General features: G+C 71.9%; 46 protein-coding genes (1 of these 46 running past the window's edge). 29 read left to right on the top strand and 17 right to left on the bottom strand.

From position 1 onward, the window contains the following. Nucleotides 1-122 precede the first annotated feature (122 nt). Genes pcaDC through ACWIF2_RS17775 form a run of 3 tightly spaced genes read left to right on the top strand, consistent with a single transcriptional unit; the run spans nucleotide 123 to nucleotide 2,920 of the window. On the top strand, nucleotides 123-1,427 hold the full coding sequence (gene pcaDC, locus ACWIF2_RS17765) for a bifunctional 3-oxoadipate enol-lactonase/4-carboxymuconolactone decarboxylase PcaDC (RefSeq protein WP_454361399.1): 1,305 nt from the start codon (nucleotides 123-125) through the stop codon (nucleotides 1,425-1,427). 34 nt (nucleotides 1,428-1,461) lie between these two features. Then, nucleotides 1,462-2,097: an MBL fold metallo-hydrolase gene (locus ACWIF2_RS17770; RefSeq protein WP_454361401.1), complete on the top strand. Its 636-nt coding sequence runs from the start codon at nucleotides 1,462-1,464 to the stop codon at nucleotides 2,095-2,097. 43 nt (nucleotides 2,098-2,140) lie between these two features. Then, entirely contained in the window at nucleotides 2,141-2,920 is a 780-nt protein-coding gene (locus ACWIF2_RS17775; protein WP_382486911.1) for an exodeoxyribonuclease III, read from the top strand. A gap of 49 nt (nucleotides 2,921-2,969) precedes the next feature. On the opposite strand, the gene ACWIF2_RS17780 is transcribed toward ACWIF2_RS17775, so the two are convergent. Further along, nucleotides 2,970-4,739, bottom strand: a complete 1,770-nt coding sequence (locus ACWIF2_RS17780) for an SGNH/GDSL hydrolase family protein (protein WP_454361403.1) — start codon at nucleotides 4,737-4,739, stop codon at nucleotides 2,970-2,972. A 219-nt stretch (nucleotides 4,740-4,958) separates the two neighbouring features. On the opposite strand from ACWIF2_RS17780, the gene ACWIF2_RS17785 reads away from it, so the two are divergent. After that, nucleotides 4,959-5,366 (top strand): DUF6278 family protein, encoded by a 408-nt coding sequence (locus ACWIF2_RS17785; RefSeq protein ID WP_184588678.1) that lies wholly within the window; start codon nucleotides 4,959-4,961, stop codon nucleotides 5,364-5,366. 140 nt (nucleotides 5,367-5,506) lie between these two features. Beyond that, on the top strand, nucleotides 5,507-6,250 hold the full coding sequence (locus ACWIF2_RS17790) for an amino acid ABC transporter ATP-binding protein (RefSeq protein WP_454361404.1): 744 nt from the start codon (nucleotides 5,507-5,509) through the stop codon (nucleotides 6,248-6,250). A gap of 224 nt (nucleotides 6,251-6,474) precedes the next feature. Here the strand turns inward: ACWIF2_RS17790 and ACWIF2_RS17795 are convergent, their stop codons facing one another. Both ACWIF2_RS17795 and ACWIF2_RS17800 read right to left on the bottom strand, forming a co-directional pair. Then, nucleotides 6,475-8,043, bottom strand: coding sequence for a CocE/NonD family hydrolase (locus tag ACWIF2_RS17795; RefSeq protein WP_454361406.1), 1,569 nt, complete (start codon nucleotides 8,041-8,043; stop codon nucleotides 6,475-6,477). Nucleotides 8,044-8,159: 116 nt separating this feature from the next. Then, nucleotides 8,160-8,918, bottom strand: a complete 759-nt coding sequence (locus ACWIF2_RS17800) for a hypothetical protein (protein ID WP_454361407.1) — start codon at nucleotides 8,916-8,918, stop codon at nucleotides 8,160-8,162. Between the two features lie 104 nt (nucleotides 8,919-9,022). Here ACWIF2_RS17800 and ggt point away from each other — a divergent pair, with 104 nt between their 5' ends. Continuing rightward, nucleotides 9,023-10,828, top strand: coding sequence for a gamma-glutamyltransferase (gene ggt / locus ACWIF2_RS17805; RefSeq protein WP_454361408.1), 1,806 nt, complete (start codon nucleotides 9,023-9,025; stop codon nucleotides 10,826-10,828). A gap of 50 nt (nucleotides 10,829-10,878) precedes the next feature. On the opposite strand, the gene ACWIF2_RS17810 is transcribed toward ggt, so the two are convergent. Together ACWIF2_RS17810 and map are read right to left on the bottom strand one after the other, a co-directional pair. Then, a complete protein-coding gene (locus tag ACWIF2_RS17810) occupies nucleotides 10,879-13,416 on the bottom strand; it encodes an ATP-dependent Clp protease ATP-binding subunit (protein WP_454361409.1) in 2,538 nt (845 codons plus the stop codon). Nucleotides 13,417-13,663: 247 nt separating this feature from the next. Next, a complete protein-coding gene (gene map, locus ACWIF2_RS17815) occupies nucleotides 13,664-14,431 on the bottom strand; it encodes a type I methionyl aminopeptidase (protein WP_454361410.1) in 768 nt (255 codons plus the stop codon). A gap of 32 nt (nucleotides 14,432-14,463) precedes the next feature. Here map and ACWIF2_RS17820 point away from each other — a divergent pair, with 32 nt between their 5' ends. The 9 genes from ACWIF2_RS17820 (at nucleotide 14,464) to ACWIF2_RS17860 (ending at nucleotide 26,101) form a co-directional block, all read left to right on the top strand. Beyond that, the gene (locus ACWIF2_RS17820) at nucleotides 14,464-14,715 is read left to right on the top strand and encodes a helix-turn-helix domain-containing protein (protein WP_454361411.1); all 252 of its coding nucleotides are present in this window, start codon (nucleotides 14,464-14,466) and stop codon (nucleotides 14,713-14,715) included. A 111-nt stretch (nucleotides 14,716-14,826) separates the two neighbouring features. After that, a complete protein-coding gene (locus ACWIF2_RS17825; RefSeq protein ID WP_454361412.1) occupies nucleotides 14,827-17,040 on the top strand; it encodes a hypothetical protein in 2,214 nt (737 codons plus the stop codon). 170 nt (nucleotides 17,041-17,210) lie between these two features. Then, on the top strand, nucleotides 17,211-18,053 hold the full coding sequence (locus tag ACWIF2_RS17830; RefSeq protein WP_454361413.1) for a nitrilase-related carbon-nitrogen hydrolase: 843 nt from the start codon (nucleotides 17,211-17,213) through the stop codon (nucleotides 18,051-18,053). Continuing rightward, on the top strand, nucleotides 18,050-19,336 hold the full coding sequence (locus tag ACWIF2_RS17835; RefSeq protein WP_454361414.1) for an aspartate aminotransferase family protein: 1,287 nt from the start codon (nucleotides 18,050-18,052) through the stop codon (nucleotides 19,334-19,336). The genes ACWIF2_RS17830 and ACWIF2_RS17835 overlap by 4 nt, the downstream gene beginning before the upstream one ends. A 27-nt stretch (nucleotides 19,337-19,363) precedes the next feature. Further along, nucleotides 19,364-20,929: a PucR family transcriptional regulator gene (locus tag ACWIF2_RS17840; RefSeq protein WP_454361415.1), complete on the top strand. Its 1,566-nt coding sequence runs from the start codon at nucleotides 19,364-19,366 to the stop codon at nucleotides 20,927-20,929. 155 nt (nucleotides 20,930-21,084) lie between these two features. Beyond that, complete coding sequence (locus ACWIF2_RS17845; protein WP_454361416.1) at nucleotides 21,085-21,927, top strand: nitrilase-related carbon-nitrogen hydrolase; 843 nt, start codon at nucleotides 21,085-21,087, stop codon at nucleotides 21,925-21,927. A gap of 73 nt (nucleotides 21,928-22,000) precedes the next feature. Beyond that, on the top strand, nucleotides 22,001-23,401 hold the full coding sequence (hydA, locus tag ACWIF2_RS17850; protein ID WP_454361417.1) for a dihydropyrimidinase: 1,401 nt from the start codon (nucleotides 22,001-22,003) through the stop codon (nucleotides 23,399-23,401). An 11-nt stretch (nucleotides 23,402-23,412) separates the two neighbouring features. Further along, the gene (locus tag ACWIF2_RS17855; RefSeq protein WP_454361418.1) at nucleotides 23,413-24,435 is read left to right on the top strand and encodes a TIGR03842 family LLM class F420-dependent oxidoreductase; all 1,023 of its coding nucleotides are present in this window, start codon (nucleotides 23,413-23,415) and stop codon (nucleotides 24,433-24,435) included. Nucleotides 24,436-24,574: 139 nt separating this feature from the next. Beyond that, nucleotides 24,575-26,101 (top strand): NCS1 family nucleobase:cation symporter-1, encoded by a 1,527-nt coding sequence (locus ACWIF2_RS17860; protein ID WP_454361419.1) that lies wholly within the window; start codon nucleotides 24,575-24,577, stop codon nucleotides 26,099-26,101. A gap of 25 nt (nucleotides 26,102-26,126) precedes the next feature. Here ACWIF2_RS17860 and ACWIF2_RS17865 read toward each other — a convergent pair whose 3' ends face one another. Further along, complete coding sequence (locus ACWIF2_RS17865) at nucleotides 26,127-26,801, bottom strand: hypothetical protein (RefSeq protein ID WP_454361420.1); 675 nt, start codon at nucleotides 26,799-26,801, stop codon at nucleotides 26,127-26,129. A gap of 273 nt (nucleotides 26,802-27,074) precedes the next feature. Between ACWIF2_RS17865 and ACWIF2_RS17870 the strand changes: the two genes are divergently transcribed. The 4 genes from ACWIF2_RS17870 to ACWIF2_RS17885 all read left to right on the top strand — a co-directional run bounded on the left by ACWIF2_RS17870 (nucleotide 27,075) and on the right by ACWIF2_RS17885 (nucleotide 31,966). Beyond that, the gene (locus ACWIF2_RS17870; protein ID WP_454361421.1) at nucleotides 27,075-28,901 is read left to right on the top strand and encodes a gamma-glutamyltransferase family protein; all 1,827 of its coding nucleotides are present in this window, start codon (nucleotides 27,075-27,077) and stop codon (nucleotides 28,899-28,901) included. A 121-nt stretch (nucleotides 28,902-29,022) separates the two neighbouring features. Continuing rightward, complete coding sequence (locus ACWIF2_RS17875; RefSeq protein ID WP_454361422.1) at nucleotides 29,023-29,868, top strand: inositol monophosphatase family protein; 846 nt, start codon at nucleotides 29,023-29,025, stop codon at nucleotides 29,866-29,868. A gap of 182 nt (nucleotides 29,869-30,050) precedes the next feature. Next, nucleotides 30,051-31,460, top strand: coding sequence for a phytoene desaturase family protein (locus tag ACWIF2_RS17880; protein WP_454361423.1), 1,410 nt, complete (start codon nucleotides 30,051-30,053; stop codon nucleotides 31,458-31,460). Beyond that, complete coding sequence (locus ACWIF2_RS17885) at nucleotides 31,457-31,966, top strand: O-acetyl-ADP-ribose deacetylase (protein WP_454361424.1); 510 nt, start codon at nucleotides 31,457-31,459, stop codon at nucleotides 31,964-31,966. Before ACWIF2_RS17880 ends, ACWIF2_RS17885 begins: the two co-directional genes overlap by 4 nt. A gap of 13 nt (nucleotides 31,967-31,979) precedes the next feature. Here ACWIF2_RS17885 and ACWIF2_RS17890 read toward each other — a convergent pair whose 3' ends face one another. After that, complete coding sequence (locus tag ACWIF2_RS17890; protein WP_454361425.1) at nucleotides 31,980-32,813, bottom strand: class II glutamine amidotransferase; 834 nt, start codon at nucleotides 32,811-32,813, stop codon at nucleotides 31,980-31,982. A gap of 238 nt (nucleotides 32,814-33,051) precedes the next feature. Here ACWIF2_RS17890 and ACWIF2_RS17895 point away from each other — a divergent pair, with 238 nt between their 5' ends. The 3 genes from ACWIF2_RS17895 (at nucleotide 33,052) to ACWIF2_RS17905 (ending at nucleotide 36,551) form a co-directional block, all read left to right on the top strand. Beyond that, complete coding sequence (locus tag ACWIF2_RS17895; RefSeq protein ID WP_454361426.1) at nucleotides 33,052-35,712, top strand: LuxR C-terminal-related transcriptional regulator; 2,661 nt, start codon at nucleotides 33,052-33,054, stop codon at nucleotides 35,710-35,712. Continuing rightward, a complete protein-coding gene (locus ACWIF2_RS17900; RefSeq protein WP_454361428.1) occupies nucleotides 35,709-36,239 on the top strand; it encodes a hypothetical protein in 531 nt (176 codons plus the stop codon). The genes ACWIF2_RS17895 and ACWIF2_RS17900 overlap by 4 nt, the downstream gene beginning before the upstream one ends. A gap of 114 nt (nucleotides 36,240-36,353) precedes the next feature. Further along, entirely contained in the window at nucleotides 36,354-36,551 is a 198-nt protein-coding gene (locus tag ACWIF2_RS17905; RefSeq protein ID WP_454361430.1) for a hypothetical protein, read from the top strand. Nucleotides 36,552-36,602: 51 nt separating this feature from the next. On the opposite strand, the gene ACWIF2_RS17910 is transcribed toward ACWIF2_RS17905, so the two are convergent. Then, on the bottom strand, nucleotides 36,603-38,009 hold the full coding sequence (locus ACWIF2_RS17910; RefSeq protein WP_454361432.1) for a DUF2252 domain-containing protein: 1,407 nt from the start codon (nucleotides 38,007-38,009) through the stop codon (nucleotides 36,603-36,605). Nucleotides 38,010-38,012: 3 nt separating this feature from the next. Beyond that, the gene (locus ACWIF2_RS17915) at nucleotides 38,013-38,636 is read right to left on the bottom strand and encodes a potassium channel family protein (protein ID WP_454361433.1); all 624 of its coding nucleotides are present in this window, start codon (nucleotides 38,634-38,636) and stop codon (nucleotides 38,013-38,015) included. A 259-nt stretch (nucleotides 38,637-38,895) separates the two neighbouring features. Here ACWIF2_RS17915 and ACWIF2_RS17920 point away from each other — a divergent pair, with 259 nt between their 5' ends. Both ACWIF2_RS17920 and ACWIF2_RS17925 read left to right on the top strand, forming a co-directional pair. Next, nucleotides 38,896-39,336, top strand: coding sequence for an SHOCT domain-containing protein (locus ACWIF2_RS17920; protein WP_454361434.1), 441 nt, complete (start codon nucleotides 38,896-38,898; stop codon nucleotides 39,334-39,336). A 25-nt stretch (nucleotides 39,337-39,361) separates the two neighbouring features. Further along, the gene (locus ACWIF2_RS17925) at nucleotides 39,362-39,811 is read left to right on the top strand and encodes a DUF7144 family membrane protein (protein ID WP_454361436.1); all 450 of its coding nucleotides are present in this window, start codon (nucleotides 39,362-39,364) and stop codon (nucleotides 39,809-39,811) included. 52 nt (nucleotides 39,812-39,863) lie between these two features. On the opposite strand, the gene ACWIF2_RS17930 is transcribed toward ACWIF2_RS17925, so the two are convergent. Both ACWIF2_RS17930 and ACWIF2_RS17935 read right to left on the bottom strand, forming a co-directional pair. Beyond that, nucleotides 39,864-41,528 (bottom strand): ATP-binding cassette domain-containing protein, encoded by a 1,665-nt coding sequence (locus ACWIF2_RS17930; protein WP_454361437.1) that lies wholly within the window; start codon nucleotides 41,526-41,528, stop codon nucleotides 39,864-39,866. Nucleotides 41,529-41,742: 214 nt separating this feature from the next. Beyond that, nucleotides 41,743-43,788, bottom strand: coding sequence for a SpoIIE family protein phosphatase (locus ACWIF2_RS17935; protein WP_454361439.1), 2,046 nt, complete (start codon nucleotides 43,786-43,788; stop codon nucleotides 41,743-41,745). 161 nt (nucleotides 43,789-43,949) lie between these two features. Between ACWIF2_RS17935 and ACWIF2_RS17940 the strand changes: the two genes are divergently transcribed. Together ACWIF2_RS17940 and ACWIF2_RS17945 are read left to right on the top strand one after the other, a co-directional pair. Next, nucleotides 43,950-44,780, top strand: a complete 831-nt coding sequence (locus tag ACWIF2_RS17940; protein ID WP_454361440.1) for an alpha/beta fold hydrolase — start codon at nucleotides 43,950-43,952, stop codon at nucleotides 44,778-44,780. 218 nt (nucleotides 44,781-44,998) lie between these two features. Continuing rightward, nucleotides 44,999-48,895, top strand: coding sequence for a glycoside hydrolase family 2 TIM barrel-domain containing protein (locus ACWIF2_RS17945; protein ID WP_454361442.1), 3,897 nt, complete (start codon nucleotides 44,999-45,001; stop codon nucleotides 48,893-48,895). Between the two features lie 30 nt (nucleotides 48,896-48,925). Here the strand turns inward: ACWIF2_RS17945 and ACWIF2_RS17950 are convergent, their stop codons facing one another. Continuing rightward, a complete protein-coding gene (locus tag ACWIF2_RS17950; protein ID WP_454361444.1) occupies nucleotides 48,926-49,288 on the bottom strand; it encodes an ArsR/SmtB family transcription factor in 363 nt (120 codons plus the stop codon). Between the two features lie 131 nt (nucleotides 49,289-49,419). On the opposite strand from ACWIF2_RS17950, the gene ACWIF2_RS17955 reads away from it, so the two are divergent. Then, entirely contained in the window at nucleotides 49,420-50,889 is a 1,470-nt protein-coding gene (locus ACWIF2_RS17955; protein ID WP_454361446.1) for an AlkA N-terminal domain-containing protein, read from the top strand. Between the two features lie 9 nt (nucleotides 50,890-50,898). Next, nucleotides 50,899-51,381, top strand: coding sequence for a methylated-DNA--[protein]-cysteine S-methyltransferase (locus ACWIF2_RS17960; protein WP_454361448.1), 483 nt, complete (start codon nucleotides 50,899-50,901; stop codon nucleotides 51,379-51,381). Here ACWIF2_RS17960 and ACWIF2_RS17965 read toward each other — a convergent pair. The 4 genes from ACWIF2_RS17965 to ACWIF2_RS17980 all read right to left on the bottom strand — a co-directional run bounded on the left by ACWIF2_RS17965 (nucleotide 51,378) and on the right by ACWIF2_RS17980 (nucleotide 54,613). After that, nucleotides 51,378-52,109, bottom strand: a complete 732-nt coding sequence (locus tag ACWIF2_RS17965) for an SIR2 family NAD-dependent protein deacylase (RefSeq protein WP_454361450.1) — start codon at nucleotides 52,107-52,109, stop codon at nucleotides 51,378-51,380. The two genes, ACWIF2_RS17960 and ACWIF2_RS17965, sit on opposite strands and share 4 nt — an antisense overlap. A 116-nt stretch (nucleotides 52,110-52,225) precedes the next feature. Then, entirely contained in the window at nucleotides 52,226-52,720 is a 495-nt protein-coding gene (locus tag ACWIF2_RS17970; RefSeq protein ID WP_454361452.1) for an NUDIX domain-containing protein, read from the bottom strand. 28 nt (nucleotides 52,721-52,748) lie between these two features. Next, the gene (locus ACWIF2_RS17975; protein WP_454361453.1) at nucleotides 52,749-53,264 is read right to left on the bottom strand and encodes a hypothetical protein; all 516 of its coding nucleotides are present in this window, start codon (nucleotides 53,262-53,264) and stop codon (nucleotides 52,749-52,751) included. A gap of 152 nt (nucleotides 53,265-53,416) precedes the next feature. After that, nucleotides 53,417-54,613 carry an ADP-ribosylglycohydrolase family protein gene (locus tag ACWIF2_RS17980; RefSeq protein WP_454361455.1) on the bottom strand — a complete coding sequence of 399 codons (1,197 nt, stop codon included), beginning with the start codon at nucleotides 54,611-54,613 and terminating at the stop codon, nucleotides 53,417-53,419. A gap of 198 nt (nucleotides 54,614-54,811) precedes the next feature. On the opposite strand from ACWIF2_RS17980, the gene ACWIF2_RS17985 reads away from it, so the two are divergent. Beyond that, nucleotides 54,812-55,930 carry a glycerate kinase gene (locus ACWIF2_RS17985; protein ID WP_454361465.1) on the top strand — a complete coding sequence of 373 codons (1,119 nt, stop codon included), beginning with the start codon at nucleotides 54,812-54,814 and terminating at the stop codon, nucleotides 55,928-55,930. A gap of 313 nt (nucleotides 55,931-56,243) precedes the next feature. Here the strand turns inward: ACWIF2_RS17985 and pssA are convergent, their stop codons facing one another. Next, a protein-coding gene (gene pssA / locus ACWIF2_RS17990; RefSeq protein WP_454361467.1) for a CDP-diacylglycerol--serine O-phosphatidyltransferase crosses the window boundary here: on the bottom strand, nucleotides 56,244-57,008 show its 3' portion. 18 nt of this gene lie beyond the right edge of the window; 765 of the gene's 783 nt are visible here — the last part of the coding sequence; its start codon lies beyond the right edge, outside the window; its stop codon occupies nucleotides 56,244-56,246.

Raw genomic sequence — 57,008 nt, forward strand, 5'->3', positions numbered from 1 at the left:
GAGCGGTGGTGCGTGAAGCCGGATGTCGAAGATCTTCGCGGAGCCACCACAAAGTGGGATGGCTTGCACGGGGTTGCGCCCCAGGTACGTGAGAAATCGTGAGATGTGGGAGCGTGAGTCGGGTGAGTGAGAGTACGACCAACACCCTTCAATACCGCTTTGACGGGCCAGAAGACGCGCCCGTCCTGATCCTGGGCCCGTCCCTCGGCACCACCTGGCACATGTGGGACCGCCAGATCCCCGAGTTGATCAAGCACTGGCGTGTCTTCCGGTTCGACCTGCCGGGGCACGGCGGCGCTCCCGCGTACCCGGCGGGCTCGGTCAACGACCTCACCACACGGCTGCTGACCACGCTCGAAGGCCTCGGCGTGCAGCGCTTCGGCTACGCGGGCTGCGCGCTCGGCGGTGCGGTCGGCATCGAACTGGCGCTGCGCCACCCCGAGCGGCTCGCCTCCCTGGCGCTGATCGCGGCCTCGCCCCGCTTCGGCACGGCCGACGAGTTCCGTCAGAGAGGCGTGATCGTCCGCACGAACGGCCTCGACCCCATCGCCCGCACCTCGCCCGAGCGCTGGTTCACCGGCGGGTTCGCCGCCGCGCAGCCCGCGATCACCGAGTGGGCCGTGCAGATGGTGCGCACCACCGACCCCGGCTGCTACATCGCCGCCTGCGAGGCGCTCGCCTCGTTCGACGTCCGGGCCGAACTGGCCCGCGTCGGCGTGCCCACCCTGGTGCTCGTCGGCTCGGACGACCAGGTCACCGGCCCCGCCGAGGCCCGCACCCTGGTCGCCGGCATCCCGGACGCCCGCCTCGCCGTCGTCCCCGGCGCCTCCCACCTGGTGCCGGTGGAGCAGCCCGCCGCGGTCACCGACCTCCTGGTGCGGCACTTCTCCACCGCCTGGCAGCCGGCCTTCGACACCTCCACGGGCCATACGGCCCTGCCCGCGGCCGCCGTCAAGCCGGCCCTGTCCCCGGTCCCGCCGCAGACCCTCCAGACCGGGCCCGTCGCCGAGATCGCCCCGGTGGCGGCGCCTTCGGCGCAGGGGCGGCCCGACCCCTACGACGCCGGGATCAAGGTCCGCCGCGAGGTGCTGGGCGACGCGCACGTCGACCGGGCGCTGGCGCAGGCCGACGATTTCTCCGGGGACTTCCAGGAGTTCATCACCCGCTACGCCTGGGGCGAGATCTGGGACCGCCCCGGCCTCGACCGGCGCACCCGCAGCTGCGTCACCCTCACCGCCCTGGTCGCCGGCGGCCACCTGGACGAGCTGGCCTTCCACATCCGGGCCGCCCTGCGCAACGGCCTCACCCCGGGCGAGATCAAGGAAGTGCTGCTCCAGGCGGCCGTCTACTGCGGCGTACCGGCCGCGAACAGCGCGTTCAAGGTCGCCCAGCAGGTCATCCGCGAGGAGACCACGCCCCAGGAGTGAGGGCCCGGGAGAGCCCGGGAGGCAGGATGGAGTCATGAAGCTCACGAAGATGTCGCACGCCTGCGTCCGCCTCGAGAAGGACGGCCGGACCCTCGTCCTCGACCCCGGCGGGTTCAGCGAGGAGGACGCCGCGCTCGGCGCGGACGCGATCCTCGTCACCCACGAGCACCCCGACCACTTCGACGAGTTCCGGCTGCGCGCCGCGATGGAGAGCAATCCGGCCGCGCGGATCTGGACCCTCAGGTCCGTCGCCGAGACGATCTCCTCGGCGTTCCCGGGCCGTGTGCACACCGTCGGCCACGGCGACACGTTCACGGCCGCCGGCTTCGACGTCCAGGTCCACGGCGAACTCCACGCGGTGATCCACCCGGACATCCCGCGCATCACCAACGTCGGCTATCTCGTCGACGGCGGCAAGGTCTTCCACCCCGGTGACGCCCTCACGGTCCCCGACCACCCGGTGGAGACCCTGATGCTCCCGGTCATGGCCCCGTGGAGCAAGATCTCCGAGGTCATCGACTACGTCCGGGAGCTCGGCCCGCAGCGTGCCTACGACATTCACGACGCCTACCTCACCGACCTCGCCCGCCCGATCTACGACCACCAGATCGGCGGCCTGGGCGGGGCCGAGCACCTGCGGCTCACCCCCGGGGCGTCGGCCGACCTCTGAGGCCCGGACGGCGTTGTCAGACCCTCCGGGTAGGTTGTGGGACATGCGCATCGCGACCTGGAACGTGAACTCGATCACCGCCCGCCTGCCGAGGCTCCTGGCCTGGCTGGAGAGCAGCGGCACGGACGTGCTGTGCCTCCAGGAGGCCAAGGTCGGCGAGGAGCAGTTCCCCGCTGAGCAGCTGCGCGAGCTGGGCTACGAGTCGGCGGTCCACGCGACCGGCCGGTGGAACGGCGTGGCGGTGCTCTCCCGCGTCGGCATCGAGGACGTCGTCAAGGGCCTGCCCGGCGACCCTGGGTTCGACGGCTCGGTGGAGCCCCGCGCCATCTCGGCGACCTGCGGCCCGCTCCGCGTCTGGTCGGTCTACGTGCCGAACGGCCGCGAGGTGGACCACCCGCACTACGCCTACAAGCTCCAGTGGTTCGAGGCCCTCAAGGCCGCCGTCGCGGGCGACGCGGCCGGCAGCCGCCCCTTCGCGGTGATGGGCGACTACAACGTGGCGCCGACGGACGACGACGTCTACGACCGTGCGGCCTTCGAGGGCGCCACCCATGTCACCCCCGCCGAGCGCGCCGCCCTCGCATCCCTGCGCGAGGCGGGCCTGTCCGACGTGGTCCCGCGGCCCCTGAAGTACGAGCACCCGTTCACGTACTGGGACTACCGCCAGCTCTGCTTCCCGAAGAACCGCGGCATGCGCATCGACCTGGTGTACGCCAACGCGCCGTTCACCCAGGCGGTCAAGGACGCCTACGTGGACCGCGAGGAGCGCAAGGGCAAGGGCGCGTCGGACCACGCCCCGGTCGTGGTCGACCTGGACGTGTAGCCCACAGCGGCCGCGAACCCACCGCTCACAGCGGCCGCGAACGCACCGCTCACAGCAGCCGCAGGTCCACCGACTCCGCCAGCGCCGCCAGCCCCGCATCCCCGGGATGCAGGTGGTCGCCGCTGTCGTACACGGGCAGGATCCGCGCGGGGTCGGCCGGGTCGCGTACGACGGCGTCGAAGTCGAGCACCCCGTCGAAGACGCCCCCCTCGCGGATCCACTCGTTCACCTCGACCCGCTCGGCGTCGACGGCCGCCGTGCACCGTGTCTCGCCCTCGCACGGCAGGATCGTCGCCGCGAGCATCCTGAGCCCCCGGGCCCGCCCGCGCTCCGCCAGCTCCCGCAGCCCCGCGATCACCTGCTCCGCCGAGGTGCCCCAGCGCACGTCGTTGACGCCCTCGAAGACGATCGCCGTACGGGCCGACGGCTGGGCGAGGACGTCCCGGTCGAACCGGTGCAGGGCACTCACCCCGGCCGTGTCCGTGGACACCCCGTCGCCGGGATACCGGTCGGTGACCACCCGGTTGCCCGAGACGCCCTGGTTCAGCACCCCGTAGCGCGGCACGGCGCTCTGCCGCAGCAGCCGGCCGGCCAGCACGTTCGGCCACCGCCGGTTCGCGTCCACCGTGGACTTGTCGCCGTCGGTGATCGAGTCACCGAGCAGCACCAGGGACCCGGGTCCGCCGCCCACGTCGACCCCGGCGAGCAGCGGCCAGCTGGTGATCACCGAGGTGTAAGCGACGGCGGTACCGTCCGCCGAGTGGTCGCCGGGCTCGCTGACGTACGACCGCTGCTGCGCGAGCCGGTGCAGGGGCGCTGCCGGCACCGGGCCGGGCAGATGGAAGCTGACCAGCAGATCGGCGTCGGCCGGCACCGCGAAGCCCAGCGGATCGCTGTACGCCTGGGCGCCGGCCGGGATCTCCACGTTTTCCTCACCACCGAAGGACAGCGGCACCGGCGTCCCGCGTGCCGCCGCGCCCGAGGCCCGCACGGCGACCGTCGCGCCGCCGATCCGTACCGGAGTCGCCGCGAAGGTGTTGTCGAATCGCATCCGCACCCGGGTGCCGCCCGCCGAGGTGTGCACCACCAGCCGCAGCGTCCGGTCCGTCCAGGGCCCCACGGCGGCGTAGCCGCCCGTCGCCGTCGTCCAGCTGCCGGTCCAGCCCTGTGTGGCGGTCCGCACCGACAGCGCGAAGACATGCAGCCCGGCGGCGCGCGGCAGCCGGACCGAGGCGAGCTCGCGCCCCGGCGTCAGCGGCACCGTCACGACGTACAGGCGGGCCTGCTCGGCGAGTTGCCCGCCGGGCGTGTTGATGTGCGGCAGTGCCACGGCCTTCGTGGCGAGCGGCCCGGTGCGCCAGTCGGGCGCGGCCAGCCGGTATCCGGAGCGGGTGCCGTTCGCGTACACGATCGTGCCCGGGCCGCCCGCCTCCGTGCCGGCGGTGCCCGCCACCAGGAAGGCGAGGGCGTCGCCGCGCCCCGTGACGCGGACGTCCTGACCGGCGGCACGGACGTTGTCGGGCTCGCCCGGCTGCCGCCGCGGCCAGGTCAGCCGGGCTCCCTGGACGGTCAGGGTGCGCCCGGGTGCCCAGCCCGCGGCCGTGAGGTCCCGCGCCGACAGAGAGGCGCCGGCGCCGTCGAAGTCGGCCGCCGCGGGCCGGCTGTCGTCGCTGACGGCGATGTTGTCGAACAGCCGCTCAAGCGGCACCGGCGCGGCCCGTCCCTCCTCGACCGCCTGCGCCGGCACCGCCGGCGCCGCCGACAACAAGGACCCGCACAGGGTCAGGACGACCAGGACCCCCCGGACACATCGGCGCACGGCCGACTCCTCCCGCTCATCGACACACGACGCGACAACACCAAACGCAGGGACGGAACAGAAGACACCACGAACGCCGAGACGCAAGACGCACGGTGAAGCTAGGGAGACAACAGGGACTCGTCAACGCGCCATGCGCGAACTCGGCGTGAACTCGACCGTCATCGACGGCCCGCGCGCCTGTGGTGCGTACGGCGGTACGAATGACACGCTGGACGTATGAACATCCCTTTCCTGGGCAACCGGCGCCAGAAGGTCGGGTTCCCCGACCCCGCGGGCATCGCGGATCTGCTCGCCGAGTGCGAACTGCTCCGCTCCCAGGCGTCCCGGGCGGGGGTCCGGCTGGACGACTCGGCGGCCTCGCTCGAGGCGCTGGACCAGCTGCTGCCGCGCTGGCGGGACGACGAGGAGACCCTGGCCTGGCTCGGCAACGACGCGGGTCTCTATCTGGGCACCGTCATCGTGCGCACCGTGCCGGGAGCCGCCTGGGAGATCAGGTCCGACGGGCAGCCCGTCGTGCGGCTCACGTCCGGCAGGGAGTTCGACGTCGTGGACTCCGGGCACGAGTGGGCCGCGTACGGCGTGCCCGAGCTGTCGCAGCTCTACGCGGAAGTCGCGGAGGCGTGAGGCCCATGAGCGTACCCTTTGAGCCAAAGTGCGATGTAAATACGGCTAATGATCGAAAAGTGCGTGTCGCCCGACAAGTCCGATCTTGCCTGGATACGTTGCGGCAACCACCACACAGCTGAGAGTGAGTAGGGCTGAGTATGGCCGTAGATCCGCTGATCGAGCTGCGTGACGTCAACAAGCACTTCGGTGAGCTGCATGTCCTGCGGGACATCAACCTCACCGTCGGCAGGGGGGAGGTGGTCGTGGTCATCGGCCCCTCGGGGTCGGGAAAGTCGACACTGTGCCGGGCGATCAACCGGCTGGAGACCATCGAGTCGGGGTCGATCGTCCTCGACGGCCAGCCGCTGCCCGAGGAGGGCAAGCCCCTGGCCCGGCTGCGCGCCGACGTCGGCATGGTCTTTCAGGCGTTCAACCTCTTCGCCCACAAGACCGTCCTGCAGAACCTCTCCCTGGGGCAGGTCAAGGTGCGCGGGCGCAAGAAGGAGGACGCCGACAAGCGCTCCCGGGAACTCCTCGACCGGGTCGGCGTGGCCGACCAGGCGGACAAGTACCCGGCGCAGCTCTCCGGCGGTCAGCAGCAGCGCGTGGCCATCGCCCGTGCCCTGGCCATGGAACCCAAGGCGATGCTCTTCGACGAGCCGACCTCGGCCCTCGACCCGGAGATGATCAACGAGGTGCTGGAGGTCATGAAGCAACTGGCCCGCGACGGCATGACCATGATCGTCGTCACGCACGAGATGGGCTTCGCCCGCTCGGCCGCCAACCGTGTCGTCTTCATGTCCGACGGCGGAATCGTCGAGGACCGCACCCCCGACGAGTTCTTCACCAACCCCGCCAGCGACCGCGCCAAGGACTTCCTCTCCAAGATCCTCAAGCACTGAACGGGCAGGCACCGGACGGCTCATCGGATCGGACCTCGACTACGATGTGCCCTTCATCCCTGTCGGAGAGGGGGACTTCGCCGAAGCCCGCCGATCCCGCCGGGGGGTGAACAGACCGCCGGCCCGGTCCGCGGGGCGTTCCCGCCGGGTGCGGCCCCCACGGCCCTTGTGGCCACGGGGGCGGCGGTTCACATCGGCCAGGCCCGTCCGGCGGCAGCCGGAGATCACTGCTCGCGCAGCGGGACCGACACGTACGACGGGTCGTTCGCAGGCGAGGAGAAGGTCAGCTGCGCGCCGGACGGGTTGTGCTCGATGTAGAGCGGGTCGACCGTGTCGACGACCAGGGCGAGGCGATGCCCCGCCGGGACGTCGTAGGCCGTGGAGTACAGCTCCAGGTCGACGCCGAACGGCTTTCCGGGGGTGCGCCCGTGGAAGGTGTACGGCGCGTTGGAGACCAGCTTGCCGAGGCCGAGCGGCCCCACGTCGTAGAGATAGGCGACGAGGGTGCCGCTCTCCTTGGTCGGGGTGAGGGTCGTGTGCAACTTCGCGGTGCCGCGCACCTGTTGGGCCGTGGCGTACTTCTCCGATTGCCAGACGGCGGCCCAGCGGCGGGGGAGCAGCGGGATCGAGGCCATCGGGGGCAGCTGGGCCACCTGGTCGAGGATGCTGGACAGGAAGACGACTCCGCCGTCCGCTCCCGAGTTCACGTTCGCGCGGATCGTGGTCGTGCCCCCGAGGGCGATCTTCCGTTCGGTCGCGGCGACCGACTTCCAGTCCGGGTAGCCCTCGTAGCCGCCCGAGGAACGGGACTTGAGCTGGACGGGCTGCTCACGGTCGATGCCGTTGTCCTCGCCCCTGAGGTAGTGGTCGAGCCAGCGCGTGGTGTCCTTCCACACGTCGTTGGGCAGCCCGAACAGGCCGGTCATCTCGGCCGTCGCGTGGTCTCCCGGCCGCATCTCCAGCCGCTTCGGGCCGGTCAGCTTCTCGTAGAAGTCGGCGTACTGGTTGGGCGGGAAGACCGAGTCGCCCCAGGCGTTGGCGAGCATGATCGCCGCGCCGTTCTTGTTGATCTGGTCGACATAGCTAGCAGCGGAACGTTTCTTCCCCCAGGCGATCAGCTCCGGCTCCTTCGCCAGGTTGGAGGCGTAGAAGTCGTTGAACGTCTGCCGGAGTTCGGGGCTCTGCCGGCCCGTGACGATGCTCGCGCCGTCCAGCAGGGCGGCGGCCTGGAGGTGCTGGGTGCGCCCGGCGTAGATCGAGCCGATCAGGTCCGCCCAGCCGCTCAGCGAGGCGACCGCCTTGACGCGCTTGTCCTGTGCGGCGGTGAGCAGGCTGATACCGGCGCCGTAGGAGACGCCCGCCATGCCGATGTGCCCGGCGTCCGAGGGGGTGTTCGCGATCGCCCAGTCGATGACCTTCGACGCGTCGGCGATGTCGGGTGGGCCCGCGACTTCTATCTCGCCGCCCGACTGCCAGAAGCCGCGCACGTTGTACGTGACCACGACGTACCCGGAGTCGGCGAGTTTCTGCGCCTGGGCCAGATACTCGATCTGGGGCAGACCCCAGCTCGTGGGCATGACGAGCAGCGGGTAGCGGTGTCTGCCGTCGGATCCGGCCGGGGTGACGACGTTGGCCTTGAGGACGGTGCCGCCGTCGCCGGTGATGTCGACGAAGCGGACGGGGTTCGGCGCCGCCTGCGCGGTGGGGGCGAGTCCGAGGGCTGTGCCGGCGACCAGGGTCGCCGAGACGGCGCCTACGGCGGTGGTGCGCAGGGCCTTGCGGTGGGATCCCACGGGTCACTCCTCACTCGTGTAAGTGCAAAGTGACCAGACGGTAACCTCGGCCCCTTACCAGTGGTAACCCGTCGGTAAGTTACGTGCCAGTAACGATTGTTGAGAGGTGGAGGACTTCAGGGGGCCCGGTGGCTGTTGCGTGGATTCGCGGCGGCGGGGAGCGGCGTCTGCGCCGCCCGGGTCACGTCCTCCACGAGTTCGACGACGTCCGGCCCGTACGCCTGCGAGTTGATCACCTTCAGCAGCAGCGCGAAGGAGCTGTTGCCGTACTTGCGGGCCAGTTTCTCGTGATTGCGGGCGAGGTAACGGGTGGTGGCCTGGTTGGTGATCGAGGTCTGGCCGCAGAAGAGATAGACGGGCCGGGTGTTCTGGCTGCGCTCGGCGGTCAGCCGGGCGAGCAGCGCGTACTCCTCCTTGCCGTTGTCCACGCGGTAGCGCTCGGAGCCGATCTGGAACGACCCCCGGTCCGGCCCCGGTTCGGAGTCCATGTTCACCCGCACCCCGGGGAGCAGGGAGGACAGATGGGCCGCCATACGGCGGTTGGAGGCAGGGCCGCCGACACAGAACTCCGTCCGCTCGCCGAAGCCCTGACGTGCCGTGTCGTGCGGCAATATCTGGGCATGGGCGTTGCAGTCCTTGATCAGCGCGGCGAGTTCCAGGAGCGCGAACACGTCGTAGCGCATCACGGCGAACTCGGGTCCCCCGGCGCCCCGGTTCACCACCAGCAGCGATTCGGAGTTGTCGGGCAGCCCGAAGAAGGTCTGCTTCCGGCGGAGCCTGCGCTTCCACAGGTAGGTGCGGGCCACCCAGCCCAGCCCGGCGCTGATACCCGCCGCGACCACACCCAGAACGATGTTGCGCACGTCGTCATTCATGGGCGCGCATGGTAGCGGGCCCGACGCACCGGTGTTCGACGCCTGCCTGACGCGACCATGGCCATGAATTAAGCTGCGCGGACGGCCTTTGACTGGAGGTGCGGATGCGTCGCCCTGTCGCACGGAATCTGACGGTCCTGGCGGTTTCGGCCGCCGTGGTGATGTCGGTGGGGGCGACGGCGCCACCCGCCGCGCAGACCACCGGCAGTGAGAAAACCCCCCTGGCCGTCGGCTACGGCGGCGCGGTCTCCAGCGTCGACCCGGACGCCTCGGCCGCCGGGATCGAGGTCCTGCGCAAGGGCGGCAACGCCGTCGACGCTGCCGTCGCCACGGCCGCCGCGCTCGGCGTCACCGAGCCCTACTCCGCCGGCATCGGCGGGGGCGGCTACTTCGTCTACTACGACGCCAAGTCCCGTACGGTGCGCACCATCGACGGCCGCGAGACCGCTCCGCTGTCCGCCGACAAGAACCTGTTCACCGAGAACGGCAAGCCCATCCCGTTCGCCGAAGCCGTCAGCAGCGGCCTGAGCGTCGGCACGCCCGGCACGCCCGCCACCTGGCAGACGGCACTGGACCAGTGGGGCAGCAAGCGGCTCGCGAGCGTCCTGAAGCCGGCCGAGCGGCTGGCGCGCGACGGTTTCACGGTCGACGAGACCTTCCGCTCGCAGACGGCGTCCAACGAGACCCGCTTCCGCTACTTCCCGGACACCGCCGAGCTGTTCCTGCCGGGCGGCCGGCTCCCCGTGGTCGGCTCCACCTTCAAGAACCCCGACCTCGCCCGCACCTACGCGGAGCTGGGGAGCAAGGGTGTCGGCGCGCTCTACCGCGGCGGCCTCGGCCGGGAGATCGTCGACACCGTCAACAAGCCGCCCGTCGACCCGGCCTCCGGCTGGAACGCCCGGTCCGGCGACCTGTCGGCGAAGGACCTGGCCGCCTACCGCACCAAGCTCCAGGCACCCACCAGGACCTCCTACCGCGGCCTCGGCGTCTACTCCATGGCGCCGTCGTCCTCCGGCGGTACGACGGTCGGTGAGGCGCTCAACATCCTGGAGCGGACCGACCTGTCGAAGGCGAGCAAGGCGAAGTACCTGCACCGCTTCATCGAGGCGAGCCGGATCGCGTTCGCGGACCGGGGGCGGTGGGTGGGCGACCCCGCCTTCGAGGACGTGCCGACGAAGGAGCTGTTGTCGCAGCGGTTCGCCGACTCCCGCGAGTGCCTGATCAAGGACGACGCGGTGCTCACGAGTCCCGTGGCGCCGGGCGATCCGCGCAACCCCGCGCGCTGTGGCTCGGCCGGCAAGGCCGCTCCGACGACGTACGAGGGCGACAGCACCACGCACCTGACGGCGGCCGACAAGTGGGGGAACGTCGTCGCCTACACGCTCACCATCGAGCAGACAGGCGGCAGCGGGATCACCGTGCCGGGGCGGGGATTCATCCTCAACAACGAGCTGACGGACTTCTCCTTCACGCCGGCGAACCCCGCCGTGCACGACCCGAATCTGCCGGGGCCGGGGAAGCGGCCGCGGTCTTCCATCTCGCCGACGATCGTGCTCGACCGGCACGACAAGCCCGTGGTGGCGCTGGGGTCGCCGGGTGGGGCGACGATCATCACAACCGTCCTGCAGACGCTGACCGGGTTTGTCGACCGGGGGTTGCCGCTGGTCGATGCGATCGCGGCCCCTCGGGCCAGTCAGCGGAATGCCGCGCAGACCGAGCTGGAGCCGGGGTTGTACGACAACGCCGAGTTGAGGAAGCAACTCGAGGCGATCGGGCATTCCTTCAAGGTCAACCCTGAGATCGGTGCGGCTACGGGTGTTCAGCGGCTGCCGGGTGGGAAGTGGCTGGCAGCCGCTGAGACCGTACGGCGGGGTGGGGGATCGGCGATGGTGGTGCGGCCTGTGCGCTGAGTTGCCGGATGCGGGTGCGTGGGGGCTGGTCGCGCAGTTCCCCGCGCCCCTTAAGAGGGCGTTTCCGAACCCTGTGTCTTGAAGGCCAAGTGGCCGTCCTCCACATCCACCGTCACCCGGCCGTTCTCCTCCACCCGGCCGTCCAGCAAGAGCCGGGACAGTTCGTTGTCCACCTCGCGCTGGATCGTGCGGCGCAACGGGCGGGCGCCGTACTCCGGCTGGTAGCCGTGGTCGGCCAGCCACTCCACCGCACGGTCGGTGAAGGTCACCGTGATGCCCTTGTCCCGGACGAGGGAACGGGTGCGGTCCAGCAGGAGGTTGGTGATCCGGCGCAGCTCTTCCGTGGTGAGCTGGCGGAAGACGACGATCTCGTCGATGCGGTTGAGGAACTCGGGGCGGAAGTGCTCGCGCAGCGGGCGCAGGATCTGCTCGCGGCGGGCCTCCTCGTCCGCGTCGGCGCCGCCCGCCGCGAAGCCCGTCGTGGCGCCCCGGCGGGTGATCGCCTCGGAGCCGAGGTTGCTCGTCATCACGATGACCGTGTTGGTGAAGTCCACCGTGCGGCCCTGGGAGTCGGTCAGCCGACCGTCGTCGAGGACCTGGAGCAGGATGTTGAAGACGTCCGGGTGCGCCTTCTCCACCTCGTCGAGGAGGAGCAGCGAGTACGGGTGGCGGCGGACGACCTCGGTGAGCTGGCCGGCCTCCTCGTGGCCGACGTAACCGGGCGGGGCGCCGATCAGGCGGCTGACGGTGTGCCGCTCCTGGTACTCGCTCATGTCGAGGCGGACCATGCGGTCCTCGCTGCCGAACAGCGCCTCGGCGAGCGCCCGGGCCAGTTCGGTCTTGCCGACCCCGGTCGGGCCGAGGAAGAGGAAGCTGCCGATCGGCCGGTCCGGGCTGGCCAGACCGGCCCGGGAGCGCAGCACCGCGTCGGAGACGACCCGCACGGCCTCGTCCTGGCCGACCACGCGCTGGTGCAGATGCTCCTCCAGGCCCAGCAGCCGGTCCTTCTCCTCCTGGGTGAGGCTGCTGACCGGGATGCCGGTCTGGCGGGACACCACCTCGGCGATCGACTCGGCCTCGACGACGAGGTCCTGACCCTCGTCGATCTCGCTGTCGCCGCCGGCCTGGGCGATCCGCTGCTTCACGTCCAGGATCCGGTCGCGCAACTGGGTGGCCTGCTCGTACTGCTCGTCCGCGACCGCCTGGTCCTTGTCCAGGGTCAGCTGCTCCAGCTCCCGCTCCAGGGCCCGTACGTCCGTGCCCTTGGTCCGGGCCCGCAGCCGCACCCGGGCACCGGCCTGGTCGATCAGGTCGATGGCCTTGTCCGGCAGGCGGCGGTCGGTGAGATAGCGGTCCGACAGTTCCACGGCCGCGACCAGCGCCTCGTCGGTGTAGCGGACCTGGTGGTGGGCCTCGTAGCGGTCCCGCAGGCCGCGCAGGATCTCGATCGTGTCCGCGGCGGTCGGCTCCGGGACCATGATCGGCTGGAAGCGGCGGGCCAGCGCCGCGTCCTTCTCGATCCGGCGGTACTCCTCCAGCGTGGTGGCGCCCACGATGTGCAGCTCGCCGCGAGCGAGGGCCGGCTTGAGGATGTTGCCGGCGTCCAGCGAACTGCCGTCGCCGCCACCGGAACCGGCGCCCACGACCGTGTGCAGCTCGTCGATGAAGATGATCAACTGCTCGGAGTGGGCGCGGATCTCACTGACGATGTTGTTCATCCGCTCCTCGAAGTCACCCCGGTAGCGGGTGCCCGCGACGACGCCCGTCAGGTCCAGGGCGACCACGCGGCGTCCGATCAGTATGTCGGGCACGTCCCCCTCGGAGATGCGCTGCGCCAGCCCCTCCACGACGGCCGTCTTGCCGACGCCCGCGTCACCGATCAGCACCGGGTTGTTCTTGCCGCGGCGGGAGAGGACCTCGACGGTCTGCTCGATCTCCTGGTCCCGGCCGATCACCGGGTCGATACGCCCCTGCCGGGCCAGTTCGGTGAGGTCGCGGCCGTACTTGTCGAGGGTCGGTGTGTTCGTCACCCGCGGCCGCTCGGCCTGCGGGACCTCCGGCGCCTCGGGCGGCTGGGAGGGCGCGAAGCGGGCCGCGTTCAGGATGTGCCCGGCGGCCGAGTCGGGGTTCGAGGCCAGGGCGCTCAGCACGTGCTCGGGGCCGATGTAGCCGTAGCCCCGGGCCCGGGCCATGTCGTGCGCGTCCAGCAGGGCCCGCTTGGCGGCCGGGGTGAGGGACAGTGCGGTCGGCGGCGGCGCGTCCTCCGGGCCGTGCTGGGCCGGGCCCGACCGGTCGTCGATCTGCGACGCCAGCGAGTCGGGATTGGCCCCGGCCTTGCTCAGCAGGGTCCGGGTGGGCTCGGTGGCGAGCGCCGCCCGCAGCAGATGCTCCGTGTCGAGGTCCCGGCTGCCGTGCTCGGCGGCGTACTGGGCGGCGCCGCGGACGAGCTCCCGGGCCGGCTGGCTGAGCAGCCGTCCGAGGTCGATCTGCCGGGGACCGGGACGCGGTCCGCCGAAGAAGCGTGCGAGGAATTCTCCGAAGGGGTCCGAGCCGTAGCCGCCCTCCGGGCTGGTGAAGCCGCTGCTCATGGGCCTTCCGTTCCCGGCGTCCCCGGCGCCCGCGCGGGGGGACGCCCTCGCTGGTCGACGTGCCGGGGTCGGGTAACCCGGGTGGCAGCCGGTTACACCTGGGGCGCGCTCGTAGAACACCTTCGCACGATCGTCGGCAGCGGGCACCTTCGGGACATTCCGGGGGATTCGGACCGGCCGGTGCGGGTCCCGGTGGGGGTCCCGGTGCGGGTCCCGGTGCGGGGCCTGGTGTGGGTCCTGGTGTGGGTCAGCGTGCCGTCAGGATCCTCGGTCCGGAATCCGTGATCGCCACCGTGTGCTCCGCGTGAGCCGCGCGGGAGCCGTCGTTCGTCTTCAGGGTCCAGCCGTCGGGTGCCGCGTGGTAGGCGTCCGTGCCGCCGCCGATGACCATGGGCTCGATCGCCAGCACCATGCCGTGCCGCAGGCGCATGCCCCGTCCCGGCTGGCCCTCGTTCGGCACCCCGGGGTCCTCGTGCATACGGCGGCCGATGCCGTGGCCGCCGAAGCCGTCCGGGATGCCGTAGCCGGCGCCGCGGCACACCCTGCCGATCGCGTGGGCGATGTCGCCGATGCGGTTGCCCACGACGGCCGCCCTGATGCCCGCGGCGAGGGCCCGCTCGGCGGTCTCGACCAGGCGCGGATCCCCCTCGCGCGGGGTGCCGACGACGAAGCTGAGGGCCGAGTCGCCGACCCAGCCGCCCAGTTCGGCGCCGAAGTCCAGGGACACGAGGTCGCCGTCGCGCAGGCGGTAGGGGCCCGGGATGCCGTGCACGATCGCGTCGTTCACCGAGGCGCAGAGGACGGCGGGGAAGGGGGTCGGGGCGAAGGAGGGCCGGTACCCCAGGAACGGCGAGGTCGCGCCCGCCTCGCGCAGCACGTCGTGCGCCACCTCGTCCAGTTCCAGCAGGGAGACGCCCACGGTGGCGGCCTTGCGTGCGGCCGTCAGGGCGCGGGCGACGACCTGGCCCGCCTCGTGCATGGCATCGATCGATGTGTCGGTCTTGAGTTCCACCATGCCAATTACTATACCGGTATTAGAATGGGGGCATGGTGCGCACCCCTCTCACCCCCGAAGAGCGCGAACGCGGCGAGCGGCTGGGCCGGCTGCTGCGTGAGGCGCGTGGCGACCGGAGCATGACGGAGATCGCCGCGGACGCGGGCATCTCCGCCGAGACCCTCCGGAAGATCGAGACCGGTCGGGCCCCCACCCCGGCCTTCTTCACGGTGGCCGCACTGGCCGGCGTGCTCGGGCTGTCCATGGACGAAGTGGCGGAGCGGTGTGCGCCTGCACCGGTCTGACGTCCTGGCGCTGAGGCCCCCGCGTCGCGCGCGAAAACTCCCCGTAGCACTCCTGTAACACGTCTGGTGTTGCCTACTGGGCGGAGCGCTCCGTCTGGCGGGAGTTGAGCGATGGCAGCGGATCAACTCCCGGGCAGGGTCCGGGAGTTCGCGAACTACCTGGACGGTCTGCTGGCACGCCTTGACCCGTCCGGCGGCTGGTGCGCGGTGTTCTGGCAGCGCGACCCGGAGGGCATGCGGGCCTGCCTCGACGGGCATGAGATGCCGCCCTGGGACGTGGTGGAGGCGCTGCTGCAGGATCTCGCCGGGCAGTACGGCCCCGGGGGCGCGGGGCCGGAGACGGAACGCGCCCGGTCTCTGCACGCTGCCGCGCTCGCCGCGTACGATGCCCGGCCGGGCGGCCGCGACGCCCTCGGCGACCGGCTCGACGTCATGCTCCGCGAGCAGCGATACGCCGCCGAGCGCCAGGCGGACCTGACCCGCCTCCTCGCCTCCGCCCCCACCCGCGAACACGCCGACACCCTCCGCCTCGACCTCGCCTGGGCCCACGACGACCACGAACGCGCGACGGCCCGCTGCGCGGAGCTGCGCGAGCGGATGGCCCACCTGGACGGCCGCGAGCGCGGCGAACCCGCCTTCTTCGGGGGGCGGGGCGTCCGGGGCGGGAGAAGCGAGGACGTGCCGGGGGCCTTCGGCAGCGGGGGCGGGGTCGGGGCCGCAGGTGTGCGTGAGGGCGAGGCCGGGGGGCGTGCCGCGGGTGGGCGCGGCGAGGAGGCGCCAGGGGCTGCCGGGGCTGTCTCCGGCGGCGCGGCTCCGGCGGATGCTCCGCGCGGCGGCGCCGGCCCGGGCAGCCCGGGTGATGTGTTCGGCGGCGCGAGGCCGACGGAAGGCGTACCCGGGTTCGGGGCCGGTGCGGCTGCGGACGGAGCCCGTGCGTCCGGTGGCGGTCCGGCCGAGGGCGGACTTCGTGGGTTCGATGGCGGTGCGGCCCAGGGTGGTGCCCGTGGGTCGGGCGGCGGTGCGGCCCAGGGTGGTGTTCGTGGATCGGGCGGTGGTGCGGCGGAGGGTGGTTTTCGTGCGTTCGGTGGCGGTGCGGCCGACGGCGGTGTCCGTGGATCGGGCGGCGGTGCGGCCCAGGGTGGTGTTCGTGGATCGGGCGGTGGTGTGGCGGAGGGTGGTTTCCGCGCGTTCGGCGGTGATGCGGCCGAGGGTGGTTCTCGCGCGTACGGCGGCGACGTAGCCGATGGCGGTGTCCGTGCCTACGGCGACGGAAGGCCGGCGGCCGGGGCGTCTCCCCGGGCTCAGCGTGCCCCGGGCGGCCCGGGCGGACCGGGCGGACCGGGCGGACCGTACGACCCCGGGACGCCCACCACGCCCACCACGCCCACTACGCCTGCCACACCGTGGCACACCACCCCCCAGCCGGCGTCCGGCGCAGCCGGTGGTGCCGGTCGGTACGACACCCGGCATGCGGCGGCCGGCCCGGAGCCGGAGCGTGATGCCCAGGAGCATCCGGCGGGCCGGGCCGTTCCCCCGGAAGACGGTGGAACCCCCGGCACGCGTCCAGTCGCCGAGCAGCCCGCCCCCAAGCAGCGCAAACGCCGGCGCGGCAGTGCCCGCTTCGCCGGGATGGACGAGGAGGAGGCCGCGCCCGTCGTCGTGCCGCCCGCTGCCGTGCCGGCGCTTCCCGAACCCGCCCCCGCCACCGGCCGCACCCGGCGCGGTGCCCGCTTCGCCGGGGCCGCCGAAGAAGCCGAGGTCCGGCACGTGGAGCCGCAGGGCGAGACAGGCGGCGCGACAGACCAGGCGGAGGTCGTGCGGACCGTCGAGACGCTGGCGCGGCTGCGTGCCGAGGGACGCAGCGGGGAGGCGCACGCGCTGCTGGTCGAGCTGACCTCCTCGGCCCCCGCCCGGTTCCCGTTGCTCGCGGGCGAGCTGGAGCGGGCCGGTCTGGGCGCGGACTGGCAGACCCTGCTGTGGGAGGCCGCCTCGCTGCCCGCGGGGCGGCTGGTCGCCGCGGCGGACGCACTGGGCGCGGCCGGACGCGCGGGCGACGGGCAGCAGATCCTGCGGCAGGGCGTCGCCCGGCCCCCGGCCGAGGTCGGCGAGGCCGTCCTCGCACTGGCCGCCGAGGGCCGTCACCGCGAGGTGCGCGCGCTGCTGGACGCGTACGTCAGGGCCCGCACCCCCGAGGAGGCCGCCCGCAGCGCCGCGCCTGATCCGCAGCGCCTCGTACCGCTCCTGATTCAGGCCGCCCAGGGCGTGTCGGACGAGCGCCGCTGGGATCTCGTGCACGCGCTCCGGGTCGCCGGGTTCGCCGCCTGACCGGCGACGCCGTGCCCCGGGCGACTCACCCACAGGAGTGCGAATCGCGCTCAGCCCAGCGGGTTGGGGACGATGGTCTTGGCAAGCCCGTGCCGGAGGCTTACGTTCGTGGCTCTACGGCCCGTTTCTACGGGCGTAGAGACGCAGACGTCGCGTCGAAGGAGCAGCTCATGGCCAACGTCGTACGTGCCGCTCTGGTCCAGGCCACCTGGACCGGCGACACCGAGTCCATGGTGGCGAAACACGAGGAGCACGCCCGCGAGGCGGCTCGCCAGGGCGCGAAGATCATCGGCTTCCAGGAAGTCTTCAACAGCCCCTACTTCTGTCAGGTCCAGGAGCCGGAGCACTACCGCTGGGCCGAGCCGGTCCCGGACGGGCCGACCGTGCGGCGCATGCGAGCACTCGCACGCGAGACCGGCATGGTGATCGTCGTGCCGGTGTTCGAGGTCGAGCAGTCCGGCTTCTACTACAACACCGCCGCCGTGATCGACTCCGACGGCAGCTACCTCGGCAAGTACCGCAAGCACCACATCCCGCAGGTCAAGGGCTTCTGGGAGAAGTACTACTTCAAACCCGGCAACCTCGGCTGGCCCGTCTTCGACACCGCCGTCGGCAAGGTCGGCGTCTACATCTGCTACGACCGCCACTTCCCGGAGGGCTGGCGCGAGCTCGGCCTGAAGGGCGCCCAGCTGGTCTACAACCCGTCCGCCACCCACCGGGGCCTGTCGTCCCACCTGTGGCGGCTGGAGCAGCCCGCCGCGGCCGTCGCCAACGAGTACTTCGTCGCCGCGATCAACCGCGTGGGCCAGGAGGAGTACGGGGACAACGACTTCTACGGGACGTCGTACTTCGTCGACCCGCGCGGGCAGTTCGTCGGCGATGTCGCCAGCGACAGCAAGGAGGAGCTCGTCGTCCGCGACCTGGACCTCGGCCTCGTCGAGGACGTGCGGCAGCAGTGGGCCTTCTACCGCGACCGCCGCCCCGACGCCTACCAAGGGCTGGTGCGGCCGTGACCGACGACCTGCTGGGCCGCCACCGGACCGTGCTCCCCGACTGGCTCGCCCTCTACTACGAGGAGCCCATCGAGATCACCCACGGCGAGGGCCGTCACGTCTGGGACGCCCACGGCAACCGGTATCTCGACTTCTTCGGCGGCATCCTCACCACGATGACCGCCCACGCGCTGCCCGAGATCACCAAGGCGGTGAGCGAGCAGTCCGCGCGGATCATCCACTCCTCGACCCTGTACCTCAACCGGCCGATGATCGAACTCGCCGAGCGCATCGCCCAGTTGAGCGGCATCCCGGACGCCCGCGTCTTCTTCACCACCTCCGGCACCGAGGCCAACGACACCGCCCTGTTGCTGGCCACGACGTACCGGCGCAGCAACACGATCCTTGCGATGCGCAACAGCTACCACGGCCGCTCCTTCAGCTCCGTCGGCATCACCGGCAACAGCGGCTGGTCCCCGACCTCGCTGTCCCCGCTGCAGACGCTGTACGTCCACGGCGGCGTGCGCACCCGCGGCCCCTACGCGGCCCTGAGCGACGCCGAGTTCATCGCGGCCTGCGTCGAGGACCTGCAGGACCTGCTCGGCCACACCCGCCCGCCGGCCGCGCTGATCGCCGAACCCATCCAGGGTGTCGGCGGCTTCACCTCACCGCCGGACGGGCTGTACGCCGCCTTCCGCGAGGTGCTGAACGAGCGCGGCATCCTCTGGATCGCCGACGAGGTGCAGACCGGCTGGGGCCGCACCGGCGAGCACTTCTGGGGCTGGCAGGCCCACGGGCGCAACGGGCCGCCGGACATCATGACCTTCGCCAAGGGCATCGGCAACGGCATGTCCATCGGCGGAGTCGTCGCCCGCTCCGAGATCATGAACTGCCTGGACTCCAACAGCATCTCCACGTTCGGCGGCACCCAGATCACCATGGCGGCGGGCCTCGCCAACCTCAACTACCTGGTGGAACACGACCTCCAGGGCAACTCCCGGCGGGTCGGCGGCCTGCTCATCGAGCGGCTGCGGTCCGCCGCCGCGCAGGTGCCGGCCGTACGGGAGGTCCGCGGGCGCGGGCTGATGATCGGCATCGAGGTGACCAAGCCCGGCACCGACGAAGCCGACCCGCAGGCCACCGCGGCCGTCCTGGAGGCGGCCCGCGAGGGCGGCCTGCTGCTCGGCAAGGGCGGCGGCCACAACACCAGCTGTCTGCGCGTCGCCCCGCCGCTGTCCCTCAACGTCGCGGAGGCCGAGGAGGGCGCCGCGATCCTCGAGAACGCTCTGAGGAGCATCCGGTAGCAGCGCACTGACGCAAGGGAAGTCGCCATGGCCACCACCCCGGGCACCTGGGAACCCGCCCTGTCGGTCCGGCAGGTCCTCACCCTGGAGCGGGTGCTCGCCGGGGAGCCGGAGGTGGTGGCCGGAGCGAGCCATCTGGACCGGCCGGTGCGCTGGGTGCACGTCGCCGAGGCCGCCGACGTCGGTGTGATGCTCAGCGGCGGCGAGATGGTCCTCACCACCGGCGTGCTGCTCGCCGGTGACGAGGACAAGCAGGCCGAGTACGTCCGGTCGCTGCACCGCGCGGAGGCCGCCGCCGTCGTCCTCGGACTCGGGCGCGCCTTCCCCGCCGCCCCGGACGTGATGCGCCGGGCGGCCGAGCGGTGCGGGCTGCCGATGGTCGTCCTGCACCGGCCCTTCCCCTTCGCCGAGCTGACCGAGGAGGTCCAGTCGCGGCTCGTGCGGCGCAAGTTCGCCGCCGTCAGCCTCTCCGAGGCCGTCCGCACCGAACTCACCGCCCTCATCACCGCGGGCGCCCCGCTGCAACGCCTGCTGGACGAGATCGCCCGGCACAGCTTCTGCCCCGTCGTTGTCACCAACCTCGCCCACCGCGTCCTCGGCACGGCGGGGGAGCGGCCGGCGGTGGACGACGTCCTGCGCGACTGGGAACGCATCGCCCGCCAGGCCGGCGGAACCGAGGGCGACGGCTGGATCCGGGCCGAACTGGGCGGACGCGGGGAGCGCTGGGGCCGCATCGTGCTGTGCGGCTACCGCGGCGACACCGCCACCGGACGGCTGCTGGCCGACCGTGCGGCCGAGGCCCTCGTCCTGCACCGCATGCTCGGCGGCAGCGCGGCCTGCTCGTGGGAGGAGCAGTCCGCGCAGGGTCTGCTGACCGACCTGGTCAGTGGTGTCGTACCGGCACGGCAACTGCTGCCCCGGGCCCGCGCCGCCGGACTGCCCGTCAACCGGCGGACCTTCGTGCCGCTGGTCGTCCGCGACGGCGACACCGGCCGGCTCGACCGGCTGCTGCGGCTGCTGGGCCTGCCCGGACTGGTCGCCGAACTGGCCGACGGCGCCACCGCCGTACTCCTCAGCCTCGCCCGCGACCAGGACGCGGGCGCCCTCGCCGCGCACTTCGCGGCCCGGCTGCGGACCGAGTCAGGTTCGGCCCGCACGATCGTCGCCGCCGCCGACCCCCGGGCCGTCTGGGACGACGTCCCCGCGGGACTGCGCGAGGCCCAGCACGTGGCGGACGCGGTCGCCGACTCCACGGCGGCCCTCGACCTCCCGTCGGTCGTCCGCCTGAAGGACGTCCATCTGCGCGGTCTGGTCCGTCTCCTGCGGGACGATCCGCAGGTGCAGTCCTTCGCGGAGCGCGAGCTGGACGGGCTGCTCTGCGAGGCCGACGAGGATCTGCTGTCCGTCCTGCGCACCTACCTCGCCACCGGCCGCAACAAGTCCCGCACGGCCCAGCTCCACCACGTCTCCCGGCCGGCCCTCTACCGCCGCCTGGAGGCCATACAGGGCCGCCTCGGGGTGGACCTCGACGACTTCGAGCAGGCCGCCTCCGTGCACATCGCACTCCTCGCGCACGACGCGCAACAGCAGTGAAACACGCGACCACCTGGGAAAACGGCGGTGAAACATGAACCCATGGCAGGGTGACACGGTGGCACGCCGCACGCCCCCAGACGTGACACGGTGCAACTCAAAGAGGACTTCGCGACTTCCTAGGCTCACGGCACACCGAGCGACCGGAGGTCCCGATGAGCAGAGTGATCCGTGCCGCCGTCTTCCAGACCGCCTGGACGGGCGACAAGGAATCGATGATCCAGGTCCACGAGCAGGCGGCCCGCGACGCCGCCGCGCAGGGTGCTCAAGTCCTTTGCTTCCAGGAGCTGTTCTACGGACCGTATTTCTGCCAGGTCCAGGACCCGGCCTTCTACGAGTACGCCGAGCAGATCCCCGAGGGCCCCATCGTCCGGCGCTTCCAGGCACTCGCGAAGGAACTCGGCATCGTCCTGGTGCTGCCGATGTACGAGGAGGAGCAGCCCGGAGTCCTCTACAACACCGCGGCCGTGATCGACGCGGACGGCTCCTACCTCGGCAAGTACCGCAAGACCCACATCCCCCAGGTGCGCGGCTTCTGGGAGAAGTTCTACTTCCGCCCCGGCAACACCGGCTGGCCGGTCTTCGAGACGGCCGTGGGCAAGGTCGGCGTCTACATCTGCTACGACCGCCACTTCCCGGAGGGCTGGCGGGCACTCGGCCTCGCCGGCGCGGAGATCGTCTTCAACCCCTCGGCCACCTCGCGCGGCCTGTCGGCCTATCTCTGGCAGCTGGAACAGCCGGCGGCGGCCGTCGCCAACGAGTACTTCATCGGCGCGATCAACCGGGTCGGCGTCGAGGAGTACGGCGACAACGACTTCTACGGCACGTCGTACTTCGTGGACCCGGAGGCCCAGTTCGTCGGCGAGGTCGCGAGCGACAAGGAGCCCGAACTGGTCGTCCGCGACCTGGACATGGCCAAACTCCGCGAGGTCCGCGACCGCTGGCAGTTCTACAGGGACCGCGCACCGGGCGCGTACGGCCCGCTGACAGCACCGTAAGGAACCTAGGGGCGCGGGGAACTGCGCGACCAGCCACGAACAACCGTCACGTGCACACCGCGAGGAGCGACCGATGAGCCGTACAGTCATTCGCGGCGGCCTAGTAGTCACCGCATCCGACGAGATCCACGCCGACGTCCTGATCGAGGACGGCCGCATCGCCGCCCTCGCAGCCACGGGCACACCCGCAGCCCAGGCCTTCACAGCAGAGCGCACGATCGACGCCACCGGAAAGTACGTCATCCCCGGCGGTGTCGACGCCCACACCCACATGGAGCTGCCCTTCGGCGGCACCTTCGCCTCCGACACCTTCGAGACCGGCACCCGCGCCGCCGCCTGGGGCGGCACGACGACCATCGTCGACTTCGCCGTACAGAGCGTCGGGCACAGCCTCCGCGAGGGCCTGGACGCCTGGCACGCCAAGGCCGACGGCAACTGCGCCATCGACTACGGCTTCCACATGATCGTCTCCGACGTCAACGAGCACACGCTCAAGGAGATGGACCACCTGGTCGAGGAGGGCGTCACCTCCTTCAAGCAGTTCATGGCCTACCCGGGCGTCTTCTACAGCGACGACGGCCAGATCCTGCGCGCCATGCAGCGCTCCGCCGACAACGGCGGCCTGATCATGATGCACGCCGAGAACGGCATCGCGATCGACGTCCTGGTCGAACAGGCGCTGGCCCGTGGCGAGACCGACCCGCGCTACCACGGCGAGGTCCGCAAGGCCCTGCTGGAGGCCGAGGCCACCCACCGGGCCATCAAGCTCGCGCAGGTGGCCGGTGCGCCCCTGTACGTCGTGCACGTCTCGGCGACGGAGGCGGTCGCCGAGCTGGCCCGCGCCCGGGACGAGGGGCTGCCCGTCTTCGGCGAGACCTGCCCGCAGTATCTGTTCCTGTCCACGGACAACCTCGCCGAGCCGGACTTCGAGGGCGCCAAGTACGTGTGCAGCACCCCGCTCAGGCCCCGGGAGCACCAGGCCGCGCTGTGGCGGGGCCTGCGCACGAACGACCTCCAGGTCGTCTCCACCGACCACTGCCCCTTCTGCTTCGTGGGCCAGAAGGAACTCGGCCGCGGCGACTTCTCCAAGATCCCCAACGGCCTCCCGGGCGTCGAGAACCGTATGGACCTGCTCCACCAGGCGGTCCTCGACGGGCACATCTCCCGCCGCCGCTGGATCGAGATCGCCTGTGCCTCACCGGCCCGGATGTTCGGCATGTACCCGAAGAAGGGCACCATCGCACCGGGCGCCGACGCCGACGTCGTCATCTACGACCCGCACGCCGAGCAGGTCATGTCGGCCGAGACGCACCACATGAACGTCGACTACTCGGCGTACGAGGGCAAACGCACCACCGGCCGGGTCGAGACGGTCCTCTCGCGCGGCGAACTCGTCATCACCGAGCGGGAGTACACCGGACACGCCGGGCACGGCGTCTTCACCCCGCGTTCCACCTGTCAGTACCTCAACTAGGAGTGGTGCGGATGGACTTCGGACTCGTCCTGCAGACCGACCCGCCGGCCTCGCGGGTGATCAGCCTGATGAAACGCGCGGAACGGAACGGCTTCTCGTACGGCTGGACCTTCGACTCCGCCGTGCTGTGGCAGGAACCGTTCGTGATCTACAGCCAGATCCTGGCCAACACGACGAAACTGAAGGTCGGGCCGATGGTGACCAACCCGGGCACCCGCACCTGGGAGGTCACCGCCTCCACCTTCGCCACCCTCAACGACATGTTCGGCAACCGCACGGTCTGCGGCATCGGCCGCGGCGACTCCGCGATGCGCGTGGCCGGCCGCAAGCCCAACACCCTGGCCCGGATCAGTGACGCCATGAAGGTCATCCGGGCCCTCGGCAGCGGCCGGGAGGCCGACCTCGGCGGCGGCACCGTCGTCCGCTTCCCCTGGATCAAGCCGGGCGCCGAACTGCCCGTATGGATGGCCGCGTACGGCCCGAAGGCCCTGAAGATGACCGGCGAGGAGGCGGACGGGTTCATCCTCCAGCTGGCCGACCTGTATCTCACCGAGTACATGGTCAAGGCCGTGAAGGACGCGGCCGTCGCCGCCGGCCGGGACCCCGACGCCGTGACCATCTGCGTGGCCGCCCCGGCCTATGTCACCGAGGACGACTCGCCCGAGGCGCTCGCCCACGCGCGGGAGCAGTGCCGGTGGTTCGGCGGCATGGTCGGCAACCACGTGGCCGACCTGGTGTCCAAGTACGGGGAGCACTCCGCCGCGGTGCCCGACGAACTCACCGACTACATCAAGGCGCGCCAGGGCTACGACTACTCCCACCACGGGCGCAGCGGCAACCCCGACACCCAGTTCGTGCCCGACGAGATCGTCGACCGGTTCTGCCTGATCGGCCCGGTCGAACGGCACATCGAGAAGCTGGACGCGCTGCGCGCCCTCGGCGTGGACCAGTTCGCCGTATACGACATGCACGACGCGCAGGAGGCCGTGATCGACGCGTACGGGACACGGGTCATCCCGGCCGTCAACTCCTGACGCACCCGCCCGGCACCACCCTTCGAACTCCCCCTTCCCGGCGGCCCGGGAAGGGGGCTAGGACGCTCCCGAGCGCACCCCCCCATCGGCGTCACCCGCATGGCCTTTCCCGTCCCACCTCCCCTGATTGGCCTGGCACATGACCGATACCGCTCCCACGGCCCCACCGCCGACCTCCCAAGTCACCCTCGCCGACGGCCGGGTGGAGATCGCCCCGGGCGCCCCCGCACCGACCGGTCCCTACGCCAACGAGGACCTGCTGCCGGTTCCCGTCGAGAAGCGCACCTGGACCACGTACAACTTCTCCGCGCTGTGGGTCGGCATGGCCCACAACACGGCCTCCTGGACCCTGGCCTCCGGGCTCATAGCCGTCGGCATGGACTGGAAGCAGGCGGTGCTCACCATCGCCCTGGCCAACGTCATCGTGCTGATACCGATGCTGCTCACCGGGCACGCCGGACCGAAGTACGGCATACCCTTCCCGGTCTTCGCCCGTGCCTCGTTCGGCATCCGCGGGGCCAACCTGCCCGCCGTCGTACGGGCGTTGGTGGCGTGCGGCTGGTTCGGCATCCAGACCTGGATCGGCGGCGAGGCGATCTACTTCCTGGCCGGCAAGCTCATCGGGAGCGGCTGGACGGACGCCTCGAAGGTCGGCGGCTACGCCTGGACCATGTGGCTGTCGTTCGCGATCTTCTGGGCGCTGCAGGTCGTCATCATCTACCGGGGCATGGAGACGATCCGCCGCTTCGAGAACTGGGCAGCGCCCTTCGTGCTCGTCGGCGCGTTCGTGATGCTGTGGTGGATGAGCGACAAGGCGGGCGGCTTCGGCCCGCTGTTCGACCAGCCCTCCAAGCTCGGCTGGGGCGCCGACTTCTGGAAGCTCTTCGCACCGGCCCTGATGGGCATGATCGGCTTCTGGTCCACGCTGTCGCTGAACATCCCCGACTTCACCCGCTACGGCAAGAGCCAGAAGGCGCAGACCCGGGGCCAGGCGCTCGGCCTGCCGACCACCATGACGCTCTTCGCCTTCCTGTCCGTGATGGTCACCTCGGGCTCGCAAGCTGTCTACGGCGAGGCGATCTGGGACCCGGTACAGCTCGCGGCCAAGACGGACAACACGGTGGGCCTGCTCTTCGCGCTGGTCACGGTCCTGGTGGCGACACTGTCCGTCAACGTCGCGGCCAACCTGGTCTCACCGGCCTTCGACTTCTCCAACATCGCGCCCCGCAGGATCAGTTTCCGGGCCGGCGCCCTCGCCACCTGCGTCCTCGGGGTGCTGATCTTCCCGTGGAAGCTGTACTCCGACCCGCAGGGCTACATCTTCACCTGGCTCGGCCTGGTCGGCGGACTGCTCGGCACGGTCGCGGGCATCCTCATCGCCGACTACTGGATCCTGCGCCGCGCCCGGCTGGACCTGGCCGACCTGTACCGCACGGGCGGCCGCTACTGGTACGAGGGCGGCTGGAACTGGCGGGCCGTCGTCGCCTTCGCGGCCGGCGGCATCCTCGCCGTCGGCGGCGCGAGCTTCAAACCGCTGATCGACGGCCGCCCGATCCCGGCGCTGGCCGACCTGGCCGACTACGGCTGGGCGGTGGGCCTGGGTACGTCGATGGTGCTGTACCTGGCGCTCATGGCACTGCGGGGCCGGCACCGCACCACGGTCTGACCCGGGAGGGTGCGCTGGAGGGCGATCAGCCCTTGCCGCCTTCGGCCTCCAGCGCGGCCACCGCCTCCTTGGCGGCCTTGATGGCGCCCTTGTTGATCGTGTCCGTGCTGGGCGCCTTCTTCGACTCGAAGTCGCTGCCGTTGTACGTGATGGTCACCAGTGCGTTGGAGGCGCTGACGAACACCTGGCCCTCGCGGGTCTCCTGCTTGTCCTCGGTGGTGAGGTTGACGATGGAGTACGCGGTGTCGCCCAGGCCGGGGACGGGCCCTCCGCCGCTCTTCTCCGCGGTGTGCTTCTGGTAGGCCTTCTGCGCCGCCTCGTCCGACTCCATGACCTCGTAGGAGACGTCGAGCCAGCGGTAGTCGTACCCGTCGAGCGCGTTCCAGGAGCAGGTGCGGCGCAGCTCCGAGTCCGTGGACGGGATCTCCTTGCCGGCCGTCTTGGCGCCCGGCACCAGCGACTCGAGCGTCTTCTTGGCGACGCTCTCGCACGGCGCCGGCGCGGCCGAGTACGCCTTCGACACCGTCTCCGTCGACGGGCCGGACGCGGACTGGGTCTCGGTCTTCTCGTCGGCCGAGGTCTGCTCGGCGGCCTGCGGCGCGGCGAGCGGACCGGACGACAGCGCCCAGCCCATGGTCGCGAGCACGACCACCGGCGACAAGCGTGCGGTCAGGGCCAGGGGCAGAGGTAGGGAACGCACGGCGCCCTTCTGTGGGGGACGGACGGTGCGGAGCGGGCCCGCACGGCGGACGGACGACAGTGTCACACGACTCCCTGTGGGGCGGAAGTGCGAACTCGCTCCGTGCTCGCCTGGTGACGGTGCCTCACTGTGCGCTGCCGGGGTTTCGGTTGGTTCGATGTCGGGTGGGCGATTTGCCCTGGCCGGGCGGGCACGCAGGGTGCCGGAGTTTCGGCGGGGCCACGACAGGGGGAGGGGACGGGTGGTGTACGACCACGAGAGGTGACAGCCCGAATGTTCACGTCCCGCCCCACGCTCCAGGGCACCTTCGGCATGGTGTCCTCAACCCACTGGCTGGCCTCGCAGTCGGCGATGGCCGTACTGGAGGACGGCGGCAACGCCTATGACGCGGCCGTGGCGGGGGCGTTCGTGCTGCATGTCGTGGAGCCGCATCTCAACGGTCCGGCCGGTGAGGTGCCGATCCTGCTGGCCCCGGCCGGCGGTGAGGTGCGGGTGCTGTGCGGGCAGGGCGTCGCACCGGCCGGGGCGACCGTGGCGCACTACCGGGGCCTCGGCCTGGACCTCGTCCCCGGCACCGGGCCGCTCGCCGCCGCCGTACCGGGCGCCTTCGACGCCTGGATGCTGCTGCTGCGCGACCACGGCACCAAGTCCCTCGCCGACGTCCTGAAGTACGCCATCGGGTACGCCGAGCACGGGCACGCGCCCGTGGAGCGTGTCGGGGAGACCGTCGAGACCGTGCGCGAGCTGTTCGAGACGGAGTGGACCTCGTCGGCGGAGGTGTACCTGCCCGGCGGGAAGGCGCCGCGCCCCGGTGAGCTCTTCGGCAATCCCGTGCTCGCCGCCACCTGGAAGCGCCTGCTCGCCGAGACCGCCGGGGCCGGCGGCAGGGAGGCCCGGATCGAGGCCGCGCGGCAGGTGTGGCGCACCGGATTCATCGCCGAGGCCCTCGTCCGCCAGGCCGCGCGCCCCACCCTGGACACCAGCGGCACCCGCCACACCGGCACCCTCACGGCCGCCGACCTCGCCTCCTGGTCCGCGACCTACGAGACGCCGGCGACGTACGACTGGAACGGCTGGACCGTGTGCAAGCCCGGCCCCTGGAGCCAGGGCCCGGTCCTGCTCCAGCAGCTCGCCCTGCTCCCGCCCGAGCTGCCCCGGTACGGCTCGGCCGACTACGTCCACCTCCTGGTCGAGGGCTGCAAACTCGCCATGGCCGACCGGGAGGCCTGGTACGGGGACGCCGCCGACGTACCGCTCGACGACCTGCTGTCCGACGGGTACAACACGGCCCGCCGTGCCCTCGTGGGCGAGCGGTCCGACCACGATCTGCGGCCCGGCAGCCCCGGCGGACGCACCCCGAGGCTGTGCGCGCACGCGCGCGTGGCGGCCGCCGCCCAGGAGGGCTTCGATGCCCTGGGCGCCGGCGAACCGACCGTCGCCAAGAGCCCGGCGTCCCCCGTGCCGGGCGAACCGGAGATCCTCGCCGACGGGACCACCCGGGGCGACACCTGCCACCTCGACGTCGTCGACCGCTGGGGCAACATGGTCTCGGCCACGCCCAGCGGCGGCTGGCTCCAGTCCAACCCCGTCGTGCCCGAACTGGGCTTCCCGCTCGGCACCCGGCTCCAGATGACCTGGCTCGAGGAGGGCCTGCCCAACTCCCTCACCCCGGGCCGCCGCCCCCGCACCACGCTGACGCCCTCCATCGCCCTGCGCGAGGGTGTGCCCGTCATGGCGTTCGGCACCCCCGGCGGGGACCAGCAGGACCAGTGGCAGCTGCACTTCTTCCTCGCGGTCGCGCTGCGCGCCCAGGTCCGCGGCGGCCCCGACCTGCAGGGCGCGATCGACGCCCCGAACTGGCACAACGACAGCTTCCCCGGCTCCTTCTACCCGCGCGGCATGCGCCCGGGGAGCGTCACCGTGGAGTCCCGCTTCGACCCCGAGACCGTCGCCGAGCTGCGGCGGCGCGGCCACGAGGTGACCGTCGGCGGCCCCTGGTCGGAGGGCCGGCTGTGCGCGGTCGCGCGGGACCCGGAGACCGGCGTCCTGTCGGCGGCGGCGAACCCGCGCGGCATGCAGGGATACGCCGTCGGCCGGTGACCCGCAGGGCCCGGCGCCGTCCGGTCCGCACGGATCCGCCGCTGTTCATCGTTCATCGCGATGCCATCCGGGGTGCACCCGGAGGGCGGGGGCTGTCAGTGGCACGTGTTGTCATGGAGGGGTGATCGACAGCAACGAAACCATCGAAGAGTTTCTCGTACAGCACGCCTCCGACGTCGAGGAGGCCGTCCGCAAGGCCGCCGCCACCGAGATCATGCCGCGCTGGCGCCGGCTCGCCGCGCACGAGGTCGACGAGAAGAACGGCCCGCACGACCTGGTGACGGACGCCGACCGCAAGGCCGAGCTGTACCTGACCGACGTTCTGATCGACCTGCTGCCCGGCTCGGCCGTGGTCGGCGAGGAAGCGGTCCACGCCAACCCGGCGTCGTACGAGGCGATATGCGGCGACGCCCCCGTCTGGATCGTCGACCCGGTCGACGGGACACGGCAGTTCGTGCGCGGCGAAGCCGGGTTCTGCACGCTGGTCGCGCTGGCGCACGGCGGCACCCTGCTCGCCTCCTGGACCTACGCGCCCGCCCGCGACCAGTTCGCCACCGCCCGGCGCGGCAAGGGCGCCTACCTCGACGGCGAGCGGCTGTTCGCCGGTGTGCCGGAGCCCGGCCGGGACCTGCGCGTGGCCACCTCCCACCCGGACTACACGACGGACGAACAGAAGCACGCCCTGACCGGCCTGCGCGCCGACGGTGTGGCGCCGCGCCCGTGCGGCTCGGCCGGACTGGAGTACCTCGCCATCGCCCGCGGCGAGTTGGACGCGACCGCCTTCTCCTGGGAAGCGGCATGGGACCACGCCGCAGGGCTGCTCCTGGTCGAGGAGGCCGGCGGCACCCATCTGACCCGCTCGGGTGAGCCGTTCCGCATCACGGGCGGCAACGACCTGCCCTTCACGGCGGCCCGCGACGCGGCCACCGCCCGCCATGTGGCGGGACTGCTGTCGGGCGGGGCGTGACGGTCACCGACCGTACACGGCTGGTCGCTCGACAGGCGCTCCAGACGCCCTCCAGGCGTCCTCCGGGCGTCTCCCAGGCGTTGTCCTGGCCGGAAATCACCCGCGGCCGGTGACTGTCAGTCCCCGGGCATATCCTGATCCTCAGTGGCCGTCGGCTGACGAAGGGGTCCGAGGTGCCGTCGATGCTCGATGCCGTCGTAGTGGGTGCGGGGCCGAACGGACTGACCGCGGCCGTGGAGCTGGCCCGCCGCGGATTCTCCGTGGCCGTCTTCGAGGCTCGGGGCACCGTGGGCGGCGGAGCCCGCACCGAGGAGCTCACCCTGCCCGGCTTCCGGCACGACCCGTGCTCCGCGGCGCACCCGCTGGGCATCAACTCACCGGCGTTCCGCGCCCTGCCGCTCGAGAGGTACGGCCTGGAGTGGCTGCACGCGGAGCTGCCCATGGCGCACCCGTTCCCGGACGGCACGGCGGCCGTGCTGTCCCGGTCGGTGGGCGAGACGGCCGCCTCCTTCGGGCCGCGTGACGCCGGGTCGTACCGCAGGCTCGTCGAGCCCTTCCTGCCCAAGTGGGACACCCTGGCCCGGGACTTCATGTCCCTGCCGCTCACCGCGCTGCCCCGCGACCCGGTCACCCTCGCCCGCTTCGGGCTCGTCGGCCTGCCCCCGTCGACCCTGCTGACACGCCGCTTCCGCGACGAACCGGCCAGGACGCTGTTCGCCGGGCTCGTCGCGCATGTCATGGCACCCCTCGGCGGGTTCGCCACTGGCGCCATCGGCCTGGTCTTCGCCCTCGCGGCACACGCCCGCGGCTGGCCCGTCGCCCGCGGTGGCTCCCAGAGCATCTCCGACGCCCTCGCCGCCTATCTGCGCGACCTCGGCGGCAGCGTCCACACCGACTACGAGGTCAAGCGCCTCGACGACCTGCCCCCGGCCCGGGCGTACGTCTTCGACACCTCGCCCACCGCCCTGGCCCGCATCGCCGGCTTCGGCGACCACTACGCCGGCTACCGTTACGGCCCGGGCGTCTTCAAGATCGACTACGCGCTGGACGGGCCCGTGCCGTGGACCGCGAAGGAGGCCCGCGTCGCCGGCACGGTCCAGATCGGCGCGAACAGCGCGGAGATCGGCACCGCGCTGCGCGCTGCGTCCCGGGAGGGCCGGGCCCCCGACAAACCGTTCCTGATCACGGTCCAGCCGAGCGTCGTCGACCCCATCCGGGCCCCGGAGGGCAAGCACGTCTTCTGGGCCTACGGCCACGTCCCGCACGGCTGGACCGGCGACCTCACCGACGCCATCGAGCGCCAACTGGAGCGCTTCGCCCCGGGGTTCCGCGACCGTGTCCTGGCCCGCGCCACCGCCGGCCCGCGCGAACTCGCCGCCCGCAACGCCAACTACGTCGGCGGCGACATCGCCTCCGGCGCGGCCTCCGGACTCCAGCTCCTGCTGCGCCCCAAAGTGACGCCGTTCCCGTACCACACCCCCCACCCGGCCGTCTTCCTCTGCTCGTCGGCGACCCCGCCCGGCCCCGGCGTGCACGGGATGTCGGGACACAACGCGGCGAAGGCCGTATGGAGGCGACTGAGGCAGTCATGACCACCATCGAACTGGTCCAGGGCGACATCACCCGCGAGAGCGTCGACGCCATCGTCAATGCGGCCAACTCCTCCCTGCTGGGCGGGGGAGGGGTCGACGGTGCGATCCACCGGCGCGGCGGCCCCGCGATCCTCGAGGACTGCCGGAAGCTGCGTGCTTCCCACTACGGCAAAGGCCTCCCCACAGGACAGGCCGTCGCCACCACCGCCGGCGACCTGGACGCCCGCTGGGTGATCCACACGGTCGGCCCCGTGTACAGCGCGACCGAGGACCGCTCCGCCCTGCTCGCCTCCTGCTACCGCGAGTCCCTCCGCGTCGCCGACGAACTCGGCGCCCGCACCCTCGCCTTCCCGGCGATCTCCACCGGCGTCTACGGCTATCCGATGGAGGAGGCCGCGGATATCGCGGTGGACACGGTGCGCACCGCGCGGACCGACGTCGAGGAGGTCCGGTTCGTCCTCTTCGACGCGCCCGCGTACGAGGTGTTCGCCGCACGGCTCCGCTGAGGCACCCGCGCACTCAGACCGGCTCGGGCTCGAAGTGCCGCAGCATGTCCCGGCCCGGCTGGACGACGCCGTAGCTGCTCTCCGGTACGGCGTTCCAGACCCCGGGCAGATCGCCCAGCGGCTCCGACACGACCAGCCGGGTCTCCTCGGAGACGTGCCTCAGGAAGGCGAGGTCGGGGTGGAGGGCACGCACGTCGTCCACCCGGCTGCTGTAGTACAGCGACCGCGAGTCCCCGCCGCTGGAGTACCGGAAGAACCAGACCCGTTCCCCGTCGGTCACCGCGATCGTCATCTGCAGCGGCTGCGGCACCCCGTGCTCGTGCCCCAGCCGCTCGACGAGCCCCGCCATCCGGGCCACCGCCCCCGGCGGATCGCCGTCGAGCCCGAAGGTGAGGGCCACGTGGAACATCACCTCGGAGTCCGTCGTGCCCTCCAGCGCCGGGAACAGCGCCGGGTCCACGGTCAGCATCAGATCCCGGCGCAGGTCTTGGAAGCCGGAGATCGCCCCGTTGTGCATCCACAGCCAGCGTCCGTGGCGGAAGGGGTGGCAGTTGGTCTGCTGCACGGTCGTCCCGGTGGAGGCGCGCACATGGGCGAAGAACAGCGACGAGCGGACGTGGTCGGCGATCTCCCGCAGATTGCGGTTGCTCCAGGCGGGACCGGTGTCGCGGATGACGGCGGGTGTCCGCAGGTGCCACGCGTACCAGCCGATCCCGAAGCCGTCGCCGTTGGTGGTCTCGACCCCCATCCGCGCGTGCAGGCTCTGGTCGATCAGCGAGTGCTGCGGCCGGTAGAGGACGTCGTCGAGCAGCACGGGGGTGCCCGAGTAGGCGAGCCAGCGGCACATGGCGGGTACCCCCGTTCCGAGCCGCCCGGCCTTACCGCACGGCTGCGTAGGTGGTGCGATTGGACCTCAGCGAACCCGGGTCGCCCCGTCGGCGCATCGCCCGTGGCGGGTGGTTGCGCGGCGGCCGTCGAGGCCGGTCACGGCCCGGCCGTGGGCGTGCGCCGGGGGGTGAGGCTTGAGATCCTGGGGGCAACGAGCGCTGCTTGTGATCCGTCGGACGGCGAACAGGGTGGGCTCCATGGCCGTGACCCAGGAGACCGGTGCGGAACCCGCGTCCGCGGGCGTCGACCCCACGGGCGATCCGCTGCTGCGCACCCGGTTCGCCCTGCCGAAACGGCCCGCCACGTTCCTGCGCCGCGCCCGCCTGGTCCGGCACCTCGACCAGGCTCTCGGAACACCCCTGACGATGGTCAACGGGGCCGCCGGCGCCGGCAAGACCCTCCTGGTCGCCGACTGGGCCGCCGGCCTCGCGGAACCGGTCGCCTGGCTCACGGCCGACCCCGCCGACCAGGCTCCCGGCATCTTCTGGGCCTACCTGCTGGAGGCGCTGCGCGCCGCGGGCGTACCGGTGACGGGCGACGTCGGCTGCCCCGCGGAGGCGGCCCATGTGGACCGGCGGACGCTGACCCGCCTGGCCGCCGACCTGGAGCGCCGGGACCACACCACCGTCGTCGTAGTCGACGAGTTCGACCGGGTGACCTCCCCCGAGATCGCGGAGCAGTTGCAGTTCGTCCTGCACCACGCCGGACGAGGCATGCGCCTGGTCCTCGTCTCCCGCACGGAACCCCTGCTGCCGCTGCACCGCTACCGGGCCTCGGGAGAGATCACGGAGATCCGGAACGCCGAGCTGGCCTTCACCTCCGAAGAGGCCCATGACCTGCTGTCGCGGCACGGACTGCACCTGCGGGCCGACGCCGTACGAGCCCTGGTGGAGCGGACCCAGGGCTGGGCCGCGGGCCTCCGGCTGTGCGCCCTGGCCGCCCGGCAGGGCACGGACCCCCACGCCTATCTGAAGCAGTTCGAAGCCGATCACAGCACGGTCGCCGACTTCCTGCTGGCAGAGGTGCTCGACCGGCAGACACCCGGCACCCAGGACCTGCTGCTGCGCATCAGCGTCCTGGACCGCTGCTGCCCCGACCTGGTGAACGCCCTGACACTGCGCACCGACGCGGAGCCGATCCTGGCCGCGCTGCAGCGCGAGAACGCGTTCGTCCACTACCTCGGACACTCCTGGTACAGCCTGCACCCCCTGTTCGCGGAGATCCTCCGCGCCCACCTGAGGGAACGCTTCCCCGGCCTGGAGCCGGAGCTGCGCGGCCGGGCCGCGCAGTGGCTGCGGCGATCCGGAGCCCTGCCCGACGCGCTGGTCCAGGGGGCCGCGGCGGACGACTGGGAGTTCACCGCCCGCGTGGTGATCGACGATCTCGCGATCGGGCAGCTCTTCACCGGGCTGCGCTCCGAGGAGCTGTCCGCCCTGTTCGAGGGGATGAGCCCCGAGGTCACGGGCCCGGCGCCCGACCTGGTGCGCGCCGCCCGTGAGCTGGGCCGGCGCGATCTCGAACACGGGCTGGCCCATCTGCGCCGGGCCGAGGAGGAACTGGGCCGGGACGAAGCCGCCGCGCCGGTGCGGCTCAGCTGTGCGCTCCTGGAAGCCCTGGCGGCCCGGCTGACCGGCTCCCCGGGCAGAGCGGAGCGCGCCGCCGAGCAGGCGAGGCGCCTCCAGCGTGAGGTCTCCGGGCAGCTCCTCGACGAGCACCCGGAACTCACCGCCCTCCTGCTCACCCACCTGGGCTCCGCCCGCCTGTGGGCCGGGCGCTTCGACGACGCCCGGACCGCCCTGTCGGCGGTGGCCGGGTCCCCGGACGGAGCGGCCACGGCCCTGCCCCGCTGGGAGGCCCTCGGCCACCTGGCGCTGATCGACTACCTCAACGGCTGGCCCGGCCCGGCCGAGCACAAGGCACTCGCGGCGGCCGGCCAGGCGGAGCGGTACAGCCTCCCGCGGCGCTCCCGGTCCGGCATCGGCCCGCTGGTCCTGGCCGCCGTCCTCATCGACCGTGACGAACTGGACGAGGCGCAGGCGCTCCTCGACGAAGCCCACTCGCTCGTCGAGGACCCGGTGGTGCGGGCCGGCCGGACCCTCGTCCGGGGGCGGCTGTTCCTGGCCCGGGGGGACGCCCGGGCCGCGCTGGCGGCGGCGGACGCGACCGTCCCGGCGGCCGTGAGCTCACCCTGGGCCGAGGACCACGCCGCCCTGCTCGCCTCCGCCGCCCACCTGGCCCGGGGACATCCCGAGCCCGCCCGGCAGGCCGTGGAGCGGGTGGCGCACCACCGCAGTGCGTGCGCGGTCGAGGCGGCCCGCGCCCGGCTCGCGGCGGGCCGGCCCGAAGGCGTGCTCGACCTGCTCGACAGCCTGCCGGAGAACGACCGGCCCGGCCCGGCCGTGACCGTCCGCGCCACGCTGGTACGCGCCCGGGCCGCCCTCGACACCGGTGACCCCACCACCGCCCGCCGTCTGGTCGCCCGGGCCCTCCTGGACGGCCGGCGCGAGCAGTTGCGCCGCCCCTTCCTGGAAGCCGGCCCCTGGATCCGTCCGCTGCTGAGCACCGGCCGACCGCGCGAACTGGCATCCGGCTGGCTCCTGCCGGGCCCCGGCCGGTACCGCGCCCCAGGGGCCGCCGCACCGGACGGGCCTGCGGAGCTCGCCGTCGAGGAGCTGAGCGCCCGCGAGCGTGACGTGCTGCGGCGCGTGGCCGAGATGATGTCGACGGAGGAGATCGCCGCCGACCTCCACGTGTCCGTGAACACCGTGAAGACCCACCTCAAGAGCATCTACCGCAAGCTCGCCGTCACCCGGCGCGGCGACGCCGTCCGCCGGGCGCGCGAACGGCGGCTCCTGTGAGCGGGACCCCGACCGCGGCCGGTGGAGCGGCAGGGCGGGCACGCGGTGCCGTGCGGCGGTCCCGGGCCGACTACACCGGCGGCGTCTACGGCTCCATGCTCGCCGCCTCCGTGGTGATCGGCGTCGGAACCCTGGGTTCGCTGCCCCGGGTGGAACTCGTGGCGCTGCTGCTGATGACCGGTGCGGTGTTCTGGCTCGCGCATGTGCACGCGCAGCTGTTCGGGGCGCGCCTGGCGCAGGGGGCCGTGGGACGCCGGGCCGTGCTCCAGGTGTGCCGCGAGGAGTGGCCGATCCTGGAGGCCGCCGTCCCGTCCGCCGTCGCCGTGGCGATCAGCGCGCTGCTGCCCCTGGACATGCCGGGCACCCTGTGGCTGGCGCTCTCCGTGGCGGTGGCCGGGCAGGTCGGCTGGTCGCTGGCCGCGGCGGCCCGGGCCGGTGCCTCGGGGAGGCAGATGGCCGTCTCCGCCGCGGTGAACCTGCTGCTCGGTCTGCTGATCATCATCCTCAAGATCGTCCTGAAGGAATGAGGAGCGGACGCAGGTTCACCTGCGCCGGGTGAGGGCGGACGGCTCGCCAGGGCGGACCATCGCAAGGGAAGGGCGTGCACGGCCCGCCCCACGCCGCCCGCGGGAGAGCAGCTCATGCGCTACGAGATCCGCGTCGACGGACACATGTCGGAGACGCTGGCCAAGGTCTTCCCGGAGCTGGATCACGTGGTGATGTCCGGTCAGACGGTCCTGTTCGGCCGCGTCATCGACGAGGCCCATCTGTACGGGCTGCTGACCCGCTTCCAGTCGCTGGGGCTCAGGGTCGTGGAGATGCGCCAGCTGCCGGAGTGAGCGGGTGCCGGGGTGAGCGGGCCGGAATGAGAGGACCGGGGTGAGCGGGGGTCACAGAACCGCCGTGCGAATCCTGCCGGAGCGGGCCGCCGCGCCCAGCGCCGCGAAATCGCGCTCGTTCTGATCGGCGTACGACTGGGCGAAGCCGGCGAGCGCGCGGTCGAACCGGTCGCTGCCGCCCAGATACGCCGCGATCGCGACGGGGTCGCCCGAGCGGGCGTGGGCCCGCGCCAGGCTCGCCCCGCACAGCCGCGCGAACAGGCGGAGCATGGCCGGGTCCATGGTGTCCGCACGGGCGATGCCCTTCCAGTCCCGCAGCTGGCGTACGTAGAAGTCCCGCTCGTGTCCGTCGAGGCCGAGGGCGTGCGTCCAGCCCAGGAGGATGTCACTGGTCGTCTGGATCAGCCGCTGTCCCGCCACCACGCGGCGGCCCTGGTTGTCGTAGCTGTCCCCGCCGGTGTGGGCGGCGAGCACCGACCGCTGTGCCTCCTTGGCCTGGAGCAGCAGGGGATCGTCGTCGTCCCGGCCGAGCAGCAGCACGATCCAGCAGCGGGTGCCGACACTGCCGACCCCCACCACCTTGCGGGCGATGTCCACCAGCCGGTAGCGGCGCAACAGGTGCCTGCGCTCGGAAGACAGACTGCCCGCATAGCCCTCCAGGACGTTGAGCAGCTCCTTCTCCTGGTCGGGCGAGGAGTCGGACACCAGATCCCGCAGCGGGGTGATCAGCGGTGGGTCCGGTGTGATCCGCCGCCCCTCGGCCGTGGTCCGGGTGAGCTTCGCGAAGGCCTGGAGGTGGGTGCGCGTACGGGCCTTCGCCGTGGCCTCGGCGGTACGGCGCCTGGCCTCCTTGCTCATCGACGCGGCCATCAGCTCCCGCATGTGGTCGGCGTCGTCCTGCGCGTACCAGATGTCCAGGGTGCGCATGCCGGCGAACTCCCGCATCCGCTGCCGGTAGGCGCGTACGCACGTCTCCACCGCGCTGTTCTGCTCCGCGGTGCCGAAGCCGTTGGCCCGGCCCGCGATGGCGAAACTGGCCGCCAGCCGCTTGACGTCCCACTCGAACGGCCCGGCCAGCGTCTCGTCGAAGTCGTTGATGTCGAAGACCAGATGACGCTCCGGCGAGGCCAGCAGCCGGAAGTTCAGCAGATGGGCGTCCCCGCACAGCTGCACCCACAGCCCGGTGTCCGCGGCGGCCCCGAGATCGGCGGCCATGATCGCCGCTGCGCCCCGGTAGAAGCGGAACGGGGACTCGAGCATGCGGCCGTAGCGGACCGGCACCAACTCCTGCACCCGGGTGGCCGACTGGCGCTCCACCACCTCGACCGGGTCGGGCCGCTCCGGCCCCGCCTCGAACCGGCTGTGGGACGAACGCGGCACCCGCCGCCTTGCGCCCCGGCCCGACTCCGCGCGCTCGGCCGGGGACAGGAACTTCGTGGTGAGGCTCGGTACGGTCATGGCTCAGTCCTCCCGCCGGGAGGAGAAGTCCTCCGACGGCTCGTGGCCCCGTCTGCGCAGCCCGGCCTGCACCGCGCCGGCGAGAATCCGTGCCGCAACGCCCACCAGCAGCAGCCCGCCGACCATCTGAAGCATCGTCAGGACCCGCCCCGTCTGGGAACGGGCGACGATGTCGCCGTACCCGACGGTGGTGAACGTGGTGAGTGTGAAGTACAGCGAGTCCGTCTTCGTCAGCGGCTCGCTGAAGGAACCCGGGGTGGAGTGCTCCAGCAGGAAGTAGGCGCCCGCGAAGAGCAGGATGTACAGGACGAGCGTGGCGGCCAGGGCCTCGACGGCCTTCAGCCGGGGGAACGGCGAGCGGGCGATGGCCTGTACCTCCCACCAGAAGACCAGGACGACCAGCAGCAGGCCGCAGGCGAGCAATACCGAGGTGCCGGTGCTGGTGCTGCGGCCGTCCAGGGGCAGCACGTAGTAGACGATCACGAGGCCGGTCGCGATGAGCGCCGCGCGCAGCAGGACGGTGGCCTTCGCGCGCCGCCTCGGTCGCTCTCGCGGCTGCCGCCGCTGCCGCTCCCGCTCCTGCCGGGGCCGGGCTGGCTCGGTCCGGGCGGTGGCTGGATCGTTCATCGCGTCTCTCGGTCCTGTCGGGTGCGCTCTCCACCTCACCGCCACGGCGCCGGGAACGGATCACCCGTCGCGGGTGACCCGGCGGCCGGCGGGGCGCGCGACGGCCCAGGTCGCGCTGTCACTGACGGCCGGACCGGTCCGGCCGGGGTCCGGCACGCTCACCCGTCCCGGGTGAGGCGGACCCGTGCCGGACATGGGCACGCTGAGAACGGCACGGAACGGCCTGCCGGGCGACGTGCGCCCGGAACGGAGGAGTGACATGAGTGCGCAGACCTACCTGGCGTACGACTTTCCGTTGTTGAGCGCCTTCTGGACGATGCTCTGGTTCTTCCTGTGGATCATGTGGTTCGTGCTGCTCTTCCGCGTCGTCCTCGACATCTTCCGCGACGACGATCTGGGCGGGTGGGCCAAGACCGGCTGGCTGGTGTTCTGCATCGTCCTGCCGTTCCTCGGCGTGTTCGTCTACGTCGTCGCGCGCGGCAAGAACATGGGCCGCCGGGAGATGTCCCAGGCCCGCGCGCAGCAGGAGGCCTTCGACAGCTACATACGGGAGACCGCCAAGGGCGGCGAAGGACGGGGGAGCAGCGTCGACGAACTCGCCAGGCTGTCCGAGATCCGCGCCCGCGGCGACATCACGGACGACGAGTTCCGCAGGGCGAAGGAGCTGGTCCTGAGCGGCTCCGGCCCGTCGGAACCCTAGCCCCCGACAGAAACGAGGCAGCAGGATGACCGCCACACACCCTACGCACGCGCACTCGACGGCGAAACGCGAATGGGCCGTCGGTCTGATGGTCTTCGCCGCCGTCATGCTCATGATCGGTGGGATCCTGGGCATCATGCGTGGCATCGCGGCGATCGCGGAGGACGAGGTGTTCCTCTCGACCCCCAACTACGTCTTCGCGTTCGACCTGACGAGCTGGGGCTGGATCCACCTGGCCCTGGGCGCGGTCGCCGTGCTCGTCAGCATGGGGCTGTTCCAGGCGTCGACGTGGGCACGCGTCGCCGGCGTGGGCATCGCCGGACTCGTCATCATCGCCAACTTCCTCTCCCTGCCGGCCTACCCGGTCTGGTCGGTCGTGATGATCGCGATCTCCGGGTTCATCATCTGGGCCCTGTGCACGGTGAAGGAGGACGACGCCTGGGAGCCGTTCGAACAGACCCCGAGCAATCCGTGAGGTACCCGTGACGCCCGGGCAGGCGGAACCCGCCCGGGCGATTCCAGGGTGGTCAGCGGGTCGTCGTACCCGCCCCCGTCTCCGCCGACCGCCGCTGCGACAGCGCGACGCGCGGCCACGCGGCGATGTCGCGCCGCAGTTGGCGGTCGTGTGTGGCCAGGACGACCGCCGCCTGCGTGGAGTGCAGCGCTTCGGTGAGTTCGTCGACCAGGGCGATGGACAGATGGTTGGTCGGCTCGTCCAGCAGCAGGACGTGCGGGCGGGCGGCGAGGGCCAGGGCCAGGTCGAGACGCCGCTGCTGACCCATCGACAGCTCGGCCACCGGCTTGTCGGTGTCCCGTGAGGTGAGCAGGCCCAGCGAGCCGAGCCCCACCACCTCGCCCTCCTTCAGCACACCCGCTGTGACGAGCTCGGCGGTGTGCGCCTCGTAGAGGTCACGGGCCCGCCGCTGCGTCGCCCGCGGCGACTCCTGCCCGAGCAGCCGCAGCCGCACCCTGCGGGCCCAATGCACCCGGCCCGAGCCGGGGGCCAGCCGCCCGGCCAGGACGGACAGGAGCGTGGACTTGCCCGCCCCGTTCGGGCCGGTGACGGCCAGCCGGTCGCCGGACGTCACCGACAGGCTCGTGGAGTCGTGCAACCGCCCGCCGACCGTCACCTCCTCCACCCGCAGCAGGACGACACCGGGCCGCGCGGGCAGCTCGGGCAGCGAGAAACGCTGGGGCGGGACCGGCGCGGTGACCTTGTGCCGGTCCAGGTCGTCCTGGCGCCGGTGGACGGAACGCACCAGCGCTCCGGCCCGGGTGGCGCGCTGGTGCTTGCCGGTGCCCTTGTCCGGGCGCCAGCCGGTGCTCAGCCGGTTCTGCGCCTCGGACAGCGCCTGTTTCAGACGGACGTGCTCGGTCTGCTGCTGCTCGTACTCCTCCTCCCAGCGGACCAGTTCGGCCTCCCGCCCCTCGCGGTAGCCGGTGTAGCCGCCGCCGTACACGCCCGGCCGGCCGTCGCGGGTGGGGTCGAGATCGAGGATCGTGGTGGCCACGTCAGCGAGGAGCGCCCGGTCGTGGCTGACCACCACGACGCCGCCGGCATGGGCGCGCAGCCTGGCGGTGAGGTACTCGAGCCCCGCCAGGTCCAGGTGGTTGGTGGGCTCGTCCAGGAGCAGGAAGTCGTAATCGGCACCCAGCAGACAGGCCAGCCGGATCCGGTAGCGCTGGCCGACCGACAGCGTGGCCAGCGGCCGGGCCCGGTCGCTGACCGCACCGAGTCCGTCCAGGGCGACGTCCACCCGCCGGTCGGCGTCCCAGGCGTCCAGCGCCTGCGCCACCTCCAAGGCGTCGGCGTAGGCCTGTTCGGCCCCGGGGCGTTCCACCGCGAGCGCTTCCGCCGCGGCGTCCAGGTGCCGCAGGGCCGCGCGGGCGTCGGCCAGGTGGTCGTCGATGAAGTCGCCGACCGTGCGCTCGTCCTCGGCCGGCATCTCCTGCTCGGCCAGGGCGAGGGTGCCCACGCGGTGCAAGGTCCCCTCGTCCGGGGCCAGGAGGCCGGCCAGGACGTGCAGCAGGGTCGACTTGCCGCGGCCGTTCTCGCCGACGACGCCCCAGCGCGACCTCGGGGAGATCTTCATGTCGACGTCGTGCAGCACGGTGCGGCCCCCGCGGTCGACGCGGATCGAGGCGCAGGTCAGCTGGGCCCGGTCGCGGGCAGGCAAAACAAGGGTGGTCACGTTCTCTTCCTCCGTGAGGAGGCACACTTCACCCCCGGTTCGGGCGGGGATGCGAGCGGGCCATCGGATCCGACGGACGGCCTGCCCGGAACAGGGCGGGCCGTGGGCGACGTCGCGGCTCTCAGCGCCCTGTACGAGGGCGGAGCCGGTGGCCCGGATCAGAGGTAGAGAACGTAACTCACACAAACATGCTAACAGTTGCCGCCGCGAGCGCTCAGGCGCGCGTGCGCACCAGCAGCAGCGCCACGTCGTCGTCGGGCTCCGGGCTCAGCGCGCTGAGGAGGCTGTCGCTGGTCCGCTGCAGGTTCGGCCCCGCGTTCCGCAGGAGGTGGGTCAGCGTGCTGAGCCCGGTGTCGATCGGCTCCCCTCGGTTCTCGACCAGCCCGTCCGTGTACAGGGCGAGCAGCGAGCCCGGGGGAAGCTCCACCTCCACGGTGCCGAACTCCACGCCCCCCACCCCGAGCGGTACGCCGCCCGGCACGTCGACGAGCTTCGCGCTGCCGTCAGCCCCGGCGAGCACGGGCGGCAGGTGCCCCGCGCTGGACAGGGCACAGGTGCCGCGCCCCAGGTCGCACACGGCGTACACACAGGTGGCGATCGCGTCGCCGAGCGAGCCGGCGATGTCGTCGAGGTGCCGCAGCAGCTCGGCGGGCGGCAGGTCCAGCCGGGCCAGTGCCCGCGTCGCCGTACTCAGCTGCCCCATGATCGCCGCGGCCTGGACGCCCTTGCCCATGACGTCCCCGACGACGAGCGCGGTGCGCCCCGGCCCCAGCGGCAGTACGTCGTACCAGTCGCCGCCGACCTCGCTGAGGGCTGGACGGTAGCGGGCGGCGATGTCGAGCCCCTCCTGCTCGGCGGGCGCGGCGGGAAGCAGGCTGCGCTGGAGGGTGAGGGCGGTGCCGCGCTCGCGTCCGTAGAGGCGGGCGTTGTCGATGCAGATGGCGGCGCGCGCGGCGAGCTCCGAGGCGAGCACCCGGTCCCGGTCGTCGAAGGGGCGTTCGTCGACCGTGCGGTACAGGGTGAGCGTGCCGAGCACCTTGCCGCGGGCCATCAGCGGCACCGCCATGTAGGAGTGCGCGCCGGCCTCGCGCAGGGTCTTCGCGGCCCGCCCGTCCCGGGCGATGCGCCGCATCATCTTCGCGTCCACGCGCTCGACCAGGACGGGGCGGGCGCTGCGGACGCACTGCGTGATGATCCGTGACGAACCGTAGGTGGCGAGCTCGCCGACCGGGTCGGCGGCGTGGATGGCGTCGGTGGGGTAACCGGCGGCGACGGCCAGCGCTCGGAACTCGGCGGGGGCACCGCCCGACACCGGCGCGATGGTGCCGTGCGCCACGACGGACTCCAGCACGTCCACGGCGGCCAGGTCCGCGAGCTGCGACACCACCACGTCGGCCAGTTCCCGGGCGGTCTGCTGAAGGTCCAGCGTGGTGCCGATCCGCACCCCCGCGTCGGCGATCACCGACAGATGCTGACGGGCCTGGGCGACCTCGGCCGCGGCCTGCTGCCGCTCGGTGACGTCCAGAACGGCCATCGCGAGGCCCAGCACCCGCCCGTCGGTGTCCTCGATGCGGTGATACGACTCCGAGTAGGCGCGGTCCTGGACGTCCGCCGCCGTCCGGCCGACGGTCTGCTGGTCGAGCAGGGGCCTGCCGGTCTCCAGGACGTGCCGCATCCGGGCCTCGATGGCCTCCACCTCCAGGTCCGGCAGCACCTCGCCGACCCGGCGCCCCAGCACGGCCTCCTCGGGCACGCCGTTGATCCGCTCCAGCGCGGGATTGACCCCGACCCAGCGCAGGTCGTTGTCGAAGACGGCGATGCCGAGCGGGGTCTGGTTGACGAGGCTGTGCGAGAGGGCGAGGTCCCGCTCCACGATCCGTACGGTCGTCGCGTCCGTGGCGAGGCCCAGCAGATGGGGCTGTCCCTCGGGGTCGAGGAGCCGCATCGTGCGGAACTCCACTGCCCGGTCCGTGCCGTCCTTGTGCCGCAACGGGAAGACACCCGCCCAGCGGGCCCCCGAGCTGACCTGGGCGAACAGCTCCCTGACCCGGGTCCGGTTCTCGGGCGCGACCAGGAGCGTGTCGGCGCGCCGGCGCAGGGCCTCCGCCGGGGTGTACCCGAGCAACTGCTCGATCTCGGGGCTCCACAGGGCGATGTGCCCGCCCGCGTCCAGGACCACGGCCGCGACCTTCAGAAGATCCAGCAGGCCGCCTGGCGCGGCCGTGACGGAGTCGCGATCCGAGGTCGCATACCCGTTCATGCGAGCCGCTCCTTCCGGCGCGGCAAATGGTCCGGCCAAGATCCGTCGCACAGGCTGTCCGATGAGGTCACAGTACGGTCGGTGGAGCGGCACTGTCGCGCCGAAATGACAAAAAATCGAGGGTCGGACCGCGGTTCCGACCATGGAGGGGGAGTGCCGTCATGAGTGACTGGTCGTTGGGGGAGAGTCTGGACACGGCGGCGGGCACCGTCCGCTGGGACCGGCTCGGGGATCCGGGCGGCGAACCGGTCGTGCTGCTGCACGGGACGCCCTTCTCGTCGTACGTGTGGCACGAGATCGCTCCCGCTCTCGCCGCCGTCGGGTACTCCGTCCACGTCTGGGACATGCCGGGCTACGGCGCCTCGGACATGTACCCGGGCCAGGACGTCTCGCTGGGCGTCCAGGGGGAGGTGTTCACCGAGCTGCTGGCGCACTGGAAGCTCGCGGAGCCGTCCGTCGTCGCGCACGACTTCGGCGGCTGTGTGGCGCTGCGCGCGCACCTGCTGCACGGGGCCCGGTACCGGCGGCTCGCGGTGGTCGACCCGGTGGCCCTCGAGCCCTGGGGCTCCCCCTTCTTCCGGCTGGTCGGGGAGCACAGCCAGGTCTTCGAGCAGCTGCCGCCGCCCCTGCACGAGGCCCTGGTGCGGCAGTACGTGACGTCCGCGAGCAACCTGGGCCTGCGTCCGGCCGCGCTCGACGCGCTGGTCCGGCCGTGGACGGGGGAGCGGGGGCAGGCCGCCTTCTACCGCCAGATCGCGCAGGCCGACCAGCGCTACACCGACGAGATCCAGCCGCTGTATCCCACGCTCGATCTGCCGGTGACGGTCTGCTGGGGCACCGAGGACACCTGGATCCCGTTCGCCAAGGGGCAGGAACTGGCCGCCATGATCCCCGGCGCCAGGCTGCGGCCGGTACCGGGGGCGGGGCATCTCGTGCCGCTGGACGCCCCCGCGCGGCTGATCAGCGAGGTGCTCGTCTTCCTCACGGCCTGAGAGCAGCCGAACCATCAGGACCGCACAAAGTCCGACGCGGTCATTGCTTCGATTGTGTGCGAGTCCTAGGGTGTGCCTGCTCAGCAGTTGCTCCGTCACCGTCAGTTGACACGTATCCCAACAGAAACACCCATCGAGGGTGTGCAGTTGAGGATCGTGGCTGACGTGCCCTCAGTCCGTGCAGCACCGCACCTGTCGAACCGAGGAAGGCCACGGTCATGCCGCACCCGCACCAGCTCCCGTCCCCCGCCGACCGGCCCGTAGTCAGCCGCCGCCGGCTGCTCGAAGGGGGCGCCGCCGTGCTCGGCGCGCTCGCCCTCTCGGCGTCGCCCACCGCAGCGCACGCGGCCGGCCGGCGCCCGGCGGCGGACGGCCCTCCGGAGTGGAACGACGGACTGGCCGTGTACCGGGTGGGCACCGAGCCACCGCACACCACGCTGATGCCGTACGCGGACCTCGGGCAGGCACTGGACGCCGACCGCACGCGCTCGCCGTACCGGCAGAGCCTCGACGGCAAGTGGAAGTTCGCCTACGCCGACCGGCCCGACGACCGGGACACCGACTTCTACCGCACCGACCTCGACGACTCCGGCTGGGACACCATCCCGGTGCCCTCCGCCTGGCAGTTGCAGGGCTACGACTTCCCGATCTACATCAACATCACCTACCCCTGGTGGGGCCCCAACGGCGGCGGCGAGGACGCCCAGCCGCCGGCCGCCCCGACCCGCTACAACCCCGTCGGCCAGTACCGCCGTACGTTCACGGTCCCGAAGAACTGGTCGGGCCGGCGCACCTTCCTGCACTTCGAGGGCGTCAAGTCCGCCCACTACGTGTGGATCAACGGCGAGCTGGCCGGATACCACGAGGACTCCTACACCTCCGCCGAGTACGACATCACCCGCCACCTCAAGCCGGGCACCAACCAGATCGCCGTCGAGGTGTACCGCTACTCCGACGCCGAGTGGCTCGAGGACCAGGACATGATCCGGCTGAGCGGCATCTTCCGCTCGGTCCACCTGTACTCCACGCCCTCCGTGCACCTGCGCGACTTCAAACTGGACACCCCGCTCGGCGACGACTACGCCTCCGCCGACCTCAAGGTCACCGCACACGTCCGCGACTACGGCGGCGAGGGCGCGGGCCGCTACACCGTCGAGACCCAGCTCTACGACGCGCGCGGCCACGCCGTCTGGCCCCGGCCGCTGAAGCAGCCCGTCGACGTCCCGGCCGGCGACGAGGCCACCGCCGAGGCGTCCAGAGCCGTCCCCTCGCCGAAACTTTGGTCGGCCGAGCACCCGGACCTCTACACCGCGGTGCTGCGGCTGCGCGACCCGGCCGGCAGGGTGGTCGAGACCCTCTCGCACCGGGTCGGCTTCCGCGAGTTCGCGCTCAAGGACGGCCTGATGCGCATCAACGGCAAGCCGGTCTCCTTCCGCGGCACCAACCGGCACGAGATGCACCCCGTCACCGGCTCGGCGCTCACCAGGGCCCAGATGATCGAGGACATCGAGATCATCAAGCGCCTCAACATCAACAGTGTCCGCACCTCGCACTACCCCAACAGCCCGCTGTGGCTGGAGCTCGCCGACGAGTACGGCCTGTACCTCGTGGACGAGACCAACCTCGAGACCCACGGCATCCGGGACAAGTTCCCCGGAAGCGGCCACCCCGAGTGGACCGAAGCGTGCGTGGTCCGCGCCCAGAACATGGTCCACCGCGACAAGAACCACGCCTCGGTGGTCATCTGGTCCCTCGGCAACGAGGCGGGCGGCGGCACCACCTTCAACGCCATGTACGACTGGATCCGCGGCTACGACCCCACCCGCGTCATCCAGTACGAGGGCGACGACCGCCCGGGCATCAGCGACATCCGCTCCGAGATGTACGACAGCCCGCAGCGCGTCGAGGCCCGCGCCAAGGACACGAACGACAAACGGCCGTACGTGATGGTCGAGTACTCCCACGGCATGGGGAACTCCAACGGCAACTTCAAGAAGTACTGGGACATCGTCCGCCGCTACGACGTCCTCCAGGGCGGCTGGATCTGGGACTTCGTCGACCAGGCCCTGAGCTGGCCCACCCCGACGCGCAAGCTGCTGACCGAGTCCGGCCCGGGCGCCCTGCGCGGCGAGATCATGGCGCCCGCCGGCACCTTCGACCGTGCCAAGGGCGTCTTTGGCGGCACCGTCTTCCCCCGCGACGCCCGCCTCGACCTCACCGGCTCCCTCACGCTGGAGGCCTGGGTCACCCCGCACGTGACGGGCTATCACCAGCCCATCATCGCCAAGGGCGACACCCAGTACGCCCTCAAGCAGTCCGACAGGACGCTGGAGTTCTTCATTCACGGCGGCGGCCAGTGGGTCACCGCGAGCTGGGCCCTGCCCGACGACTGGACGGGCAAGGAGCACCACATCGCCGGTGTCTTCGACGCGGACGCGGGGACGCTCACCCTGTACGTCGACGGCTCGGTGCGCGGCACCCGCACGACCACTCGGCGCCCCAGCGACAACACGGCGTCCCTGGCGCTCGCCACCGACGTCGACAACCCGACCCGGGAGTTCAGCGGCACCATCCGGCGCGCTCGCGTGTACGCCCGCCCGCTGAGCGCGGCGGAGCTGGCCTCGGACGACCGCGGCCCGGACGACGAGGGCGTACGGTTCTGGTTCGACGCCGCCACCGTCGGGCTCACCGAGAAGCGCCCGCGCGACAAGACCTTCTACGCCTACGGCGGCGACTGGGGCGACAACCCCAACGACGGCGCCTTCTCCGGCGACGGCATCGTCACCGCCGACCGCGGCCACACCGGCAAGGCCGCCGAGGTCAAGCAGATCTACCAGGCGATCAACGCCGCCCCGGCCTCGGGCGGACCCGGCGCCGTCAAGCTCACCAACGAGTACCTGTTCACCAACCTCCGCGAGTTCGACGGGCATTGGTCCCTCGTCGCCGACGGCAAGGTCGTCCAGCGCGGCCGGCTGACCCGCGACCAGCTCGATGTGGGACCGCTGACCGCCAAGGACATCAAGGTGCCGGTGCGGCTGCCGGCGAAGCCCGAGCCGGGCACGGAGTACTTCCTCCAGCTCTCCTTCACCACCAAGGAACGCACCAAGTGGGCCAAGGCGGGCTTCGAGGTCGCCAAGCAGCAACTGGCCCTCGACGCGGGCGGCCCGGCGGTGAAGCCGGCCCCGCTCGCCGGCGTGCCCGCCCTGCGCCACACGGACGGGGACAAGACCCTCTCGGTGAAGGGCGGGAACTTCTCGGTCACCTTCGACAAGAGCACCGGCACCATCACCTCCTACGAGGCGGCCGGCACGCCTTTGATCACCTCCGGCCCCGTCCCGAACTTCTGGCGGGCGCCCACCGACAACGACCGGGGCAACGGCCACCACACCCGCAACCAGACCTGGCGCGACGCCGGGGCGAAGCGGAAGGTGGCGGACGTACGGGTGCGGCCCCTGGGCGACCGGGCCGTGGAGGTCACGGTCACCGGCACACTGCCCACCGGCACGGAGTCCACGTACTCCACCACGTACACGGTCTTCGGCAACGGTGAGATCAAGGTCGACAACACCCTGCACCCGGGCGCCTCGAACCTGCCGTACATCCCCGAGGTCGGCACCCTGCTGTTCCTGCCTCGCCGTCTTGACCGGCTGCACTACTACGGCCGTGGCCCCGAGGAGAACATGTGGGACCGCAACAACAGCACCGACGTGGGCCTGTACTCCGGCACCGTCTCCGGGCAGTGGACCTCCTATCTGCGCCCCCAGGAGAACGGCAACAAGACCGACGTCCGCTGGGCCGCCCTGACGGACGGCGGCGGACGCGGACTGCTCGTCTCCGCCGAGCCGCTGCTGGAGATCAATGCCTCGCGCTTCACCCCGGAGGACCTGTCGGTCGGCGCCCGCCACGACTACCAGCTCACCCCGCGGGACGCGGTGGTCCTGCGGATCAACCACCGCCAGATGGGCGTGGGCGGCGACAACAGCTGGGGCGCGCACACGCACGACGAGTTCAAGCTGCTCGCCGACCGCGACTACGCGTTCACCTACCGGCTGCGTCCGCTGACGCGGGTGAGTGAGGCGATGGACGCCTCACGCCGTCCGACGGCGACCGAATAGCACGCACGGTGGGACAGCGGCGCCGCCGCCTCAGTCGGCGGTGTCGCTGATCCCCAGGCGCAGATGCTCCACGTGGTACACGGCCTGGTCGAGCAGCTCGGCGACATGGTGGTCGTGCAGCGCGTACACGACCGAACGGCCCCGCCGCTCGCCCACCACCAGGCCAAGATTGCGCAGCAGCCGCAGCTGGTGCGAGCAGGCCGACTGCTCCATGCCCACCTCGGCCGCCAACTCGGTGGCCGGCAGCGGGCCTTCCCGCAGCCGCGCGAGGATCAGCAGACGGGAGGGTGTGGACAGGGCCTGGAGCGTGGTGGCCACCTTCGCGACGTTGTCCGCGTCCAGGCGTACGCGCTCGCCGGCGTCCTGCGCGGTGGTGACGGCTCCATGACCCATGACGTCATCGTACCGGGCACACACGAACACATGAATGAATCTTCATCTGTCCCGGTCCGGGCAGGTCGATGTCGGATTCTCGCCAGACCCGCCGCCTGGCGGTGACGGATGCTGGACGTATGCAGATGGGGATGCACACCGACACCGAGCGTTGCGTACGCGCCGTCCAGTCCAAGGACGCGCGCTTCGACGGCTGGTTCTTCACGGCCGTCCTGACGACCCGCATCTACTGCCGTCCAAGCTGTCCGGTCGTGCCGCCCAAGCCGGAGAACATGGTCTTCCACCCGAGCGCCGCGGCCTGCCAGCAGGCCGGGTTCCGGGCCTGCAAGCGCTGCCGGCCCGACACCAGCCCCGGCTCCCCGGAGTGGAACCAGCGGGCCGACCTGGTGGCCCGCGCCATGCGGCTGATCGCCGACGGCGTCGTGGACCGCGAGGGCGTGCCGGGTCTCGCCGGACGGCTCGGCTACAGCACCCGGCAGGTCGAGCGCCAGCTGCTCGCGGAACTGGGCGCGGGCCCTCTCGCGCTCGCCCGGGCACAGCGCGCCCAGACGGCCCGGGTGCTCATCGAGACGACGACCCTGCCGATGGCGCAGCTCGCCTTCGCCGCCGGCTTCGCCTCGATCCGCACCTTCAACGACACCGTCCGCGAGGTCTTCGCCCTGTCCCCGAGCGAGCTGCGCACCCGCGCCCCGAAGCGACAGGGCACGAGCACGCCAGGCGCGCTCGCCCTGCGGCTGCCCTTCCGGACCCCGCTCAACCCCGACAACCTCTTCGGCCACCTCGCCGCGACGGCCGTACCCGGGGTGGAGGAGTGGCGCGACGGCTCCTACCGCCGCACCCTGCGCCTCCCGTACGGCCACGGCATCGTGGCGCTGACTCCCACCCCCGACCACATCGCCTGCCGCCTCACCCTCAGCGACCTGCGCGATCTGACCGTCGCCATCAGCCGCTGCCGCCGCCTGCTCGACCTGGACGCCGACCCGGTCGCGATCGACGACCAGCTGCGCACCGACCCGGCACTCGCACCGCTGGTCGACAAGGCACCCGGCCGGCGTGTCCCGCGCACGGTGGACGAGGCCGAGTTCGCCGTCCGGGCCGTGCTCGGCCAGCAGGTCTCCACTGCCGCCGCCCGCACCCACGCGGCCCGCCTGGTCACCGCGCACGGCGAACCGGTCGACGACCCCGAGGGCGGCCTCACCCATCTCTTCCCGGCGCCCGAGGCCCTCGCGGCACTGGACCCCGAGTCGCTGGCGATGCCCCGCAGCCGCCGCACCACCTTCACCACCCTGGTCCGGCAACTCGCCGACGGCGAACTCCACCTGGGAGTGGAGAGCGACTGGCCGCGCAGCCGCGCCCAGCTCCTCGCCCTGCCCGGCTTCGGCCCCTGGACGGCCGACGTCATCGCCATGCGCGCACTCGGCGACCCGGACGCCTTCCTCCCCACCGACCTCGGCATCCGCCGCGCCGCGAAGGAACTCGGCCTGCCCTCCACGCCCGCGGCGCTCACCGCACGCGCGGCCGCCTGGCGCCCCTGGCGGGCCTACGCCGTCCAGTACCTCTGGGCGACGGACAGCCACCCGATCAACTTCCTCCCGGTATAAGGACGTTCGATGAAGCACCACACCGTGACCGACAGCCCCTACGGCCCCCTCACCCTCGTCGCCGACGACGGCGTCCTGTGCGGCCTCTATATGACCGACCAGCGCCACCGCCCGCCGGAGGAGACCTTCGGCACCCGCGACGACACCCTGTTCGCGGAGGCGGAGGAACAACTCGAGGCGTACTTCGCGGGCGAGCTCAAGGAGTTCACCGTCGAACTCCGCCTGACGGGCACCCCGTTCCAGCGCACCGTCTGGGAGCAACTGAGCCGCATCCCCTACGGCGAGACCCGCACCTACGGCGAACTCGCCGCCACCCTCGGCACCCCCACCGCCTCCCGAGCGGTCGGCCTCGCCAACGGCCGCAACCCCGTCGGCATCATCGTCCCCTGCCACCGCGTCCTCGGCGCGAACGGCAGCCTCACGGGCTACGGCGGCGGCCTGGACCGCAAACGCCGACTGCTGGCGTTCGAGAGCGGGGCCGCGCTGTTCTAGGCGGCGTCGCCGAGGCGGCGCAACAGCTCGGGCAGGGCCGTTCCGATGGGTTCCCGCACGATCTCGTCGGCGCGCTCGTCGTACGGCGTCGGCTCGGCGTTGACGATGATCAGACGGGCGCCGTGGTCGGCGGCGACACCGGCGAGGCCGGCGGCGGGCTGGACCTGGAGGCTTGTGCCGACGGCGATGAACACCTGGCAGGCCTTGCTGATGGCGGCCGCCTCGCCGAGGACGACGGGGTCGAGCCGCTGGCCGAACATCACCGTCGCCGACTTCAGGACACCGCCGCACTCCAGGCACTGCGGATCCGCCTCACCGGCCTCGACCCGTGCCAGCGCGTCCTCCATCGGGCCGCGGGCGTGGCAGCCGGTGCATACGAAACTCCGTGCTGTGCCGTGCAGTTCGAGGACCTTGCGGGCGGGCATCCCGGCGAGCTGGTGCAGCCCGTCCACGTTCTGCGTGATCACCCGCACCGGCACCCCTGACCCCTCCAGGTCGGCGATGGCCCGGTGGGCGGCATTGGGCTCGGCGAGCAGCGTCCGGTTCTTGCGCCGCATCTGCCACGACCGCCGCCGGATCTCCGGATCGCCCATGTAGTACTCGTACGTCACGAGCTTCTCGGCCTCCGGATCGCGCCGCCACAGCCCGTTCGGACCGCGGTAGTCCGGGATCCCGGAGTCGGTGCTGATACCGGCACCGGTGAGCAGGGCGACGAGGGGCTTGGCCATGATCCGAGGGTAGGACGCAGGGCCACTCGGAGCGAACGGATATCCGACGTGGGGCGGTCGCGAACGCCACTGACCTGACGATTGATCAGGTGGCGCGACCGAGACCCACCGCCCCGTCAGCCGACCCGGTCGCCGTTCTCCAGCTCCGCCGTGCCCGAGCCGTCCGCCAGGACGTCCAGGGCGGTGAGGACGCGGCGGCCGAGGGCGCCCGGCAGGTACTCGGTCAGCTCCTCGCGCGGTACGAGGCGCCAGGACAGCAGTTCCTCCTCCTGGAGGCGGATCGTCTTGAGGGTGTCCTCGCCGAGCACCCCGCCGTCGTACAGATACGCCACCAGCGGCGGACGCCCCGGGCCGTGCACCCAGTCCACCGCCAGCAGCGGGCCGAGCTCACGGTCCAGGCCGATCTCCTCGGCCGTCTCGCGCCGTGCACCCTGCCGCGGGGTCTCGCCGGCGTCGGACTCGATCGTGCCGCCGGGCAGCGTCCAGCCGTCCCGGTAGTTGGGCTCGACGAGCAGGACCCTGCCCTCGCCGTCCCGGAACAGCGCGGCAGCGCCGGCCAGGACGCGGGGCAGGGACGCGATGTAAGCGGCGAAGTCAGCAGAGGTGGTCATTGGGGCAGGGTAACCACCGGATGCCGGCTCAGCCGCAGGGGAAGATCCGGTCGGACTTGTAGTTGATGTAGAGGCTGCTGGAGGTCGAGCCCATCTTGGCGGTCACCGGGGCGCAGGCGAAGCTGGAGACGCGCACCGGGCCCGCGTACTCGCTGAAGTTGCCCGAGTCCGGGTCGCAGGACGTGTTGCCCACCTTGCAGACCTGCACGTACATGTACTGCGCCTTGCCGACGTTGTTGTCGAGGATGACGCAGCCCTTGCCGCCGTTCTCGTAGGAGAAGAGGGTCGCCAGGCGCTCGGCGGGGTCGGTGCCGAGGGGCAGCGGAATGCCCTTCTTCAGCGTGTAGCCGGTGCCGCAGACGTTGGCCGCGGCCGCGACGGCAGCCGGGTCGGCCTGCGCGACGGCCACGGTCTCGGCGTCGGCCTTCGCCGAGATCGGCACCGAGGGCTGTTCGACGGCGACGGCCTGCGGCGCGGTGAGCACGGCGGCGGACAGGACGGTCGCGGAGGCGGCGGCACGCAGAGCGGTTCTGAGACGAGACATGACAAGCGGACGCTTTCTGTCGGGCGCGAGAACGCGGACCGGATGACTGGAAATGATCGACTGAGTCGATGGCCAGATCACTTTACGGTCGGGTTTGATCGACACTGGCGGGTGATCAGTAAGTGGCCGGAATCAGCCGAATGGAAGCGTTTTCAAGCGGAACCACCCGGAGCGCCAGGAAGCCGTGGCCGATACTGAGCCCCGATGAGCCCCGGATCCGGAAGCGGAAGAACGGGTCCGGCGCCGCATCGGGCCGGGAATGGCCGGTTTCCTGCGGTCAGGCCGCCGGTTTCCGCCAGCCGCAGCGTCCGCTCGGCCAGCTCGCTGATCCGCACCCCGTCGAAGCCGAACACCGCACTGCGGACCGTGTCCTCCAGCGGCGCTTTCCAGTGGTCCGGGATGGCGGCCGCCCCGCCGAACACGCCCGCCACCGAACCCGCGGTCGCGCCGTTGGAATCGGTGTCCAGGCCGCCGCGCACGGTCAGGGTGATGGTGCGCGTGAAGTCGCCGTCCCCGTAGAGCAGGCCGGCGGTCAGAACGGCGGCATTCGGAACGGTGTGGATCCAGCCCATCCCGACGGTCTCCTCGGCGATCGTGGTGAGCGTGTCCTCCCAGGTCATCCGGGTGTCGTGCAGGGAGACCACCCGGCGCACCGTCCGGGCCAGCCGGCTGCTCGCCGGGATCACGGTCAGGGCCTGGTCGACCGCATGCCGCACGGTGGGTGCCGTGAACGCCGCCGAGATCAGCGCCGCCGCCCACATCGCCCCGTAGACCCCGTTGCCGGTGTGCGACAGCACCGCGTCCCGCCGGGCCAGCGAGGCGGCCCGGCGCGGCACGCCCGGGCAGGTCCAGCCGTAGATGTCGGCCCTGATCAGCGCCCCGATCCACTCCTGATACGGATTGTCGTACGTCGCCGTCAGCGGCGGCTTGAGCCCGTCGGCCAGATTGCGGTACGCGGCCCGCTCGGCGGTGAACGTCTGCAGGTACGGCAGCCGCAGCAGCCACAGGTCGCCGACCTGCTCGGTGCTGAAGCCGAAGCCGTGGGTCTCCAGCAGATGGAGCCCGAGGATCGCGTAGTCGACGTCGTCGTCACGGCAGCTGCCGTGGATCCGGCCGCGCACACACTGGCGCCACTCGGGCCGCAGCGCGGTCTCGTCGTCGCCCGTGGGCTCGGGCAGATAGTCGGTCAGCGGGAGCGCGGCGGCCTTTCTGAGGTAGCGGTCGATGCGGTCACGGGTCCAGACCTCGCCCTGTTCGACCGGTTTGCCGAGCATGTTTCCCGCGATACGGCCCAGCCAGCCGCCGAGGATGCGGTCGGCGAGCGCTGCTTCGGTGTCGACGAGCGTCATGGTTACGGTCTACCCGTTTCCGCGGGATCGCCCGAGGGGGGACCGCCGGTCCAGGAGTCGGGCAGATGCTGACGGCCGGGGCGTCCTCCGGTTAAGGTCGCAGCGGCGCGACTGGCCCTGACGTGCGTGAGGGCCCGGAGAGCAAGGGGAGTGCAAGTGGCGGACGCTGCAGTGAGCGGTACCCGAACGACGCAGCGGGTGCTCGTCGCCGCGGACAAGTTCAAGGGGTCGCTGACGGCCGTGGAGGTCGCCGAGCGGGTGACGGCCGGGCTCCGCCGGGCCGTGCCGCGCCTCGAGGTCGAGGCGCTGCCCGTGGCCGACGGCGGCGACGGCACCGTGGCCGCGGCGGTCGCGGCCGGGTTCGAGCGCCGGGAGGTACGGGTCGCCGGCCCCCTCGGCGGTGAGGTGACGGCGGCGTTCGCGCTGCGCGACGGCACCGCGGTCGTGGAGATGGCCGAGGCGAGCGGACTCCAGCGGCTGCCCGCCGGCGTCTTCGCCCCGCTCACGGCGTCCACGTACGGCTCCGGCGAGCTGCTGCGGGCCGCCCTGGACGCGGGTGCCCGCACGATCGTCTTCGGGGTCGGCGGCAGCGCCACCACGGACGGCGGCGCCGGAATGCTGTCCGCACTGGGCGCCCGGTTCCTGGACGCCGGCGGCGAGCCGGTACCGCCGGGCGGCGGCGGCCTCGCCGATCTGGCCACGGCCGATCTGTCGGGCCTCGACCCGCGCCTGACCGAGGTCGAACTGGTCCTCGCCAGCGACGTCGACAACCCGCTGACCGGCCCGAAGGGCGCGCCCGCGGTCTACGGCCCGCAGAAGGGCGCCTCGCCGGACGACGTGACGGCCCTGGACACCGCCCTCGCGCACTTCGCGAAGGTGCTGGAGGGGCCGGCCGGTCCGAAGGCCGCCGAGTACGCCGCCTCGCCCGGCGCGGGGGCGGCGGGCGGCATCGGCTACGGCGCCCTGCTGCTGGGCGCCCGGTTCCGCCCCGGCATCGAGGTGATGCTCGACGTCCTGGGCTTCGCGCCCGCGCTGGACCGTGCCGATCTGGTGATCACCGGCGAGGGCTCCCTCGACGAACAGACCCTGCACGGGAAGGCCCCGGCGGGCGTCGCCGCGGCGGCCCGCGCCGCCGGCAAGGACGTCGTGGCGGTCTGCGGCCGCCTCGCCCTGCCCCCGGAGGTCCTGGGCCGGTCCGGCTTCCGCCGGGCCTACCCCCTGACGGACGCGGAACCGGACGTGGCGAAGTGCATCGCCGAGGCGGGCCCGATCCTGGAGCGGGTGGCAGAACGCATCGCCAGGGACTTCCTGACCTGATCCGGGCTCTGCCCGACCTGATCCGGGCTCTGCCCGACCTGATCCGGGCTCTGCCCGACCCGAGCCGGGCTCTGCCCGACCCGAGCCGGGCTCTGCCCGACCCGAGCCGGGCTCAGTACGCCGGCTGCCCCGCCCTCGACCGCACCTCCTGTCCGACCGATTCGGGCGGCGGGTGGGCATAGGCCCGGGGGACTGGGGGCGGAGCCCCCAGGGACAGCGACCACCCCCGAACCCGAACAGTCGAACCCGCACAGCAAAGGGCCCCGAACCGAATCCCGGTCCGGGGCCCAAGCGAAATCCAACCGCTACGGCGCTACGGAAGCTGCGCCGCCCGCGCCTCCCGTCGGCTGCCACGGAAGTTGTTCACCCGCCGAGCCGTCGCGAACAGCGGAATCACCGCCCCCATGACCAGCTGAAGAGCGCACCCCGTCTGCAGCAGCAGCTGTCCGCTCGGCGCGTCGAACGCCCACGCCGCCAGCAGCCCCATGCTCAGCACGATCCACGACAGCATCGCCACGGCGAGCCGCCCCCGCGGCTTCGGGTACTCGACCCGGCTCACCATCAGCCAGGCCGTCCCCAGGATCGCCAGCAGCGTCGCCACGAAGGGCAGCTCCAGCAGCACGATCGACACGACTGTCAGCGCCCCGAACGGCGACGGCATGCCCTGGAACGTGCCGTCCTTGACCGTGACGCACGAGAACCGCGCAAGCCGCAGCACCACCGCCAGCAGCACGACGATCGCCCCGACCGCCGCCACCCGCTGGTGCGCGTCGTCCGCGACCATGCCGTACACGAGGACGAAGTACGCCGGCGCCAGGCCGAAGCTGATCAGGTCGGACAGGTTGTCCAGCTCCGCGCCCATGGGGGAGGAGCGCAGCTTGCGCGCCACCAGGCCGTCGAAGAGGTCGAAGACCGCCGCGCAGAGCATGAGGATGACCGCCGTGGCCGCGCTGTGGCGGGCCATGCCGGTCTCCTGGCTGCCCGTGAGGTGCGGGATCAGGATGCCGGTGGTGGTGAAGTACACCGCCATGAAGCCGCACGTGGCGTTGCCGAGCGTCAGGGTGTCCGCTATCGAGAG

This window comes from Streptomyces sp. NPDC055506 (assembly GCF_053643595.1).

Excerpts from the sequence above, each read along its gene's own strand:
- ACWIF2_RS17770 (WP_454361401.1), top strand. The coding sequence starts at position 1,462 with ATGAAGCTCACGAAGATGTCGCACGCCTGCGTCCGCCTCGAGAAGGAC.
- ACWIF2_RS17775 (WP_382486911.1), top strand. The coding sequence starts at position 2,141 with ATGCGCATCGCGACCTGGAACGTGAACTCGATCACCGCCCGCCTGCCG.
- ACWIF2_RS17785 (WP_184588678.1), top strand. The coding sequence starts at position 4,959 with ATGAACATCCCTTTCCTGGGCAACCGGCGCCAGAAGGTCGGGTTCCCC.
- ACWIF2_RS17790 (WP_454361404.1), top strand. The coding sequence starts at position 5,507 with ATGGCCGTAGATCCGCTGATCGAGCTGCGTGACGTCAACAAGCACTTC.
- ACWIF2_RS17800 (WP_454361407.1), bottom strand. The coding sequence starts at position 8,918 with ATGAATGACGACGTGCGCAACATCGTTCTGGGTGTGGTCGCGGCGGGT.
- ggt (WP_454361408.1), top strand. The coding sequence starts at position 9,023 with ATGCGTCGCCCTGTCGCACGGAATCTGACGGTCCTGGCGGTTTCGGCC.
- ACWIF2_RS17810 (WP_454361409.1), bottom strand. The coding sequence starts at position 13,416 with ATGAGCAGCGGCTTCACCAGCCCGGAGGGCGGCTACGGCTCGGACCCC.
- map (WP_454361410.1), bottom strand. The coding sequence starts at position 14,431 with ATGGTGGAACTCAAGACCGACACATCGATCGATGCCATGCACGAGGCG.
- ACWIF2_RS17820 (WP_454361411.1), top strand. The coding sequence starts at position 14,464 with ATGGTGCGCACCCCTCTCACCCCCGAAGAGCGCGAACGCGGCGAGCGG.
- ACWIF2_RS17825 (WP_454361412.1), top strand. The coding sequence starts at position 14,827 with ATGGCAGCGGATCAACTCCCGGGCAGGGTCCGGGAGTTCGCGAACTAC.
- ACWIF2_RS17830 (WP_454361413.1), top strand. The coding sequence starts at position 17,211 with ATGGCCAACGTCGTACGTGCCGCTCTGGTCCAGGCCACCTGGACCGGC.
- ACWIF2_RS17840 (WP_454361415.1), top strand. The coding sequence starts at position 19,364 with ATGGCCACCACCCCGGGCACCTGGGAACCCGCCCTGTCGGTCCGGCAG.
- ACWIF2_RS17845 (WP_454361416.1), top strand. The coding sequence starts at position 21,085 with ATGAGCAGAGTGATCCGTGCCGCCGTCTTCCAGACCGCCTGGACGGGC.
- hydA (WP_454361417.1), top strand. The coding sequence starts at position 22,001 with ATGAGCCGTACAGTCATTCGCGGCGGCCTAGTAGTCACCGCATCCGAC.
- ACWIF2_RS17855 (WP_454361418.1), top strand. The coding sequence starts at position 23,413 with ATGGACTTCGGACTCGTCCTGCAGACCGACCCGCCGGCCTCGCGGGTG.
- ACWIF2_RS17860 (WP_454361419.1), top strand. The coding sequence starts at position 24,575 with ATGACCGATACCGCTCCCACGGCCCCACCGCCGACCTCCCAAGTCACC.
- ACWIF2_RS17870 (WP_454361421.1), top strand. The coding sequence starts at position 27,075 with ATGTTCACGTCCCGCCCCACGCTCCAGGGCACCTTCGGCATGGTGTCC.
- ACWIF2_RS17880 (WP_454361423.1), top strand. The coding sequence starts at position 30,051 with ATGCTCGATGCCGTCGTAGTGGGTGCGGGGCCGAACGGACTGACCGCG.
- ACWIF2_RS17885 (WP_454361424.1), top strand. The coding sequence starts at position 31,457 with ATGACCACCATCGAACTGGTCCAGGGCGACATCACCCGCGAGAGCGTC.
- ACWIF2_RS17890 (WP_454361425.1), bottom strand. The coding sequence starts at position 32,813 with ATGTGCCGCTGGCTCGCCTACTCGGGCACCCCCGTGCTGCTCGACGAC.
- ACWIF2_RS17895 (WP_454361426.1), top strand. The coding sequence starts at position 33,052 with ATGGCCGTGACCCAGGAGACCGGTGCGGAACCCGCGTCCGCGGGCGTC.
- ACWIF2_RS17905 (WP_454361430.1), top strand. The coding sequence starts at position 36,354 with ATGCGCTACGAGATCCGCGTCGACGGACACATGTCGGAGACGCTGGCC.
- ACWIF2_RS17910 (WP_454361432.1), bottom strand. The coding sequence starts at position 38,009 with ATGACCGTACCGAGCCTCACCACGAAGTTCCTGTCCCCGGCCGAGCGC.
- ACWIF2_RS17915 (WP_454361433.1), bottom strand. The coding sequence starts at position 38,636 with ATGAACGATCCAGCCACCGCCCGGACCGAGCCAGCCCGGCCCCGGCAG.
- ACWIF2_RS17920 (WP_454361434.1), top strand. The coding sequence starts at position 38,896 with ATGAGTGCGCAGACCTACCTGGCGTACGACTTTCCGTTGTTGAGCGCC.
- ACWIF2_RS17925 (WP_454361436.1), top strand. The coding sequence starts at position 39,362 with ATGACCGCCACACACCCTACGCACGCGCACTCGACGGCGAAACGCGAA.
- ACWIF2_RS17935 (WP_454361439.1), bottom strand. The coding sequence starts at position 43,788 with ATGAACGGGTATGCGACCTCGGATCGCGACTCCGTCACGGCCGCGCCA.
- ACWIF2_RS17940 (WP_454361440.1), top strand. The coding sequence starts at position 43,950 with ATGAGTGACTGGTCGTTGGGGGAGAGTCTGGACACGGCGGCGGGCACC.
- ACWIF2_RS17945 (WP_454361442.1), top strand. The coding sequence starts at position 44,999 with ATGCCGCACCCGCACCAGCTCCCGTCCCCCGCCGACCGGCCCGTAGTC.
- ACWIF2_RS17950 (WP_454361444.1), bottom strand. The coding sequence starts at position 49,288 with ATGGGTCATGGAGCCGTCACCACCGCGCAGGACGCCGGCGAGCGCGTA.
- ACWIF2_RS17955 (WP_454361446.1), top strand. The coding sequence starts at position 49,420 with ATGCACACCGACACCGAGCGTTGCGTACGCGCCGTCCAGTCCAAGGAC.
- ACWIF2_RS17960 (WP_454361448.1), top strand. The coding sequence starts at position 50,899 with ATGAAGCACCACACCGTGACCGACAGCCCCTACGGCCCCCTCACCCTC.
- ACWIF2_RS17965 (WP_454361450.1), bottom strand. The coding sequence starts at position 52,109 with ATGGCCAAGCCCCTCGTCGCCCTGCTCACCGGTGCCGGTATCAGCACC.
- ACWIF2_RS17970 (WP_454361452.1), bottom strand. The coding sequence starts at position 52,720 with ATGACCACCTCTGCTGACTTCGCCGCTTACATCGCGTCCCTGCCCCGC.
- ACWIF2_RS17975 (WP_454361453.1), bottom strand. The coding sequence starts at position 53,264 with ATGTCTCGTCTCAGAACCGCTCTGCGTGCCGCCGCCTCCGCGACCGTC.
- ACWIF2_RS17980 (WP_454361455.1), bottom strand. The coding sequence starts at position 54,613 with ATGACGCTCGTCGACACCGAAGCAGCGCTCGCCGACCGCATCCTCGGC.